Consider the following 56,845-nt stretch of genomic DNA (forward strand, 5'->3'; position numbering starts at 1 on the left):
CCCGACGGGCGGCTACGATCCGGCCTTCCTCGGCCCGCTCGTCCCGCTGCCGCACCCCACCGACCCGGGCATCGCCCTGGTCACGCTCCCGTACACACACTTCACGGTCCTGCTGCGGCCCGACCGCAGGCTCGCCGCCGCAACGGCCGTGGGGATCGACGGCGGCCGGTTGGTCGACCTCAAACGGGAGGGCCAGTGGCGGCTCGATCCCCGCGTCCCGGAGGCGCAGCAGGCCGGCGAGGCGCTCTACGCCGACAACGACTTCGACCGCGGGCACCTGGTCCGGCGGCTCGACCCCGTCTGGGGCGACGACGCCGAGGTGCGGGCCGCCAACGCCGACACCTTCCACTTCACCAACGCGGCTCCCCAGCACGCCGCCTTCAACCAGGGCAAGCAACTCTGGGCGGGCCTGGAGGACTTCCTGCTCACCCACGCGGCGACGTTCGATCGCAGGCTCGTCGTGCTGACCGGCCCGGTCCTGCGGCCCGCCGACCCGGTCTACCGGAAGGTGCGGATCCCGCTGGCGTTCTGGAAGGTCGTCGCCTTCCTCCAGGGCGGCGCGCTGGCCGCCACCGCGTACGTGCTCGACCAGAGCCCGGACCTGCCGAACGCCTCGGCCGCGCTCGCGGCGGCGGAGGCCGCCGACCAGCCGCCGCCGCTGGGCGCGTACCGGACGTTCCAGGTACCCGTGAGCGACGTCGCCGACATCACCGGGCTCGACCTGGGGCCGCTCCCGGCGGTCGACCTGTTGCCCGCTCCCCCGTCCCCCGCGCCGACCGCCCCGGGGGCGGAGCCCGGACCGGACCGGTGGCGGCCGCTGGGGCGGCACGAGGACATCGTCCTGGGGCCGCCCCGGTGACGAGGCTGACCAGCGCCCGCCCGACCCCGCCCTGCCGGGCGGCTCCGCGAGGCCCGCGGGGGCGGCGCCTCCCCGGACGGCGCAACCATCACATGATCGACTCGTTGGACCGTCCAGCACGGCACCACGCAAACCCGGGGAGGACGCGTTGGCAGGACGGACGGCCGGACCATCGCCACAGGGCGCGCCCGCGCACCCTGTGGCGCAGGCCGAGGCGGCGCTCGTGCGCCACTACCGACGGCTGGTCCGGCTGGCGTACCTGGCCCTGCCCGCCGACCGGGACCGCCACAGCCGGGTCCTCGCCGCGCACGCGGCCGTGCAGCGCGCCCTGCCGTCGCGCTGGAGCCGCCCGGCCGGCCCGGGCGCCCCCGCCGTCCCGGACGAGGACCCGGTGTACGCCGCCCTCCGTCTGCGGGTGCTACGGGCCGCGCTGCGCCCGCGGACCGCGGACCGGCTGCTCGCGCCCCGGGTCTGGGGGCTGCGGCTGTTCACCCCGGGCGGCGCGGAGGCGGACGCGGCGCTGGACCGGGAGCTGGCCGGCCTGGACGCACCCGCGCGGGCGGCGTTCGCCCTGCTGGCCGGGGAACGTCTCACGCCCGGGCAGGCCGAGGAGGTGCTGCGCCGGGCGGGCGCGGACGAGCCGGCCCGGGCGGTCGGCCGGGCCGGGGGGCTCCCCGTTGCCGCCGAGCCGGACCCGCCCGCCTTCGACCCCTGTGCCGTCCGCGTCCAGGCGACCGACCTGCTGCGCCGCCGCCGGACGCTCGGCGCCTCGCTCGTGGTGGCCGCGCTGGCGCTCACCACCACGGCCGCCGTCCTGTCCGGCCCTCCGGGCGGCGGCCCGCACGCCGCCCACCCGCTCCCCGTGCCGCCGGCCGGGCCGGCTCCCGATCCGGCCCGGCTGGTCCGGGTGGCACCGGACCAGTGGCAGCACACCGCCCGGGTCGACTTCTCCGCCTGGCCGGCCCGGGGCGACCGCCGTGACGACACCGCCCTGCTCGGCCGGGCGCTCACCGCCTGGGCACAGGCCGGCCGGCCCGGTTCGCCGACCAGGGCCGAACCGGGCACCACCACCGCCCCGCCCACCGGTACGCCGCAGCTGCTGTTCGCCGGCACGGTCGACGGCACGGCCGTGGTGGTGCTGTACGACGGCGGGCGGATCGCCCGCTACACCGACGGACACGCCGGCGGGCTCGACCTCGCCCGCGCCGACGACTCCTCCGTCACCACGGCGGGCGCGGTGGTGTTGCGCCGTCAGGGCACCTCCGCGCGCTACCTGCTCGCGCCCTGGATCGAGGCGGCCGACGTCCGCCGGATCGACCAGCCGGACACGCCCGCCAAGCCGTTGGACCGCGCGGACGGCGTGACGGCCGCGGCACCGGCCGCGTCCGCCGCCGGCAGCCCGGCCGGGCCGCTCGCGGACTGCCGGGGCGCCGCCGTGCTCCAGGTACGCTCCTCCCCCGTGATCGCCGAGAGGTACGCCTTCCTGCTCGCCGACCTCGGCGGGCTCGTCCCCGCCCATCTCGGCTACACCCCGCCGCCGGACCGCACCCAGCCCGCCCCGGAGCCGCGCGAGGCCGTGACCCCGGACGCCCTGCAGGCGTGGGCGCGCGGCGGCTGCGCGGTGCCGGACGGCACACCGGGGGTCAAGCGGCTCGACCTCTGGACGTTTGCCGTGCAGCAGCTGCCGCAGAACGCGGGCACGGCGTCCTGGGTCTGCCTACGGGCCGACCGCTGGAACGGCGAGGGCAGCGCCGCCACCGCCGTCCTGCTGCCGGGGGCGCGCAGCCCGCAACGCACCGGGGGCGGGCCGGGGCGCGCGTGCAGCCGGTTCGAGCAGGACACCGTCGGCTGGACGTGGTGGCGCTCCCCGCAGGGCACCGAGTTCCTGCTGGTGGCGGGCAGCCGCCGGGTGGCCCGGATCACCGCCAAGGGCCCGGACTGGACGGCCGATCAGCCCGTGCCGGACCACACCCTCGCGGTCGAACGGCCCGCCCGGGCCACCGTCTCGGTGGAGGCCGTGCTGGACGGCGGCACCCGGATCACGCCGATGCGGTGAGTGTCCTGGTCACACCAGTCGGGTGAACTCCCGGCGAGCCGGTCAACGGGTGGCCGGCTCCGCCTCGTAGTCGGGCAGTTCCATGGTGCTGCCGACCTTCCTGCCCAGCTCCAGCATCCTGTTCAGGATCCACTGCCGCCCCAGCAGCCCGTTCCGCACCCGCAGTCCGGCCGCGGTGCCCGGGGCGAGGAAGGGGCCGGTGCGGTCGCCGCCCTTCTGGCAGCCCTCGGCGTAGCCGCGGACGGCGTTCTCGTAGCGGGTGAAGGCGGTGCGGTGGTCGCCGCGGGCGCGCGCGAGTTCGCCGGCCAGGACGTACGCGGCGACGACGGCGGTGCCGGTGCCCATGCCGCCGATGGTGGCACCGCAGGCCGCGTCCCCGACCAGGGCGATCCGGCCGGTGGACCAGGCGGGGACGTCCGCCCGGCTGATCGAGTCGAAGTACAGCTCGGGGGCCTCGCGCAGGCTCTCCAGCAGCCGGGGCACCTGCCAGCCGAGGCCCGCGAAGGCGTCCCGGAGCAGCCCCTTCTGCTGCTCGATGTCGTGCCGGTCGTAGGCGAGTTCGGGCGAGGCGAAGAGGAAGAAGGCGCCCGCCCTGGCCGGGTCGCGGTGGTCCGCGCCGACGGAGGCGAGCCGGCCGGGCACGTTGAGGCCGACGGAGCCGGGTGCGAGTCCCAGGTCGTTGGGCAGTTGCCAGGTCGCGGCGTAGTACCCGAGGTGGCGGACGTAACGCCGCTCGGGGCCGAGCGCGAGCCGACGGACGTTGGAGTGCAGCCCGTCCGCCCCGATCACCAGGTCGAACTCGCGCGGGGCGCCGTGCCGGAACCCGGCCCGGACGCCGGTGGGCGTCTCCTCCAGCGCGGTGACGGAGTCCCCGAAGACGTACTCGGTGGTGGGCAGGCTGTGCCGGTACAGCACCTGGGCCAGTTCGCCGCGCGGCACCTCGACGTCACCGCCCGCGAAGTCGGCCGGGAGCTGGAGCAGTTGACGGCCGCGCTGGTCGACGAAGCTCATCGGAGTGCCGCCGGTGCCGATCCGGCGCAGCTCCTCCAGCAGACCCATCCGCTCCAGCACGGTCAGGTGGGTCTCGCCGCGGAAGTCGACGGCCTGGCCGCCGCCGCGCAGTGCGGGGGCCAGCTCGACGACGGTTGGCTCGAAGCCGTACCGCCCCAGCCAGTAGGCCAGCGCGGGGCCGGCGATGCTCGCACCCGAGATGAGGACCTTCGCACCCATATGAACCACTCCGTCCGTTGAGAGCCGACGCCGCCCGCCGAGGCTCCGGGGGCCCATCGGCGAAACTGTGTCTGGCGGACACTGATTGCTGCTGTGTACGGTAGACGCAGTTGGACCGGTTCGGCAAAGGAGCAGGCCGGAGGCAGGACGGGAGCGGGAATTGGGCAGCGGATCCGGCGGCGGGGCGGTCGACACGGCACGGCTGCTCTGGGGCCCCCACCCGAAGCCGACCCGGGGACCCAAACCGGCCCTCACCCTGGAACGGATCGCCCGGGCGGGCATCGAGATCGCGGACGCGGAGGGGCTCGGCGCCGTCTCGATGCAGCGGGTGGCCGGGCTGCTCGACTACACGAAGATGTCGCTCTACCGCTACGTGCCGGGCAAGGCGGAGCTGGTCGCGCTGATGGTCGAGGAGGCGGTCGGCGAACCCTCACCGGCCCCCGGCGCACCCGATTGGCGCAGCCAACTACACGACTGGGCCAACCAGTTGGCCATGGCCTTCGGTGCACACCCGTGGCTGCTGGATGCCACGGTCGGCCCCCGGATGACGGGCCCGAGGGAACTCGCCTGGCTGGAGCGGGTGGTGGCCGCGCTCGACGGCAACGGGCTGACCGGGCCGGAGCGGATGGACGCCGCCGTCCTGCTGGCCGGCCACGTCCGCGGCATCGCCGAGCAGGCCCGGACCGCCGGCCCCGCCGGCGATCCCGAGGCACAGCTGCTGGCCGTTCTCGGCGGACTGGTCCGGGAACACGCCGAGCGCTTCCCGGCGCTCGCGTCGGCCATGGCGGCGCCGGACGGTCGGGACCAGGCCCTGGAGTTCGGCCTGGAGCGCATCCTCGACGGCCTGGACGCGCTGATCACCCGCCGGCAGGGCCGCCGGGGCGTGTCCGGCGGCTGATCCCGTGGCGGGCCGCGTGCAGTGAGGGCAGCGGCGGCGGAGCGGACGGAACCGACTGCCCGTCACCGCCACTACGGTGACCCCATGGGTTCCTTCCTCACCGCGTACCTGATCGACCCCGACGCGATGGCCGACACCGTCGGCTCCCGCAACGACGCGTTGCTCGACGAGATCCGCGAGCACCACGCCGACTCCCTGGAGCGCGCCGACCGGGAGTTCGCCGGCCAGATCGCGGAGGGCGCCCCCACCGCCGTCGAGGCGCTGCGCGCGGTGGTGCACGGCGGGCCCTACGAGGGCGAGGAGCACGCGTTCCGGCACGGCTACGCGTACCGGCGCCTGTGCGCGGTTCACGGTACCGGCCTGCCCGGCCGCTCCTTCGGCCCGTTCCGGGGCCGGTGGCTGGACGAGGTCGACCGGGGCCTGCGGGCGTACGGCGTCACCGCCGTCTCGGTCGCGGACTTCGACTACGGCGGCGGCTTCCCCGACGGCTTCCCGTACTGCTCGGTGCCGTCCTGCGGCGAGTGGTCACCCGAGCAGTGCCAGGAGGCGCTGCAGCAGTACGAGCGGCACCAGCAGGAGGCCCCGGCCCTGGAGCGCGAGACGGCCGAGGCCGTCCGGGAGGTCGTCGAGTGGCTCCGCACGGCGCGACGGTACCGGGGGGTGCAGCGTCGTCGGCTTCGTCGCCCAAAGCCACCCCTGGAACAGCCCCGACCGGCCCGTGACATCGCCCTCCGCGAGGCGCCGGCCGCCGCCGGGCAGCGCCCCGAGCTCACCCCGTTGCGTCGCGAGTCTGACGGAGCGTCATTCCTTGGCCGTCCAGATGCCCAGGGCGCGATCGCGGACATCGGCCTGCGGATGCCGACGCAGGGCGTGCAGGGCTGCCCGCCACTCTGCCGGCCACTCTTGGCCAGGGCCGTACAGGGCCACCAGCCTGACCGCGAACAGCCCGGCGGCCAGACCGCCGTCCTCCGTCAACCGGCGGACGGCCGCCGACGTGTGCTCCCCCGGCGGCGTCCGGTCGTCTTCCGGACGCAGCTCCTCGGCCACCTTGCCCGCGAGGAGCGGGCGATCCGTCAACACAGCTGCCAGCTCGCCGAGTTCGTCACCAAGGGTCGCGGAGTTCAGGTCGATGGCGTGCCACAACCGCGGGACGGCCTGCGGGACGAGGGACGGCTCGGTCATCAGCAGGGCGGCCACGGCGCGGGCCCTCGCCCGGCTTTCGGCCGTCGTTTCCGTCATGTGGAAGTGCCCGCTGCTGAACTGCTCGATCCGCTGCCGGGCCGCCTCGTCCCGGCCCTCGTCGTCCGCCGGCCCGCCGGCCCGGACGGCCTCGATCAGGCGGCTCAGGGTCTGCTCCAGCAGGCTCCCCGGGGCGACACCGCCGAACGGGTGCGGTGCATCCGACCAGGCGATCGCACTCAGCGCCCGCGCGGCCGGCCGCCACCGCTCCCGCTCGGTCAGGTCCGTGACCAGGGGGACTGTCGCGGCCACCGCCTCCGGGGCGTAGCGTCCCCACACCGCGAGCCTCCCCGCGCCCATGGAGGCGACCAGGCTGTCCTCGGCGAGGGCCAGCCGGCCGACCAGTTCCGCGTAGCGGCGGCGGTCGTCCGCCGGCAGGGCGTGCGGGCGGAGCTCCCCGGCGAGCACCGTCCGCAGCTCGGAGGTGCTCTCGGCGATCTCCGTCAGCACGTCCCAGAGCGGGAGGTCGGCGGGCCGGGCCACCACCTGCTCCACCACCACCCGCCGCACGTCCTGGTGCTGCTCCGGAGCCCGGTAGGCCGCCTCCAGGAGCGCGGTCGCCTCGGGCAGTGGCAGGTGGGCGGCGGCGAGCCGGACGGCCTGCTTGCGACTGGTCACCTTGGTCGTCGGGTCGGTCACGATCCGCGCCAGGGCCGGGCCGAGCTCGTCCGCCGGGGTGAACCGGGCGGCGCGGCCGGCCGCGTACACCGCGACCCGGGCGCGCTCGTCGCCGACGTACCCGAGCAGCACGGGCAGCGCCTCGGCGGGACGCGCCGTCCAGGGCAGCGCGGCGAGGGCGGCCTCGGAGAGCAGCACGTCGGCGCAGTCGACGTACCGGAGCAACAGGTCCCGGCCGTGGCCGGGCAGGTGCGCGGCGGCCCGGAGGGCGGTGGTCCGCTGCTCGGGCGTCGCGGTGGTGTCGTCCACCGTCCGGGCCACCGCTTCGGCGGCCGACCGTACCTGACGGTCCGTCCAGCGGTCGGCGGCGGTGAGGTCGAGCGGCACCGGGGCGAGCCCGCCCGGCGTACTGCTCCCGGAGGCGAGCAACGGGCCGAGCAGATCGGTGCGCTCCCGGGTCAGCACGGCCTGCACGGCCGGGAGCGCGGCGGCGGCGGGCTCGGCCCCGACCAGGCGGGCCACCCGCTCCCCACGGGTGGCGGTGTCGGCGAGCAGGTGGGTCACCGCCCGTCCGAACTCCCGGTCATCGGCCGTCACATGCTCCAAGATCTCAACGAGAAAAGGGAGTCGGCGTGAAGCAGGATGCAGCCCGTCGACGAACGCGAGCAGCAGTGGGCTCGACCGCTCCAGCGCCGGCCGCAGCTCGGCCGCCACCGCCGCCTGCCGCCCCCGCGGGAAGGCCGGCGTGGCCGGGGCGATCCTTTCGATCGTGCGGACGGCCCAGTCGACCAGCTCCCGGGCGGTGCCGCCGGCGTGCTCGGCCAGCACGGAGCAGGCCAGCAGGGCCAGTTGGGTCCGGGTGTACGGCGAGCAGTCGCGCGCGGTCAGCGCGTCCTCGGTGAGGCGCGCCAGGAGTCCGGCCGCGTCGTCCTCAAGGAGCTTCGGCGGTACCGCGGCGACCTCCGCCAGGGCCTCGGCCCGTACCGGGTCCTGTTCGTTCCGCAGGCGCTGGAGCAGGACCAGGGCCTCACGGACCGCACTCGACGCGCCGGACTGTGCGGCCTGCACCACCACTTGACCCCAGGCGTAGCCCCGCTCCCAGAGCTCCGCCGTCCTGGTCTCCGCCATCAGCCGGGGCAGCGCCTCGGCGGCGGGGAGGTGGACGAGCAGGTCCAGCGCCTCGGGATCCTCGGCCAGCCGGGCCCGCGCCCGGGCGATCCGTTCCGGCGCGGGCAGGGTGGCCAGCACCTCCCCGGAGTACCCACGGGGGTAGGCCTTCGACACGGCCAACACCGCATCGTGCAGCACGACCCGGGCGGCCGGAGGCAGTTGGCGCGACAGCGCCGCATGGTCGGCGGAGCTGCGGTGGGCCAGTTCGGCGAGGAGCGGCAGCGGAGCCGCCGCCAGCCGACGGGCGAGCGCGGGCCGCAGCACCGGATCGTGCCGGCCCCGACCGGCGGCCACCAGCACCCGGGCGGTCCGCTCCGGGTCGAGGGCGGCCAAGGCCGCGAACCTGTCGCGCAACGGCGCGGGGAAGGTCGGCCGGTACTGCCTGGCGGGGTGGAGCTCCAGCAGGTCCAGCGCCCTCCCGGGCAGCCGACCGGCGGCGGCGCCCAGCCCGACGGCGTTCTGCCGCCAGAATCCCGCCCGCTCCGCACGGGGCAGTTCGGTGAGCCGGCGCTCCGCCTCGTCCAGCACCGCTGCCGGGTGACGCTCCCCGAGCGAGCGGGTGAAGGTGACGGCATGGGCCAGGCCGGGCAGTTCGCGCGCCACGAACGCGGGCGAGCAGACCGGCAGCAGCCGCCCCGCCTCGGCGGATCCCCACCGCTCCCGGGCGACAGGCACCAGCCGCTCGGCCACCGCCGTCCGGCCGGCCTTCAGGACGGCGCGAATCAGCTCGCCCCGGACCGCGGTCGGGGCCGTGCGGATGGCCTGCTCCACCACCTCGTCCGGCAAGGGGAGTTCACACACGGCCCGGTGGGCGTAGCGGCGCACCACCGGATCTGGGTCGGTCAACCTGCGTGACAGGTAAGGGAGTTGTCGTCCAGCCAGGGCAGCGAGCGCGGCGATCCGCTGCTCGTACGGGCCGCCGGTGGCCAACTCGTCAAGGAGGGGTGAAAGTTGGTTCTGCCCCGCGAGACGGTGGGCGGCGCGGGCGACCTCGCGCAGGCGCAGGGCATGGGGCAGGGACTCGACATCGGCCAGCAGCCGATCGGCAGTGAGCTGAAGCATCGCCGACGATTCTGCCGCCCGGACACCGGCTCCGCACCCGATTATCTCCGGACCTTCCCCGCGGCCACCCGGGCCCCTCGGCCGCTGCGGCGGGCACTCGCCCGGGCCGGCCACGAGGGTGGTGTCCCGAGCGGCGTATCGTCCGGCCCACGTCGTGCCTGCGTTCCCTCGAACCGCACCGTGACCAGCAGCGCCAAGAGCGCGAAGCGGCGGGTACCGGCTGGACGGACAGCGGCTCAGCGTGGTCGCCGTCCTCGCCGTCTCCACGCAGCGGGTCTCTCCGCCGCCGCCTGACCACCCACCACGCACCGGAGGGACGCCCGCCCGGCCGACGGGCGAGACAGCACGACCCGGGAGGGCACGCGGTGACCGCCGCCCGCGCGCCGATCGCCCCGGGCACACGCGTGCCCCGTGCCCGCCCCGGCCCGGGCGGCAGGACCCGGATCCCCCGCGGCGAAGATCGCTTCCCGGCTCTGCGATGATCGCCTCCCGAACTCAGGGAGACACCGTGGACAGTCGGGCGGAATCGGCCGGAGCCGGCACTCGGGGCGCCGGTGTCGGAGGTGTTCGGTACCGGCCGGGTGACGTGTTGAGGTTGGGATGCCCGTTCACCGAGGTCACGGTCTCCGGGGTCTCGCGGTTCCACGTCTCGTTGCACTGGCCGTGGTGGGAGATCGACCCAGCGGCGGACGGGATCGAGTGGAACGGCGACGTGGCACTTCCGACGCCTGCGGACGACGACTGGGAGAGCGAGTACTTCCGGACGGAGCCGGCGGAGGACACACTGAAGGCCGGCGACCGGTGCCTGGTGGGGATCCCCGCGACCGTGGTGCACGTCCTGGCGGTCCACCACTTCGATCCGCCTCTGGAGACCGGCTGGCTGCCACGACCTGCGACCTACCTCGACGTCCTGCGGCAGGGCCAGTCCTATGACACCAGGCTCAAGGAGCAGGGTTACGAGATCGACCCGGTCGGCGGTGTGCCGTTCCGGCTCGAACTGCTCTTCCGCCCTTTCGCGTTCCTGGAAACCGGCGACGAGGTCGTCGACCGCGACGGGCGTGCGTGGAGGTTCGACGCTCCCTGGTGCTGGAACCCGTTCGATGGCGGGCAGCCGAGCACTCCGGCCTGGCCGCTCGCCCTGCTCTTCCGCGACGGCGAGCCGGCGCCCGAGGCCGTCGCGGCCGTCGCGACGGCAACAGCCACGGGCAGCCACGCCGACGAGCTGACTCGCTGGGTGGAACTCACCCGTGCGGAGCCGATCACACCCGCCTGACCTGCCTCGGGTGCCGGCGCCGCGTGCCATCGCGCGGGCATGAGTGACGACCGTGCGGTGTGGGGGGCGAGCGGCCGGCGGACCGTGCGGCAGCGGGCGGGCTCTTCAGCAGCCGCTACGACCAGTACATCGACACCGACATCGCACACCCGCCGCCGACGGCCGGCCGCCTCGGCCGCTGCCGGTGACGGTTCCTCCGGCTCCGGCCCGATCGGACGCGCCCGGGGTCACGGCTCGCGCGAGTGCCGCAGTTCCTCCAGCTCGCCGGTGATCCGGCCGAGGAAGCGGGCCACCGCGGCCAGCTCCGCCGTCGTGAACTCGCCGCGCACCGTCTCCGTCCGCCGTGCCACCGGCGCGAACCAGTCCGCGGCCATCCGCCCGGCGCCCGGCAGGTACTGCACCAGCACCTGCCGGCGGTCGGCGGCGTCCCGGGTGCGCCGGATGTGCCCGGCCCGCTCCAGCCGGTCCAGGACCGCGGTGACCGCGCCCGAGGTGAGGGCCAGCTCCTCGCGCAGCCGGCCGGGGGTGACCCCGCCGGGGCCGCCGTCCTTCCCGGGAGCCGCCCGCATCACGGCCAGCAGCGCCTGGACGTCGGTGGAGTGCAGGCCGCTGGCGGCGGCGAAGCCGTGGCCGAGCAGGTGCAGCTCGGAGGCGAGGTCCTGGAGGAGCCGCCCGAACGCCGGCGTGTCGGCCGCCGTCGGAATGGTCGGGGTCGTACTCGGCTCCTGCTCCGGCAAGGTCATCTGCTCCGGCTCGTCCACGGCGTTCTGACCCGTTCAGCCTAACCGGCGGCGCTCGCCGACGGCGCGCGCACGGGGCAACGCGCCCCGGCGGCACACCCACGGGGGCACACCCACCGGGGGCGCGCCCCGCCGACCCGGTTCCGCCGTGCCCGTCGGCGTCCGGCGCCGTCAGACCCGCTCGCCGACCTGCTCCGGCAGCGCCGGACGCTCCGTCACCCGGGTCGGGCGGGCGGGCCACCAGACCCGGTCCCCGAGGTCACGGACCAGCGCGGGAACCAGCAGCGACCGCACCAGCAGGGTGTCCAGCAGCACGCCGAAGGCGACGATGAAGGCGATCTGGGCGAGGAACGCCAGCGGGATCACGCCGAGCGCGGCGAAGGTCGCGGCCAGCACCACCCCGGCCGAGGTGATCACCCCGCCGGTCGCGGTCAGCCCGCGCAGCACGCCCTCCCGGGTGCCGACCCGCTGCGCCTCCTCTCGGACCCGGGTCATCAGGAAGATGTTGTAGTCCACTCCCAGGGCGACCAGGAACACGAACCCGTACAGCGGCACCGAGGGGTCGGTGGCGGTGAAGCCGAACACGTGCGGGAAGACCACCGCGCACACGCCGAGCGTGGCCAGGTAGGAGAGCGCGACGGTGGCGGCGAGCAGCACGGGCGCCAGCAGCGAGCGCAGCAGCAGGACGAGCACCGCGAGGATGCAGAGCAGCACCACCGGCATGATCAGTGAACGGTCGCGCTCCGCGGTGACCCGGGTGTCGTACTGCTGCGCGGTGTACCCGCCGACCAGCGCGTCCGCACCGGGCACGGCGTGCACGGCCTGGCGCAGGCGCTGCACGGTGGCGATGGCCTCGTCGCTGTCGGCCGGGTCGGCGAGCGTCACGTCCAGCCGGACCCGCCCGTCCACCACCTTGGGCACGCCGCCGGCCGCACCGCCGGCCTGGGAACCCTGCGCACCGCCGGTGTACGGCCGGACGCCGGCCGTCCCGGGGACGGCGGCCGCGGCCGCCACCGCGTCGGCCTGCCCGGCCACGGCGAGCACGACGGCCGGATTGCCGGAGCCGCCCGCGAAGTGCGCGGAGAGCAGCCGCTGCCCGGCCGCCGAGGGCTGCTCCTTGATGAACAGCTCGCTCTGCGGCACACCGCCGGAGTCCAGGGTCGGCGCGAAGGCGGCCAGCGCCGCGAGCACCGCCAGGCTCGCCGCCCAGGTGGCGCGCGGCAGGCGTCCCACCAGCGAGGCCACCCGCTGCCAGACGGCGTGCACCGGCGCGCGCCCGTCGGCGGCGGGCCGGGCCGGCCAGTAGGCGGCGCGGCCGAGCAGGGTGAGCGCGGCCGGCAGGAAGGTGAGCGCGGAGAGCACCGCGCAGCCGATCCCGATCGCGCCGACCGGCCCGAGCGCCCGGTTGTTGGTGAGGTCGGAGAGCAGCAGGACGAGCAGGCCGAGGGCGACGGTCGCCCCGGAGGCGGCGATCGGTTCGACGGAATGCCGCCACGCGGTGCGCATCGCGGCGAACCGGTCACCGTGCAGGTGCAGTTCCTCGCGGAAGCGGGCGGAGAGCAGCAGCCCGTAGTCGGTGGCCGCGCCGATCACCAGGATCGACAGCAGGCCCTGTACCTGGCCGTCCACCCGTACCAGGCCGTGGTCGGCGAGCAGGTAGACCAGGGCGCAGGCGATTCCGAGGGCGAGGACCGCGCCGATGATGACCAGCAGCGGCAGCAGCACCGCGCGGTAGACGGCGAGCAGGATCAGCAGCACCACGCCGAGGGCGACGCCGAGCAGCAGTCCGTCGATCCCGGCGAAGGCGCTGCCGAGGTCGGCCGCGATCGCCGCCGGACCGGCCAGGCCGACGGTGGCGTCCGGCACCCGGGCGGCGAGCGCGCGCACGGCGCGGACGCTGTCGCCGGTCTGCCGCCCGAGGTCGGCCCGGAGCTGGACGACGCCCTGGAGGGCGCGGCCGTCCTCGGCCGGCACGGCGGGCGACACCCGCCCGGTGGCGCCGGGGACTGCGGCCGCCTCGCGCAGGGCCTGCCCGGCCGCGGCGCGCTGCGCGTCGTCGACGGCCCCGGTGCGGCTCTCCCAGACCACGATCACCGGCAGCGTGGCCGCCGTCTGGAACTCCTGGCCGAGCCGTGCCACCTCGGTGGACTCCGCACTTCGCGGCAGGAAGGCGGCCCGGTCGTTGGTCGCGACCTGGGTGAGCTTCCCCGCGTACGGGCCGAAGGCCCCGCCGAGGCCGAGCCAGACGATCAGCAGGGCGAGCGGGACCAGCAGGCGGGCCCGGCGCCGGGCGGTGGGGCTGCCGGTGAGCATGGTGGTGCGCCCTTCGTGGCGGGGCCGGTAACGGTCGATCGCATCATATATCTCAATGATTGAGAGAATTGAGAGATCGGGTGGGCCGCCGGCCGGCGGGACGGAAAACGCCACCGCATCCCCGACCGGGGGTCGGGGATGCGGTGGCGCCTGTCCGGAAGGGCCGGGAGGTCAGGAGACGCGCTTCAGCTGCCAGGAGTTGTTGTTGAAGCTGGGCACGGCCGAGTAGTTGCAGCTGGAGCTGTAGAAGGAGCTGACGATCGTCCAGCCCGCCGGCGGCCAGGTGGAGGCGCAGGCGTTGACCACGGTGCCGACCGGGAGGCCGGTGAGCTGCTTGACCTGCTTGGAGTTGGGGTTGAAGCCGGAGCCGCAGCCCGCGCTGTTCCACCACTGCACGTCGACGAAGCCGCTCGGGGTGAGCGTGGACCCGCACATGTTCGTGGTGTCCCCGGGCGCGGCGTGCGCGGTGGTCATCGTCATGGTCAGCGCGGCGGCGGTACAGCCCAGGGTCAGGGCGACGGCCCGAAGGCGGCTCATGGGATGCGGCTCCTCTCATTGACGCAGCGTGTCCGCGTCGATGAGTCATCCTGACGTGACGGAGCGTCCACGCACAGCGGCTTTCCAGCCCGATCCGACGATCATGCGGCGCAAATCCGCCCCTCCGCACTCCGGCCCGCACGCCCAGGCCCGCGCACTCCGGCCCGCGCCCCCCGATCGGCGGGCATGCGCCCCCTGATCAGCGGGGGAACACCCCCCGATCGGCGGGGTGCGCGGCCCGATCGGCAGGGCTCACGGGCCGGAGACTCCCCGGAGGGTGTCACGCGGTGATCGGCCCGGTGCCGAGGCGGATGTGGTCGACGGCCCAGAACCAGTTGTTGCCGGCGTCGTACATGCGGAACTTCAGGGTCACCGCGCGGGCACCGGCCGGAACGGCGAACTGCCTGGTGACCGCGGTGTTCTGGACGTCCTTGCCGGCGTTGTCGCTGCCGGTGGCGTCGCTGCTGTAGAAGACCAGCCGGCTCTCCGTGCCGTCGTCGAAGACGGCGGTGACGGCCGCCTTCTGCGGGGCCTCCTGGCGGTATCGGGGGGTGGCTCCTCGGTCACGGACGCTGGGCGGGGGCTGCGTTCGGCCCAGACCCGTTATGTGTACGTGGCCGAGGTGGACGGCACCCGCGCGTTGGATGGCGGGTCGGTGACGGCCCGTCGACCCCAAGCTGTCCAGACAACTTGACGGTCCGACGGGTACAGAACGCCCTCACCCCGGCCCTCTGACGCACGCCGCACGACCCGGGCCCCGGCCCCTGCCGCAGGGCCGGGGGCCGGGCGGTCGGCCCCCGTGTCCCCGCAGGTCAGCCCTACCGGTCCGGCGGACCGGTGCCGGGTCGCCGCACGCGCACCACGCGCTCGGGCCGTCCGGCCGGGATCCCGCCCGTGAACAGGAAGCTCACGGCGGTGATCCCGCTGCAGGCGAGCACCGCGGCCTTCAGTCCGGTGATCTGCGCGCTCTGGTAGCTCTCGACCAGGGCGGCGGCCTCCTGCGGGGGGATCTCCGGCCGGCCGGCCAGCGCCGTCGCCACGTCGTCGGCCGGCACGAAGGAGAGACCCGCCTCGATCCGGACGGCCGACTGCCCGGCGACCGCGTCGGAGATGCGCGGGTCGTCGTTGATCCGGGTGGTCACGGCACCGGCCAGCGAACCGATGAGGATGGCGCCGATCAGCGCCGTCCCGAGCGAGGAGCCGAGGTTCTGCGCGGTGTACTGGAGACCGCCGGCCTCGCTGCGGTCCTCCTCCTGGACGCTGGACTGCACCGTGTTGCCCAGCTGGGAGGCGAGCATCCCCATGCCGAGGCCGAGAAGGGCCATCGACCCGGCGAACGAGGCGCCGTGCAGGTCCGGCCCGATGGCCCCGATGAGCCACAGGGTCGCGGCGAGCAGGACCAGCAGCCCGCCGCGCACGATGGTGCGGGGCGAGGCGATCCGCAGCATCAGGGTGCCGCACATCGACGCGACGAGCATCGTGACGGAGACCGGGAGCAGCCGCAGACCGGTCTCGAAGGCGTTGAGGCCCTGGACGACCTGGAGGTAGAGCGGGATCACGAAGAACAGGCCGAGCAGGACGGTGTTCTGGTTGAACAGCGTCGCCAGCCCCGAGCGCAGGACGCGGTTGCCGAAGTGGTCCAACGAGACCAGCGGCTCCCGCCCCCGGGCCTCGGTCCGGCGCTCGTGCAGGCAGAACAGGTACAGCAGCGTGCCGCCGAGCGCGACGACGAACAGGGTGGGCGCGAACCCGAGCACGGTGAACGGCGGGTTCCTCGGCTGGACCCAGCCCCAGGTGCCGCTCTGCAGCACGGCGAGCACCACCAGGGCCAGCCCCGCGGCCGACAGCACCACACCGGCCGTGTCGAGGGAGATGCGGTGGGTCGGCGGCGGCTGGCGCGGGATCCAGCGGATGAACACCAGGATGAGCACGACGAGGACGACCTCACCCGCGAAGACCAGCCGCCAGGTGAGGTAGGTGGTGACCCAGCCGCCCAGCAGCGGGCCGACGGCGATGCCCGCGCCGGCCAGGCCCCCGACGACGCCGTAGGCCACGGCCCGGTCACGGCCGCTGTAGGACCCGGCGACCAGGGCCGCCAGGGCGGGCAGCACGAGGGCGGCCCCCAGCCCCTCGATGACCGACCACCCGAGGGCGAGCACCCACACGGTGGGGGCGACCGCCGTCAGCCCGGACCCGACCGCGTACACGGCCAGGCCGACGATGAACACGCGGCGGCGGCCGAACATGTCCCCGATCTTGCCGCCGGTCAGCATGAAGGCCGCCATCACGAGGGTGTAGAGGGTGATGACGGCCTGGATGGCGGTGACCTCGGTGTCGAAGTCCTCGACCAGCTGGCTGATCGACACGTTCATGACCGAGGCGTCCAGCACCATCAGGAACTGGGCCGTCCCGAGCACGGCCAGGGCCTTCCAGCGGTTCACTGCTCCTCCAGGCGTCTGGGACGGCCGGACGGCCTCCGCCCCCGGCGCAGGCTCCGCGGACCGGCACGCACGGCACCCTCCCCCGGGCACGCGCCGCGGACGGGCCGGGGCCGCGTGCCCGGGGGCCGTGTGCCCGGGGACGAACCGCGGACGTGCCGGGGGCGTTCAGGCGTTGGTGCGGGGTCAGCCGTTGAGGATGCGGGCCTTCTGCGCCGCGAACTCCTCCTCCGTCAGGACGCCCTGCTCCTTGAGCGCGGCGAGGTTCTTCAGCTGGTCGAGCTTGTCGTCCATGGAGGCCGGCGCGGGCGCGGCGGGCGGCGGCGCGGCAGCCGGCTGGGCGTACTGGGACTGCTGGGGCTGCTGGGCCTCCTCCTGCTGGGCCCAGCGGCCGGCCTGACGGCGCGAGACGCGGTTGGACACGGCCGTCGCCGTCCCCGCGACGACCGCGGTCCGTGCGACTCCTCGAAGTAGTCCGGGCATGGCTTCCTGCCTCAGGTGTGAAGGGCGGACGGGGAACCGGGGCGGGCCGGTCAGGTGACGGCGTCGAGCGCGTCCAGCGCGTCGATGACGTCCTGGACGGGCACCCGCCCGCTCGCGATCATGCGGGCTCCGGCGTGGCGCAGCGCGGTGACCATCGGGGCGGCCCACAGGTTCTCGTAGAGGAGCACCGCGGCGGAGTCGCCGGGCGCGATGAGGGCGCCGGCCTCGGCGAGCTCGTCCTGGCCGACGAGTCCGGAGGAGACGCCCTCGAAGAAGGTGAGGTCGAGTTCGCCGTCGCCGGTCACGTCCGCGAGCTCCAGGCCGAAGACCGAGCCGTCCTCCTCCTTCTTGATGAAGGTCAGGTCGAGGATGCGGATGATGCCCCGGTCGACCAGGTCGACGAGTACGGGCATGCCCTCCCCGGTCATGCGACTGCCGGGGAACTCGACGACCAGGTAGTCGATCGGGCCCGGGTCTTCCAGTTGCCGGGGGTCGGTGGGTTCGTTGGTCACGTCCGCTCCTGGTGGGTGAGATCCGGTCGGCGGGGTGGGGGACCCGGGTGGCTCCCGGGGGCGGACACCGGCGCCCGGCCTGCGGTCGGGCTGCCCGGCCCGGAACCGTCCGGCCTGACGCCGCCCGGCCCTGAGCCGCCCCGCTGTGAAACTGTCCCGTTGTGAAGCTACCGCGGCCTCCGACGGGGCGGGATCACCTGTTTGGGGTGACCGGCGGGCGGTGGCGGGCCGGCGCACCCGCGGCCCATCGGCCACGGCCCAGGGGCCGTTCGGGCCCCCGGTATGGGCCGTCCAGCCGTTGCAGGCGGCCGGGGCGCGATCGAAGATCGAAGGAAGGACCTTCCCGGACACCCCGTCCGGCCGTACGACTGGTGGTCGCCATGACCTCAGACCCGAGGGAGCGGAGCACCGTCGAGCCGGGACCGGCGCCGCCCCTGGCGGACACCGTCCTCGCCACCCGCCTGCGGGTTCCGCCCGTCCCGGCGTCGTTCGTCCGCCGCCCGAGGCTGGCCGAGCGGCTCACCCGTGGCCTGCGGTCGCACCCGCTGCTCCTGGTCAACGGCCCCGCCGGCGCCGGGAAGACCCTGCTGGTCTCCGACTGGGTGCGGACCGCGCCGCTGCCCGGCCCCGTCGCCTGGCTCACCCTCGAAGAGCAGGACGACGGGCCCGGCGCCTTCGGCGCCCTGCTCGTCGAGGCGCTCCGCCGCTCGGGTGTCCTCGGTCCCGCCGGGCCGGGCCTCCCGCACGGGGCCGGGCCGGCGCACCCCGGCCTGCCCGCCCTCCTGGCCGGCGGCCTCGCCGCACGCCGGCAGCCCCTCGTCCTCGTCCTCGACGAGTACGAGCGGGTCCCCTCCCCGGACGTCGCCGCCGACCTCCACGCCCTGCTGCGCCACTGCGGTGACGGCCTGCGCCTCGTCCTGGTCAGCCGCAACGAACCGCTGCTGCCCCTGCACCGCTACCGCGCGGCGGACCAGATCACCGAGGTCCGCGCCGCCGACCTGGCCTTCACCCCCGACGAGGCCGCCGTCCTGCTGCGCCGCCACGGCCTCGGCCTGTCCGAGGAGTGCGTCCGGGCGCTGACCGCGCGCACCGAGGGCTGGGCGGCCGGCCTGCGCCTGTGCGCGCTGGCCGCCGAACACGCCCCGGACCAGGAGAGGTACCTCAAGGAGTTCGAGGCCGGGCACAGCGTGATCGCGGACTTCCTGCTCGCCGAGGTCCTGGACGCCCAGCCGGCCGCGACCCGGGACCTCCTGTTGCGCACCAGCCTGCTCGACCGCACCCACCCCGCGCTGGCGAACGCCCTCACCGGCAGGGACGACGCGGAGCGCACGCTGGACGAACTCGCCCGCGCGAACACCTTCGTCACCCCGCTCGGCCACTCCTGGTACCGCCACCACCCGCTGTTCGCGGAGATCCTCCAGGTCCACCTGCGCGCCCGCCACCCCGGCCTGGCGCAGGAGCTCCACGCGACGGCCGCCCGGTGGCTGCACGGGGCCGGACTGCTCGACGAGGCGCTGCGGCATGCCGCCGCCGCGGACGAGTGGGAGCTCGCGGCGGGCTGGCTGGTGCAGGACCTCGCCATCGGGCGGTTCTTCGGCGAGCGGGCGGCCGCGGCACCGGCCGGGGTGTTCGCCGCCATGCCGCCGGGCACCGGTGGTCCGGCGGCCGAGCTGGTCCGCGCCGCCCGGGCCATCGCCGCACACGACACCGGGAAGGGCCTCGCCCACCTGGACCGCGCCCTTCAGCGGGCGGCCGCCACCGGTGGCGACGACATCGCGACACGGCTGAGCGCGGCCTTCCTGCGGCTGATGGCGGCCCGCTCGGCCGGCACCGGCCCGGCCGTCGAGGAGGCCGCACACACGGTCGAGCGGCTCGGCCGTCGGCTCCCCGAGCGGTGGCGCGACCACCCGGAACTCTCCGCGCTGTCGTCGGCCGCGCTCGCCACCGCCCGGCTCTGGGAGGGGCACGTCGACGAGGCCCGCGCGGGCCTGCTGGCGGACCTCGGCGGCACCGCGGCGAGCGGCGGCACGGCAGGCGACAGGACGGGCGCCAGGGCGACGGGGGACGGCGCGGCGGGTGACGGCGCAGCAGCCACCGTGGCCGGGGGCGGTACATCGGCGAGCGACCGGCCGCTGCTCCTGCCCGAGTCGCACGGCCTGCTCGCCTTGGCGGAGCTGCTGAAGGGCACGCCCGGCCGGGCCGAGTCCCACGCCCTGCACGCGGTCCGCGAGGCGCAGGCGCAGGACCCGTTGGGGAGCGGCGGGTGCGGCCTCGCCCACCTCGTCCTCGCCGAGGTCGCCGCGGAGCGCGACGACCTGCCGACGGCCCGGGTCAGCCTGCGGCTCGCCGAGGCGGACGGCAACGGCGACCCCCTGCAACAGGCGGAGCTCGACGTCACCCGTGCCAGGCTGGCGCTCTACGGCGGCGACCCGCGCGGGGCGCTCGCGTTGCTCGGCGGGCCGGCCCCGGCCGGGCGGCCGCAGGCGCCACCGGACGGGCCGCCCGGGGTGGCGTACCCCCCGGCCGGGACGCCCTGGGAGGCCTCGCCCTGGGCCCGGGACCGCGCCACGACCGTCGCCGCGGCCGCGCTCCTGGACACCGGCGACGCCCGGGCGGCCCTGGAGGCCCTGGACGCCGGCCGTGCCGGGAGCCCCGAGGCCGCCCTCGTCGCGGCCCGGGCGCACCTGGCCCGCGGCGACCGGCGGGCGGCGGAGGAGGCCCTGCCGCGGGACGTCGGCCGCACACCGGCCGTCGCCGCCCGCGCCCTGCTGGTCCGGGCCGAGTCGAAGCTGGCGGCCGGGCAGGACGACGCGGCGCTGCGCCTCGTCGCGCACGCCCTCGCCATGGCGCGGCCCGACCGGCTGCGGCGGGCGTTCCTGGAGGCCGGGCCGTGGCTGCCCCGCTTCCTGCGGGGCCGGCCGTTCCTGACCGCGGCCCACGCGTGGCTGCCCGACACGATGCGGGACGGCGCGGGGCGGTCCCCCGCGACGGCCGCGCCGGTCGAGCCGTTGACCGCGCGCGAGCAGGAGGTGCTCGAACGGGTGGCGCAGCTGATGTCGACCGCCGAGGTGGCCGCCGAGCTCAACGTGTCGGTCAACACGGTCAAGACCCATCTCAAGAACATCAACCGCAAGCTGTGCACCACCCGCCGGGCGGACGCCGTCCGCCGGGCCCGCCGGCTGCATCTGCTGTAGGGCCCGTCCCGCACGACCCGTCGGGTGCGCGCACCGGCCCGGGTTCACCTCGGTGGGGTGATGCCCGGGCGTGCCGGGCGCGGGCAGTATGGGAGTCGGAAGCCGCTCACCGAGCCGCCCGCCACGGACCGACACCGTGGTCCGATCCGGGGGAGCATTCATGCGCTACGAGATACGAGTCGCCGGCTGGATGTCGGACGTCCTGCGGCGCGAGGGCTTCCCCGACCTGGAGAGCTGCCTCCTCGCGGGCGAGACCGTCCTGGTGGGGCGCGTCGTCGACGAGGCCCACCTGTACGGGCTGCTGGCCCGCTTCCAGGCCCTGGGCCTGCGGGTCACCGAGTTCCGGCAGGTGGTCGAGTGAGCCGTGCCGGGTCCCCGCAGGACGGTGGACCGGGCGCCCCGTGAGGGTGCCCGGTCCACCGTCAGCCGTGTCGCCGCCGACCGCCGGGAGGGGTCATCCGCCGGCGTCGCCGCCCGCCGTGCCGGACGGCCCGGTGGCGGTCCGCTCCGGTTCCGTCCTGGGTTCCGTCCTGCCGCCGTGGGCGATCAGCGCGTAGATCGCGATGACGTCGAGGGCGATGATCATCACCGACCAGACCGGGTAGGACGGGATGAACGCCATCTGCGCGAACCCGTTCAGGACCAGCACGCCGACACCGAACCAGCGGGCCACCTGCACCCGGGCCAGGATGCCCACGACGGTGAAGCCCTGGGCGATCGCGAGGGCGAGGATCGCCCAGCCCCAGGCCCGGAGGTCCCCGAAGACGTAGTGGGCGTTGCCGACGAAGACGTGCGAGCGGTTGATCGCCGCGATGCCGTCCAGGCCGTTGAACAGGGCGAGGACGCCCATGAGGACGGCGGCGAAGGTCAGCATCGCATCGGCGTGTGCCGCCGGTGACGAGGCCGACGGGCCGACCGGCTGGGCGTGGTGTTGTGCCGTTGCCATCGAAAGCCTCCGATTCGGGTCACGCCAGGGCACGCGACTTCGCGCGCTGGTACTCGTCCTCCGTCAGGTCGCCGCTCTTGCGGAGCTCCGCCAGCTTGGCCAGTTCGTCGGCCGTGCCCGCGCCGGCGGGCTGCGAGGTGGCCGCGTCGCGCACGTACTCGCGGAACTCCTGCTCGTTCCTGCGGCTCTGGGCCGCCATCCGCATGCCCATGCCCCTGCCACGGGCGATCAGGTAGACGAACACCCCGAGGAACGGCAGGACGATGACGAACACGCACCAGCCGGCCTTGCCCCAGCCGTTCACGTCGTCGTCGCGGAACAGGTCTGCGAAGACCTGGAACAGCAACATGATCCACAGCACCCAGAGGAAGAACCACATGGTGGTGAGGAAGATGTTCAACAGCGGATAGTCGTCCATCGTCTGTCTCCCGCCTCTCCCGGCATCGGAGGTGGGCCCGGCCCTCCTGCGAACGGGCCCGGTGCTCCGCTTCCCACGCTCCCGGTCGGCCCGCCTCCGCGCACCACCCCCAACGGGTGATCCGCGCGGGCTTGCGGACCGGCGTCCGACGTGCCGGGACGGGTGTTCCGGGCGAGCATGGGACGACACCCCTCGAAAGGTGGAATGCGATGTTCCAGCTGCTGTGGATTCTGCTCATCGGATTCGTGCTGGGCATGATCGCCAAGCTCCTCCTGCGCGGCCCGCAGGCGATCCCGTGGTGGCTGACGATGCTGCTCGGCGCAGCCGGCGCCTGGCTGGGCAACGCGGTCGCCGGCTGGATCGGCGTCGCCCACACGAGCGGCATCGACTGGACCCGTCACGCGCTCCAGCTCGGCTTCGCCGTCGCCCTGGTCGCCCTCGTCGCCCCCGCCTGGACCAGGTCCCGCCCCGGCAGGTGACCGCCCGCGGCGCCGCGGGCGGTGGCCGGCCCGGTCCTCCCCGGCCGGCCTCAGCCGACGTGGACGCGCGGGCGGCGGTTGCGGTCCGGCTCGGCCTCGCGCAGCACCTCGCGGGTGACCGGGGCGACCTCGCCGTGGCCGAACAGGAAGAACCGCAGGAACTGGGCGAAGGGGTTGCCCTCCGTCCACTCGAAGTAGATGTGCGGCTGCTGCCCCGTCCGGTCGCGGACCGTCAGCAGCAGTGCCGCCAGCGCGTTCGGCACGCTGGAGCTCTCCAGCGAGAGCACCCGGTACCGGTCGTGCAGCACCTCGCCGTGGACCCGGAGGACGGCCTCGAACTCCGACGGGTCCCGGACGGTGACCTCGACGAAGACCAGGTCGTCCTCGGCCGGGATGTCGTTGTCCGCGCGGATCTGCCGCTTCTTCTCCTGGTACTCCACGAGGTCCCGGCTGTTGGGCTCGTTGGCGATCAGCCGCAGCGGGCGGTGCGTGTAGTCGCGGACGAAGCGCTCCGCGGCCTCGTCCAGGACCACGTCGGTCACGCGCAGCTCGAACGCCCGCTTGAGCCGGGAGAGCAGCGAGAGCAGCATGATGCCGGCGATGAAGCAGGCTCCGATCTTGACGCCGTCCGGCCGCTCGGCGATGTTCACCGCCGTCGTGTAGAGGAAGACCCCGGCGATCACCGCGAAACCGATGGTCCAGTTGCGCTCCCGCGCCTTGTGGGCCGCGATGGTGACGGCGATCGCGGCCGAGCTGATCAGCACCAGGACGCCGGTGGCGTACGCGCCGCCCTGGGCGTCCACGCTGGCGTCGAAGATCCACGTCACCAGGAACGCGATGGCGGTCAGCACCAGGACGGTCGGGCGCACCGCGCGGGCCCAGGTCGGGGCCATGCCGTAGCGGGGCAGGTAGCGGGGCATCAGGTTGAGCAGCCCGGCCATCGCCGAGGCGCCCGCGAACCAGAGGATGAGGATGGTGGAGAGGTCGTAGATGCTGCCGAAGGTGTTGCCGAGGTACTCGTGGGCCAGGTAGGCGAGGGCGCGCCCGTTGGCCTGGCCGCCGGGCTCGAAGGCCGCCTTGGGGATCAGCAGGGTGGTGATGAAGCTGGTGGTGATCAGGAAGACGCTCATGATCAGCGCGGCCGTGGTGAGCAGCTTGCGGGCGCCGCGGATGCGGCCGGTCGGCTTCTCCTCGGTGTCGTCCGGGTCGCCCTCGATGTGCGGCATCACCGCGACGCCGGTCTCGAAGCCGGACAGGCCCAGCGCCAGTTTGGGGAAGACCACCAGGGCGACGCCGATCATGGCGATCGCGTTGCCGTGTTCGGCGGTCAGCGCGTCCACCCAGTCGCCGACCACGTGCGGGGCGCGCAGGACCTCGTAGAGGCCGGTGGCGACCACGACGACGTTCAGCGACAGGTAGACGGCGACCAGGACGACGGCCAGGCCGATCGCCTCGCTGAACCCCTTGAGGAAGACGCCGCCGAGCAGGGCGACCAGGACGAGCGTGATCAGCACCTGCTTGCCGGAGAGGGCACTGCTCAGATGCGGGTTCTCCACCAGGTGAGCAGTGGCGTCGGCGGCCGACAGGGTGATGGTGATCATGAAGTCGGTGGCTGCGAAGCCGAGCAGCGTCAGGACGAAGATCTTGCCCTTCCAGAACGAGAGCAGCCGCTCCAGCATCGCGATCGAGCCCTCGCCGTGCGGGCTCTCCTGCGCCACCCGCCGGTACACCGGCAGCGCGCCGAACAGCGTGACGAGCACCAGCACGATGGTCGCCACCGGCGACAGCAGTCCGGCCGCGAGGGCGGCGATGCCCGGCTGGTAGCCGAGCGTCGAGAAGTAGTCCAGGCCGGTCAGGCACATCACCCGCCACCAGCGGGCGCCCTTGTGCTCGACGGGCGCCTGGGCGTGCGGGCCCGGGTGCTGCTTGGACATGTCCGCCAGGCCTTCGAGCAGCCAGGCCCGCAGTCGCTGCCGTACCGACGGCACGGCCCCCGGACCGACCGAAGCTGACGAGCCCACGAAGTCCCCTGTCCACGACTGTCCACGACTGTCCACGACGCCGGCCGCCCACCGGCACGCGGCTCCCGACCTCCGGCCGCCGGACGGACGGCCCGGTCAGGCTATGTGACCTGCTCCCCCGCGGCCGGGAACGCTGCGGGCGCGCCCCGGCGCGTCGCCCGCTCGGCGTCTGCCCGGCGGCTGCTCCTCGCCTACCCTGCGCCTGTTCAGCGCCTGTTCCGCGTCCTGGGGAGCCGCCCCGCACCGCGGTGGAGGGGCCGGTCCCGGGCGCGGCTAGACTCGCTCGACCGAAGTGAACAACTGTCCGGCCGGACGAAAGCGCCGACGGCGCGGCACGGCCGGGGATCGCGCGAGGGAATAGAACATGGTCGAGGCCTCCCCCAAGGTCGTTGTCGTCGTGCCCACGTACAACGAGCGGGAGAACCTCCCGGTCCTCGCCGGGCTGCTCGCGGACCTCAAGCTGCCCGGCCTGCACCTGCTGGTGGTCGACGACAACTCGCCCGACGGCACCGGGGAGGTCGCGGACAAGCTCGCCGCGGACTCCCCCGGCACGGTCGGCGTGCTGCACCGCACCGAGAAGGACGGCCTCGGACGCGCGTACATAGCGGGCATGACCCGGGCTCTGGAGGAGGGCGCGGACGTGGTGATCCAGATGGACGCCGACCTCTCGCACCCGGCCTCGGTGCTCCCGGTGATGGTGGAGACCCTGATGGCCGGCGACACCGCCGTGGTGATCGGCTCCCGCTACGTACCGGGCGGCTCGACCGCCGAGGAGTGGCCGTGGCACCGCAAGGCGCTGTCGGCCTGGGCGAACTTCTACGTCAACACGATCCTCAGCCTCGGGGTCCGGGACGCCACCGCCGGGTTCAAGGCCTGGCGGGCGGAGACCCTGCGGGCCATCGACCTGCCCTCGGTGAACAGCAACGGGTACTCGTTCCAGGTCGAGCTGAACTACCGGGTCGTCAAGCGCGGGCTGACCATCCGTGAGGTGCCGATCCGCTTCGAGGAGCGGGTCAAGGGCGCGTCGAAGATGAGCCTCGGGGTCCAGGTGGAGTCCGCGATGGCACCGTGGAAGCTGCTCCGCGACCAGCGCAAGCAGCCGTGACCCCCGCCCCGGCGGCCACCGGGCCCGGCTCTTTCGGGTAGCGCTCCGCCGCTCCGGCGGTGGAGAGGGCCGCCACGGGGAAGGAAGGGCGGCATGGCCCTTCTTCCGGAGACCTTCGCGACCGCACTGCGCCGCGGCGCCCGAGAACCCTTCGTCGTCCAGACGATCCGGGCGACGGTGGCCGCCACCCTGTCGTACGCGGTGGCCACCCGGCTGAGCAGCGAACCGGCCCCGCTCACCGCTCCGCTGACGGCGCTGCTGGTGGTCCAGGTCACCGTCTACTCGACGCTGACCACCAGCATCCGCCGGGTCAACTCGGTGGTGGTCGGGGTGCTGATCGCGATCGGGTTCAGCTCGGTCGTCGGGCTCTCCTGGTGGAGCCTCGGGCTGATCATCCTGGCCTCGCTGACGATCGGGCGGTTCGTCCGGGTGGACGAGTTCGTCCAGGAGGTCGCGATCAGCGCGATGCTCATCCTGGGCGTCTCACAGGTGACCTCGCAGGCCTGGGACCGGGTCCTGGAGACCCTGATCGGCGCCGTCGTCGGGCTGCTGTTCAACCTGGTGTTCGCACCGCCGGTCTGGGTGGACACCGCCGGCGAGTCGATCGAGGACCTCGCCCGGCGAGCCCGCCACCTGCTGAACGGCATCGCCGAGGAACTCGGCCGGCCGACCCCGGTGGAACGCGCGGCCGAGCGGCTGCACGAGGCCCGCCGGCTCGACCAGGCCATCGCGGACGTCGACGGGGCGCTGCGCCAGGCCGAGGACAGCCTGCGGCTCAACCCGAGGATCAGCGAGGGCCTGCTCTCCCGGCTGGTGCTGCGCACCGGGCTGGACACGCTGGAGATCTGCGTGGTGGTGATCCGGGTGCTGGCCCGCTCGCTCACCGACCTGGCCAAGCGGCGCGCTCCCGGCGAGCAGCTGTTCCCCGCCGAGGTGGCGGTGGCGCTGGAGGAGCTGCTGGCGCACGTCGGCGGGGCGCTGGTGAGCTTCGCGGTGCTGGTCACCACCCAGGTGAGCCACAACGCCGAGGAGGCCGAGCAGCGGCTCACCGCCGAGCTGGCCGCCGCCTGGGCCAGCCGGGAGAACGTCGCCCAGCTGTTGCTGCGGCAGGTTCAGCAGCACCCCGAGGCCTGGCAGCTGCACGGCGCGCTGCTGGCCGAGGTGGACCGGATCCTGGACGAGCTGGACCTCGAACACCGCGGTCGGCGGCTGATGGAGGAGCTGGACCGGGCGTCGGTGGCGAACCGGGAGCGGTTCTCCCGGTTCGCCTGGCTGCGCCGGCTGGCGCGCGGCGAGCGGCTGCGCGCCAGCCGGCTGCGGCCCGCCGGGCTGGCCCGGCTCTGGCGCGGACGCGAGCGCCGGGCGGGGTAGCCCGGACGGGACACGCACGGGCAGGGTGCAACGGGCGGGACAAGCACGGGCGGGGTGGCACGGGCGGTTGTGGCACGGGCGGTTGTGGCGCCGTCCGTCAGGGCATCGACCAGGGTTCCTGCGGGAGCGGCCTGCCGCTCTCCAGGTAGGTCTTCAGGTTGGACAGGACGGCCGACCACCCGGCCTCGGCGTCGGCGCGCTCGGCCTCGTCGGCGAGCCGGTCGTGGGTGACGGTGAGCCGGGTGAGGTCCAGGTGTCCCTGGAGCTCGAAGGTGACCCGGGAGGGGCCGCCCGGGCGCTGCTCGTCCGGACCGGCCCAGGTGGTGATCAGCCGGTGCGGGCGTTCGGCGGCCTCGACCGTGCCGGCCACGTCGACGGTGCCGGATTCGTCGGTCCGCCGGTGCTCCCAACGGGCACCGGGCAGCCAGGTGGAGACGTTGCGGTGGCCCCAGTAGGCGGCGGACTCGTCGGCGTTGGTGAGTGCGTGCCAGACGTGCTGCGGGGTGGCACGGACGTAGAGGATGCAGCGGTAGGGCGCGGCGGTCACGGCGTCACCCCCGGGCGGCGTCGAGGAGCGGTTGGATCTCGATCTTCCGCATCCGCAGCATCGCCGCCATGACGCGGTCCGCCTTCGCCCGGTCCGGATCGGCGATCAGCTCGTTCAGCACCCTGGGGGTGATCTGCCACGACAGGCCGTAGCGGTCCTTGAGCCAGCCGCAGTCGCTCTCCCGGCCGCCGTCCGCGGTGAGCTTCGTCCAGAGCTCGTCCACCTCCTGCTGGTCGGCACACTCGACCTGGAGCGAGACGGCCTCGGTGAACGGGAACAGCGGGCCGCCGTTGAGGGCGGTGTACTGCTGGCCGTGGAGTTCGAAGGTGACGGTCATGACACTGCCCGCCGCACCGGGGCCGGTCTCGCCGTAGCGGGTGATTTCGGTGATCCGGGAGTCGGCGAACACCGAGGTGTAGAAGCGGGCGGCCTCTTCGGCCTGGTGGTCGAACCAGAGGAAGGTGGTGATTTTCTGCATGCGCCCGACGGTAGCCGCGGCCCCCGGCCGGGCGGCCTCGCCACGGCCGGGGGTCACCGGTTCGGCGCCGCCCCGCCCGTGTGCGGGCCCGCCCGGGCGGGTCGGGTCAGTGGACCCGGCCGGCGTAGCGCCGGATGAAGCGCAGGCCGGTGGCGGCCGTCACGACGACGTCGTAACGGCCCTGGCCGTCCAGCGGCCAGGCCAGGTTGACCTGCTTACCGGGCTTGACCCAGACGGTCTGCGCGGTGCCCGCGTAGTCGTTGGGCGTGGTGGTGAAGGAGAGGTCGGTCATGCCGTCGTTGACCAGCTGGAGGGTGAGCCGGGAGGAGTTGCTCAGATCGGCCGTCACGATCGGCACGCCGATGTCGTTCTGGCCGTCCGGGCCGTCCGGGCCGTTCCGTCCGTCGCGGATCACGGTGCCGGCGAAGCGGCGGACGAAGCCGTCGGGGCCGTGGACGGTGAAGTCGTAGCGGCCGTTGGTGGCGGCGGCGTCCCAGACGTACGTGGCGGTGGCACCGGGGGCCACCGTGTGGGGCGTGCCGGCGAACGGGAGCAGGATGTTCGGGTAGATGGTGTAGGGGAAGGCGACCGTGCCGTCGTTGCTCATGGTGCAGGTGACCCTGCCGGTCCTGCGGTCCACGTCGGCGTCGGCCCAGGGCTGGTAGGGCAGGTGGCGGTGCGGTCGGTCGCCGCGCTCCTGGACGGGCATCGACTGGGTTCCGGCGGCGGGGAGTTGGACGCCGGGGAGCTTGGTCCCGGCATCGGCCCTGGCCATCAGGGCGTTGGTGTCCGGCAGTTGCGGTATCGAGAGGTCCGGGGCGGCGAAGTCGAAGCAGCTGGTGAGGTCCCCGCAGACGGCTCGTCGCCAGGCGGAGATGTTGGGCTCGGCGACACCGGTGACCTGCTCCATGAAGCGCAGCACCGAAGTGTGGTCGAAGACCTGGGAGTTGACGTAGCCGCCGCGAGACCAGGGCGAGACGACCCAGAGCGGGACGCGGTTGCCGAGGCCGATCGCCCGGCCCTGGGTGAACTCCTCCGGCGTGCCGGGCTCGGGGGTGGGCGGGACCATGTGGTCGAAGTAGCCGTCGTTCTCGTCGTACATGACCAGGAAGACGGTGTGCTGCCAGACCGCCGGGTTGGACATCAGCGACTGCAGCGCGGTGTTGACCCAGTGCGCCCCGTACGCCGGGCCGGCCTCCGGATGCTCGGAGAAGAGGTAGGGCGCGACCAGCCACGAGATGGTCGGCAGGGTGCCGTCCTTGCAGTGGGCGTCGAACGCGGCCGGGTCGAACTTGGTCATCGCGTTGACGTAACGCGGGTCCGTGACGGGGAAGTTGTGGAACTGCTTGAAGTAGGAGAGGGCGTTGTCGTCGTAGTCGCCGGTCCGGTCGTCCTTGCTGGGGTTGTGGTAGACGCGCCAGCTGACGCCCGCCGCCTGGAGGCGCTCGGCGTACGTCGTCCAGTCGGCGACCGGGTTGTCCGTCACCGGGGTGTTGTCGATCCAGGGCCCGGTGGTGCCGTCCCGGCCCGGACCGGCGGTGCCCGTCCAGAGGTAGAGGCGGTTGGGGTCGGTCGGGCCCGCCAGGGAGGTGAAGTAGGCGTCGCAGATCGTGAACGCGTCGGCCAGTGCGTACTGGTAGGGGATGTCGGCGCGGGTGAAGTACCCCATGGTGCGCTCGCCCTTGGCGGCGACCCACTTGTTCATCGCACCGTTGTTGATCGCCTGGTGGCCGGTGGCCCAGTCGTGCGGCAGGCCGCCCGCGTTCTGCGCGTTGTACTGGGAGGTGTCCATCCGGTAGGGCAGCATCACTCCGCCGTCGGCGCGGCGGGCGTCGGGCTGGCGGAACACGTCCGTCCCGTCCGGGAACTGGAGCGCCTGCTTGTCGCCGAAACCGCGGACGCCGTTGAGCGTGCCGAAGTAGTGGTCGAAGCTGCGGTTCTCCTGCATCAGCACGACGACGTGCCGGACGTCCTTGACGGTGCCGGTGAGACGGCCGGCGGCGGGTGCGGGTGCGGCGTCGGCGGGCGTGGCCGGAAGGCCGACGACGGCGGCGGCGCCGGCGGCCGCGGTGGCACCGACGAAGGTGCGGCGGGAGAGTTCGGACATGGCGAGCGGGCCTCTCGGGGGTGGCGGAGGTGGATCGGCGGATGCGGCGCGAACGACGGCCGCGCGGCCGTCAGAGCTGGAAGGTGGCGACGGCCGCGGCCGTGTCGGAGGGCCACTCGTTGGCGGTGAGGGCGGCCGGGTCCGTACCGGTGACGGGCCAGTCGGCGACCAGGGTGTGCGCCTCGGCGAGCTTCAGCGGGCCGGCGTACAGGACGTAGTCGATCCGGTCCTGCGGCTCGGCCCTGCCGTCGGCGCGCCGCTTGCGGGTCGGCGACCAGGTGAAGCCGGGCGCCTTGGCCGGGTCGCGGTTCTCCTCGCGGAAGCTGTCGGTGAGTCCGGCGGCCTGGAGCACGGTGGTGACCGGCCAGGCGACCGGGCCGGCGCCACCGTGCGTGGCGGCGGTGGCGGCCGTCCAGTCCAGGTGCGAGGGCGAGGAGAGCGCCCCGGCCACGACCACCGGCCTGCGGCCCGCGGCGTCCGCCCGGACGGCGTCGGCCAGTGCCCTGGCCTGCCGGAGCCGGACGGAGGCGTTCTCGCCGGCCAGCACCTCGGCGGCGCCACGGCCGTCCTGCACGGCGTACGGGCCGTAGTCCGCCTCGTCCAGGTGCGCGGCCCAGAACCGGACGCTGCGGCCGCCGGGAAGCTGGAGGGTGGCCCCGGCGGCGGGGAGGTCGGCGGTCACCGGGGTGACGGCGGTCAGCGGGTAGCGGCTGAGGATGCCCACGCTGCCCTGGCTCTGGTAGGCGTACCAGCCGAGGGCGTCGGCGAGGGCCCGGGCGGCGGTACCGGCGGTCTCCTGCAACGCCAGCACGTCCAGCCCCTGGGCGAGGACGACGCGAAGCTGCTTCTCGGGCGCGTCGGCGAAGGCGGCGCCCACGTTGGCGAGGTTCCAGCTCGCCGTCTTCAGGCGCAGCGGGCCCGCCGGGTCGGCGACCGGGATCTGCACGGTCACGGTGTCGGAGGCGCCGACGCTGTCCCGGACCCCGACGACGACCACCTCGGGGTTCCTGGTCGGGCCTGCGGGCGCGGTGCCGGTGACCGTGCCGTCGGCGGCCACCGAGAGCCAGGCGGCGCCGCTGATCCGGCGGAAGACGGCGGTGCCCGCCGGGTTGCCCGCCGGGCGGGACCAGAGGCCGCCGAGCCTGACCGAGACGGCGGCACCGGGGGCGACCGGGGCGGTGGTCAGCGCGTCGACGGCGCTGTGCGGGCGGACGACGGCGGGCTTGGGCCGGAAGGTGAAGGGCTCCGTCTTCGCCAGGATGCCGTAGCCGTCCTTGGCCAGCAGGTAGGCCGTGTACGGGCCGCCGGTCAGCGCCGCGGTGTCGAGCTGGATGTCGCCTGCGGCACCCGGGGTGTACTTCCAGAGCAGCGAGCCGCCGTTGCCCGGCAGGCGGGTGCCGTCGTAGATGCCGACCCAGTTCTTGGCGTCGGGGGCGTCGGTCGTCCAGTGGAAGGTGAGCCGGTCGCCCTCGACCGGGCTGGCGGGTGAGGTGGGCGTCAGGGTACTGCCGGTGGCCACGGTTGTCCTGTCCGCCGCACGCGGGCAGGCCGGCCCGACTGGGGTGCGGGCGGGGCCTGGACCGTCGGCGGCTGGTCACGGAGGCGGGAGGGAGGCGTCCGCAGTTGGCTGTACAACTGCGGACGGCCCCCATTCATCCGAAGGTCAGCGACCGGGGCGTGAACGACGCATGACGGAATATCGGGCGCTCCGGGAACTCCGGGGCGTCCTGGGTGGGCCGGGTAACGTGTGACGGGCGCCGGGTGTCGGGCGATGAGCGTCCGGCGTCCGGCGTCCGGCGTCGGGCGTCGGGCGTCGGGCGATGAGCGACACGCGTCGGGTGATGAGCGACACGTGACGGGTGACGGCGTGACCGGCTGCGCCGGGATGACGGGAGCCCAGGGGCGGGTAGCCACGTGCCGGGACGGCACCGGGACCGCGCCGGGGCGCCCGTCGCCGTCAGCGGACCCGGACATGCGGGCTCACGCCGGGACCGTCATGACTGCCAGGGGCGTCAGGCCAGGGTGAGGAAGAGCTTCTCCAGCTCGGTCTCGCTCATCGGCGGGGTGTCCGCGTCGGCACCGGCCATGCACTGGCGCATGCCACTGGCCACGATCTTGAAACCGGCCCTGTCGAGCGCACGGGAGACGGCCGCCAGCTGCGTGACGACGTCCTTGCAGTCCCGGCCCGCCTCGATCATGGCGATCACGCCGGCCAGCTGACCCTGGGCCCGGCGGAGCCGGTTGAGGACCGCGCCGACCGCCTCGTCGTCCACCTTCATGCCTGGGCTGCCTTCCTCTACCGACCGGACCCCCAGTGTACCCCGTGGGGTATGACGACCGGGGCCGGCCGGGACGGCCGGGCGTGGCCGGCGCTCAGGGCCGGGCGAGGCGGCGCTCCCCGCCGGCGCCGGGGGCGTAGTCGAGTTTGTAGTGCGCGAAGACCTCCGGTTCGTACTCGGCCGGCAGGACGTCGTCGGTGCCGATCGAGGGCGCCTCCTTGACCAGGGACTTCGGGAACGCCACCCGTACGTACCCCGGTCCGAGCACGGCGCCCTCCAGCGGGACGAACACGAGCCGGCGCCGCGAGGGCAGTCCGACCGTGACCGTGGCGAAGAACGGCTGGTCACTGGCGGTCTCGACGTAGACGGATTCGAGCGTGCCGATCCGGCGGTCCTTCTCGTCGACCACGGCGTGGCCACGCCACTCCCTGATGTCCGCCGACCCGATCATCACGTCCTCCCATCACCGGCCCGTTCAGTTGGCGCTGCCCGGGACTCCCCGTCCATCCTGCTCCGGTCCGACCCCGGCCGCCCAGCCGCCCGGCGGGGCGGCCGGGCGGCGGGGCGGCCGGGCGGCGGGGCGGCCGGGCGGCGGGGCGGCCGGGCGGGGTGTCCACAGCGGGAACAATGCGGTCGGCCCGGCCCCCGGGCGTCCCCTAAAGTCCGAGCCATGCTGAACGGGGTGGGAGCGCGAGAGCTCTACGAGGGCCTGCTGGAACACGAGGGACCGGACGCGTACGGGGACGTCGTCGTGCCGTGGCTCGACCGGGCCCAGGGCGGATACCGCGCCGCGCTCACGGTGACGGCCGCATGCAACGGATGGTGGACCGCGAAGCGCACCGACGCCGGTGTCCTGGGCCTGCACCGGCAGCTCTACGCCCTGAGCCGGGTGAGCGACCTCCTGCTGCTCGGCCGGCAGCACTCCGACGATCCGGTGGACATCGCCACACCAGGACTCGCGTTCCCGGACCACGAGTACCTCGGGCTGTTCGGCGCCCTCGGCATGACACCCGCCGGGGCCGGGGCCTTCGACCCGGTCCTGCACGAGATCGTCGAGGTCGAGCAGGCCGACGACCCCCGGTCACCGATCGAGATCACCGGAACGCTCTGGCCAGGCCTGATCCTCGGCGACCTGGTGTTCGGCCGGGCGGGCGTCCGGGTCCGGGCCGGTGCCGACCATGCGCAGCGCGGTGTCGCCGACCGCTCGCCGCTGTACTGGAGCTTCCGGCGCCGCCACCGGCTGACCGTCGACCTCTCCCAGGGCTGGGGCGGCAACTCCCAGTGGGCTACCAGCCTCCGGCTCGACTACCGGTCGCCGGCCGGCGACCGGCTCAACGTGGACGGCGACCGCTCGATCGACGGCAGCACGGAACTGGACCCCGACCACCCGGCCAACCTCGGCCCGGAGGAACGGCTGCTGACACCCCGCGAACGCCGCGACCTGCTCCGCCACCGCTGCCTGCTCCGCACGCCCGAAGCCGCCGACGAGCTGGCCGGCCTCGCCCCCTGGGAGGAGGAGCTCATGCCCTTCCGCTGGGTCCTCCCCGCCGACGAGGAGTGAGCGGCACCCGTCAGGCCTTCCGGCCGTGGAGGTGGCACCGGGAGGGCCCGGGAGGCGGGAGGGCCCGGGAGGCGGGAGGGCCCGGGAGGCGGGAGGCCCCGTTCGCTGGGAGGGCCCGGGCGGCGGGAGGGCGGCGGCGGTCAGTCTGCGCGGGCGCACAGAACGTCAAGGAGCGCGCAGGACGTCGAGGAGGGGTGGATCGACCGGCCAGGGCAGGCCGGTGGCCGCAGTGGCGGCCAGGCGGAGGGCGCCCAGGAGGGGCGGGCCGTCGGGCCGGTGGAGGCGGGCCCCGGGGAGGCGGGCGGCCAGGGCGGCGTGGGTGGCCCCGCGCAGCCGGGCGAGCCGGAAGAGACCTCCGGTCAGGGCGAGCCGGGGCTCCGTGAGCCCGGCGGCGGTGGCGGCGGCCGTCGCGGCGGCGACGATCTCCTCGGCGGCACGCCGCACGATCCCGTCCGCGACCGGGCAACCGCCCTCGGCCGCGGTGGCGACGTCCGGGGCGAAGGCCGCCAGCAGCGCGGCGCGGTCGGGGCGCGGCTGGAGCGCGGCGGGCAGGCCGGTCACCGGGCCGTAGCGCCGTTCGGCCGCAGCCAGCAGCGCGGGCGAGCCGCCGGTCCGCCCGTCGTAGGCGCGCAGGGCCGCCTCCAGGCCCGCGCGCCCGATCCAGCCGCCGCTGCCGCAGTCGCCGAGCAGTTGGCCCCAGCCGTCGGCGCGCCGCCAGCCCGCGTCCGGGTGGTGGCCTACCGCCACCAGGCCGGTGCCGGCCGCGACCACCACACCCGGCCGAGTACCGAGCGCGCCCGCGTACGCGGTGACGGCGTCGCCGGCCAGCACCAGCCACTCCGCCCCGGTCGCGCGGGTCAGCGGACCGGGGAGCCCGGCCGCGAGGTCGCGGCCGAGCAGCGCCATCCCGGTCGCACCGACGGCGACGGCGCCGATCCGCGCGCCCGCGGGCAGCCCGGTGGCCAGGGCGTCGAGGGCGGGGAGCAGCTCGGCGAGGAGCGCGGCCGCGTCATGGCCGGCCGCGCCGACCCGCGCGGCCGCGGCGATGTTCCGCGTCCGCGCGCCGGCGAGCCCGGCGGGCCAGGTGCCCGGCGCGAGCGCGAGCCGGATCCCGGATCCGCCGACGTCGACGCCGACCACCCAGGGGCCGGCCTGCGGGCCGGGACCGTCTGCGGGCATCGTCAGCGCCCCTCGGTCACGGTGCGGTCCACCGGCGGCAGGGGGTGCCGCCGCCCCCTCGGCCGACCGGACGGTCAAGGCCTGCTCCGAGGTCCGGTCCACGGCGTCCCTCCCGGTGGGGCTCGTCCACGTCGTCCCGGGACCTCCGCGCGGGCGGCCTCTGCGGCCCGGCGGGCGCCGGCCCCGGGTGTGTCCGAAGTGTGCCACCACAGCCCCGGGGAGGGGACCGCGCCGCGCACCGTGCCGCCTTCCAAGGGGCGGACGCAGTGGCGCACCGGGCTCGCCCCCGACCGGCTACGGCCGCGGCCGCCGCGCCGCATCGCGCCGGTGGACCGCTGCACACGGCGCTCCGGCAGCGGCCTCTTCGACGGGCCGTTCCCGGACTTCAGCGCTCGGGTCAGGGCGGGCGCACGACAGGTGGCACGCCGGCTCCACGGGCGGCCGCGGGGACGGCGCGGCGTCCTCGACGCCCGCCGCGGACCCCCCGGAGCAGCCCGCCCAGGCGACCCTGACGACGGATATGCTTCCGGCGATTCAGGAGATCGGGAGAAATCCGGGGGTGCCATGGACCGGCCGTTGCTGTTCCTCGATGTCGACGGCCCCCTGAATCCCTACGCGGCGGAGCACGGGAGACGGCCCGAGGGCTACACGAGCGTCCGCATCCCGCGGGAGGACGGGGCCGCCGGGGAGCCCGGGAGGCCACGTGCCCGCGTGCGGCCGGAACGGGTGTGGCTCGACCACCGTCACGGGCGGGCCCTGCTGGCGCTGGACTACGAGCTGTGCTGGGCCACGGCATGGATGAATGACGCGAACAGGTGGATCGGACCCGTGCTCGGTCTGCCCCGGTTGCCGTTCGTCGACTTCGGCGAAGCCCTGCTCAACGAGCGTCCCGACGGCGTCCATTGGAAGTCCGGGCCGTTGGTGGCGTACGCCGACGGCCGCCCGTTCGCCTGGGTCGACGACGAGCAGGGCGACGCGGATCACGCCCACGTGGCGGCCGGCCACGGCGCGCCCGCGCTCCTCCATCACGTCAATCCGCGGATCGGCCTGCGGAACGACGACTTCGCCGCCCTCGCGGCCTTCGCGGCGTCCCTCCACCCGCCGAGGGCCGGCTCCTCGCCCTGACGGCGCCTCCTGACGGGGCTTCCTGACGGCGCCTCGGCCGGCTCCTCAGCCGGCGTCGAGGAACTCCGCGACCAGTCCGGTGAACCGTTCCGGCTCCTCCACCCACGGCCGGTGGCCGGAGCGGGTCAGCACCTCCAGCCGGCTCGCGGGGTGGCAGGCGGCCACCGCGCGAGCCGGTGCGGTGCCGATCATGCCGTCCGAGGCTCCGGCCACCACCAGGACGGGAGTGGCGGCGGCGCCCAGCCGGGCGATCCGCCCGGGCAGGGTGGCTCCGGCGGCCGAGCCGGCGTAGAAGGCCTCGCGCAGCCAGGGCAGGGTGGCGGCGTGCTCGGGCCGGTACTCGGCGCGGCGCCGCTCGTCCAGGACGTCCTCGTCCACCCGGCGCACCACCGGCGGGGCGTGGGCCGCGCCCTGATCGGGCATCTGAAGGAGCGCTATGTCCACTGCCGCTTCTCCCTGCTCTCCACCGACCACGAGTCGACGTCGGAGGGGCAGCGCAACCACGCCTTCTACCGCTCGCTGGGCTTCCTCTCCTACGAGGAAAAGCAGATGTCCGCCTTCGGCCTGCCCAGGGTCCGGACCAGCTGACCGGCCCGGGCCCGAGGTCGTCGTGACACCCGGCCCGGCTCAGCCGGCCGGGCCCCTCGGCCTCTCCTCGTCCACGATCTCGGCGTCGACGACCTCCTCCGCGCCGTCCGGCGCGGCCGTGGCAGTGTCCGACGGGCCGGGTGCGGGCCGGGCGCCGGCACCGGCGGAGGCCTGGGAGTAGATGGCCGTGCCGATCTTCTGCGCGACGACGGCCGCCCGTTCCATCGAGAGCCGGACCGCGGCGGCGTCCTCGCCCTTGAGCTTCTCCTTGAGGTCGCCGAGGGCGGCCTCCACCTCGGCCTTGACGTCGCCCGGCACCTTGTCGGGGTTGTCGGCGAGTATCCGCTCGGTCGAGTAGACGAGCTGCTCGGCCTGGTTGCGGGTCTCCACGGCCTCCTTGCGCTGCCGGTCCTCCTCGGCGTGCTGCTCGGCTTCGCGCATCATGCGCTGGATGTCGTCCTTCGGCAGCGAGGAGCCGCCGGTGACGGTCATCTTCTGCTCCCTGCCGGTGCCGAGGTCCTTCGCGCCGACGTGCATGATGCCATTGGCGTCGATGTCGAAGGTGACCTCGATCTGCGGCAGTCCCCGGGGCGCCGGCGGCAGACCGGTCAGCTCGAACACGCCGAGCCGCTTGTTGTACGAGGCGATCTCGCGCTCGCCCTGGAAGACCTGGATCTGCACGGACGGCTGGTTGTCCTCGGCCGTGGTGAAGATCTCCGAGCGCTTGGTCGGAATGGTCGTGTTCCGCTCGATCAGCCTGGTCATGATGCCGCCCTTGGTCTCGATGCCGAGGGACAGCGGGGTGACGTCGAGCAGCAGGATGTCCTTGACCTCGCCCTTCAGCACGCCTGCCTGGAGCGAGGCACCGACCGCCACCACCTCGTCCGGGTTGACGCCCTTGTGCGGGTCCTTCCCGGTGAGCGACCTGACCAGCTCGGTCACGGCCGGCATCCGGGTCGAACCGCCCACCAGGATGACGTGGTCGATGTCGGAGACCTGGATCCCGGCGTCCTCCACCGCCTGGTGGAACGGCCCCTTGCAGCGCTCCAGCAGGTCGGCGGTCAGTTGCTGGAACTGGGCCCGCGTGAGCGTCTCCTCCAGGTGCAGCGGACCGTCGGCGGAGGCGCTGACGTAGGGCAGGTTGATGCCGGTCTCGCTCGCGGACGAGAGCTCGATCTTCGCCTTCTCCGCCGCCTCGCGCAGCCGCTGCGCCGCCATCTTGTCCTTGGCGAGGTCGATGCCGTGGCCGTTCCTGAACTGCTGTACCAGGTGGTCGACGACCTTCTGGTCCCAGTCGTCGCCGCCGAGGTGGGTGTCGCCGTTGGTGGACTTCACCTCGACGACGCCGTCGCCGATCTCCAGCAGCGAGACGTCGAAGGTGCCGCCGCCGAGGTCGAAGACCAGGATCGTCTGGTCGTTCTCCTTGTCCAGCCCGTACGCGAGCGCCGCCGCGGTCGGCTCGTTGACGATGCGCAGCACCCTCAGCCCGGCGATCTCGCCCGCCTCCTTGGTGGCGGTGCGCTGGGAGTCGTTGAAGTACGCCGGGACGGTGACGACGGCATCGGTCACGTCCTCGCCCAGGTAGGCCTCGGCGTCGCGCTTCAGCTTCTGGAGCACGCGGGCGGAGATCTCCTGCGCGGTGTAGCGCCGGCCGTCCACGTCCCCCACCTCGGGGAAGCGCCACCCCGCGTCGCCGACGTGCCGTTTCACCGAGCGGGCCGTGCGGTCCACGTTGGTGACCGCCTGGCGCTTCGCCACCTCGCCCACCAGCACCTCGCCGCCCTTGGCGAACGCCACCACCGAGGGCGTGGTGCGGGCGCCCTCCGCATTGGGGACGACCGAGGGCTCGCCGCCCTCCAGGACGCAGACGACGGAGTTGGTGGTACCCAGATCGATTCCGACCGAGCGAGCCATCGCTGGCCTCCCTTGGGTACAGCCCCACCGGGCCGTGGGACTTGAGCCGGACCGTGTCAATTGTCGCTCCGCCGTGGGCGCCCTGCCCGCTCCCCGCCCGACCGGTCGGCCGGGGGGCGGGCAGGCTCCGGCTCCGCACGTCGGGCCGGGTGGCACGGGCGAGTTCGACGGCCTCGCGCCCGTCGGCGGCCTCCCCCGCCACCGGACCCATCGGTACAGGCGGTACAGGCGGTACAGGCGGTACAGGAATGTGACCACGGGGGAGCAGACTCCTTCGAATGACGTCCAGCAGGTGCGTGCGGCGGGCGCACCGTCGGCCGGCCGTCCCGGGTCTCCCGCAGCCTGGCCATCGTCGGCCGCCGGAGGGCCCCGTGTCGTCATCGCTGCGCAGGCACTTCGCGCACTTCGTGCGCAGTAGCGGATCCACCCGAACGATGCAGCGTCGGCCTCCCGCGGGAGGCCCGGCCCTCCCCCGCCGGAGGGAGTCCCCTGTCCTCGGCAACGGCCCTGGGCCCCGTCGGCGCGGACCGCCGTACAAGCGGACCCACCCGTCGGCCGGGCCGCCAGACCGCCGGAGCCGGACGGCGCGCGCCACCGGGCCGGCGCGGGCCCGCCGGGCCCCGGGTCACCCGGCCGGGCGGCGACAACGGGCCGGGGTCGCCCGGGCGAAGTAGCGTGATGTGCCTGGCCCGACCGTTCTGCCCGGTCCACCCAGGAAGTACCTGTCAGATCCCCTGTTCATCCTGCTGCCGGAGGAGGCCCGATGGGCGTTCCACCCGCTCGCATCGTCTTCGACGAGAGCGACCGTTCGGCCGTCGCGGACGCGGTGGCGGAGATCCTCGCCACCGGCGCGCTGACGCTCGGCCCGTGGACCGAGCGCTTCGAGCAGGCCTTCGCGGCCGAGCACGGCGCCACGCACGCGGTCGCCGTCGCCAGCGGCACGGCGGCGCTGGAGATCGTCCTGCGAACCGTCGACGTCCGCGACCGCGACGTGGTCGTCCCGGCCGTCACCTTCTACGCGACCGCCGGGGCCATCGTGCACGCGGGCGGGCGTCCGGTCATCGCCGATGTCGACCCGGCCACCCTCGCGCTCGGCCCCGAAACGCTGGAGGCGGCCCTCACCCCGGACACCGCGGCCGTGGTGCTGGTGCACATCGGCGGGCTGGTCACCCCCGAGGTGGACGCCCTGCGCGCGATCTGCGACCGCCGGGGCATCCCCCTGGTCGAGGACGCCGCGCACGCCCACGGCAGCAGTTACGGCGGGCGCTGCGCCGGGTCGTTCGGCCTGGCCGGCGCGTTCTCCTTCTACCCGACCAAGGTCACCACCAGCGGCGAGGGCGGCATGATCCTCACCGAGTCGGCCGAGCTGCGCGACGAGGCCCGGATCTACCGCGACCAGGGCAAGGGCTCGTTCACCACCAACCACCACGTCCGGTTCGGCGCCTCCTGGCGGATGAGCGAGCTGAACGCCGCCGTCGGCACGGTGCACCTGCGGCGGCTCAAGGAGTTCGTCGAGACCAGGCGGCGGGTCGCCCAGCGCTACGACGCGGCGCTCGCCGGCCTCGACGGGCTCCGGCCGGTGACGGAGCCGGCCGGTTCGCGCAGCAACTACTACAAGTACGTGGCGCTGCTGCCGGCCGGCGTCGACCGCGCCGCGTTCAAGCGGGCGGTGGCCGAGGAGTACGCCGTCCGGCTCTCCGGCGAGGTCTACGACCTGCCGCTGCACCTGCAACCGGTGCTGGCCGCCTACCGGCGGGGCCCGCTGCCGGTCGCCGAGGACCTCTGTGCCCGGCAGATCTGCCTGCCGGTGCACTCCGACATGACCGAGGACGAGACCGACCGGGTGATCGAGGCGGTCACGGCCGTCCACCGCCGTCTCGCCGGCTGAGGCGCCGGGCGACGGCCGCTCGACGGCGGCCCGCCGCCCGGAGGAACGCGACCCAACGAACCGGCCCGCCGGACAAGGAGAGAGAACGTGCGCGTAGCCGTCACCGGGGGATGCGGATTCATCGGCTCACACGTCGTGGACCGGCTGCTGGCGGCCGGGCACGAGGTGCTCGCGGTGGACACCACCGACAAGTACCTCAACCCCGGCGCGGAGTTCGCCCGGATCGACATCCTCGACCTGCCCGCGCTCACCGCGGCCCTGGACGGCAGCGAGGTGGTCTTCCACCTCGCCGCGATGGCGGACGTCGAACGCGTCGCCGCCGACCCGGTCCGGGCCGTGCGCACCAACATCGACGGCACCGAGGCCGTCCTGGAGGCGGCCCGGCGGAGCGGGCTCAGCCGCACCGTGCTGGCCAGCACCGTCTGGGTCTACGGCGCCGCCCTCGCGGAGGCGGGGATGGACAACGGCGAGCAGGAGCTGGACGAGCACGTACCGATCGAGCTGGATCACAGCGGGCACCTGTACGTCGCCACCAAGCTCGCCGCCGAGATGCTGGTGCACAGCTACCGGGAGCTGTACGGGCGGCACTTCACCATCCTGCGGTACGGCATCCCGTACGGGCCCCGGATGCGGGACGAACTGGTGGTCGCCCGGTTCGTGCAGGCGGCGTTGGCCGGACGGCCGATCACCATCGCGGGCGACGGGCGGCAGAGCCGCAACTTCGTCTACGTCGAGGACCTCGCGGACGCCCACGTCCGGGCCCTCTCCCCCACCGCCGAGGACCAGACGTTCGCGCTGGAGGGCTCGACCGCGATCTCGGTGCGGGACATCGCCGACACCGTCGACCGGCTCCTCGGGCCGGTCAGCATCGAGCACATCGAGGCCCGGGCCGCCGACTACTCCGGGCGCCGCATCTCGGCCGCGCAGGCCAAGCGGCTGCTCGGCTGGTCGCCGCGGACCAACTTCGCGGACGGGGTCCGGCGGTACGCGGACTGGTACCGGGAGGAGGCCTCGCCGGCCCCCGCACCAAAGCCTGCGTCGGGCTCCTCCTGAGGCGGGGCCCGTGCCGCACGCGCTGCTGGTCTCCGGCTCGCTCGGGCAGGGCCACGACGTGATGGCCCAGGCCTGCGCGGACTCGCTGCACGAGCGCGGGTGGACCACCGCCACCGTGGACGCGATGGCGCTGCTCGGGCAACGGGCCGGCTCGGCAGGTGAGTTGGTGTTCCGGCGGCTGCTCGGCCTGCCCGGGCTCTACGACGCCTTCCACTTCTCGGCGCTGCGGCCCGGTGCCCGGATCGCGCTGCTCGCCGACGCGGCGGCGCGGACCCGGCTGGTGCCGGCCCTGCGGGAACTGGTCGCGGAGCAGCGACCGGACCTGGTGGTGTCGGTGTTCGCGACCGCGACCTCCGCGCTGAACCGGCTGCGTGCGGACGGCGGGCCCGGCTTCCGCCACCTCGTCCTCTGCACCGACGTCACACCGCACCGGCTCTGGGTGCAGGACGGCACCGACCTCTTCCTGGTCACCTCCGAGGTCGCCGCCTGCGCGGTGCGGCGCTACCGACCGGACGCGGCGATCGCCGTACTGCCGGCGCCGCTGCGCGAACCGTTCTACCGCCCGCCCGGACGGGCCGAGGCCCGGGCCGAGGCCGGGGTGCCGCCGGACGCGCGGTGCGTGCTGCTGATGTCCGGCTCCTGGGGGCTCGGCCCGCTCGCCCGGACGGCGGCCTCGCTCGCGGACGCCGGACCGCACGTGCTCGCCGTGGCCGGCCGCAACCGCGAGCTGGAGGCCCGGCTCCGGCGGGCCGCCGGGCGCCGACCGCGTCTGCACCCGTTCGGGTACACCGACCGGATCCCCGTGCTGATGGCCGCCGCCGACCTGGTGGTCACCAGCTCCGGCGACACCTGCAGCGAGGCGCGGGCACTCGGCCGCCGGCTGCTCCTGCTGGACATCGTCCAGGGCCACGGCCGCGACAACCTCCAGCACGAGCTGGAGCTGGGTCATGCCGACGTGACGTCCGCCCGGCCCGCCGAGGTGGTCCGCAACGCCCTCGCCGCTCTGGAGCGCCCCGCGCCGGCCCCCTCCCCCGGTGCCTCGCCGGCCGGGTGGCGGACGGGGTTCGCGGCGGCGCTGGAGCGGGTCGGCCTGTAGCGGGCCACGGGCCGGCCTGGGCCGGTCGGCCTGGCGCGGGTAGGTCTGGGGCAGGTCGGCCTGGGGCGGGGTGGCCTGGGGCGGGCCGCGCTCGGCCGTTGAAGGGGGCGGCGGGCCGCGCGAGGACCGGCCGGCGCGCTACGGCACGCCATGGTCGCGCAGCGGGCCGAGGGTCAGGCCGTGGCTGCGGCAGTGGTCGGCGATCAGGGGGAGGGCCCCGAGGGTGGCGCGCCAGGAGCCGGGCGCGGAGGTGCAGTCCGAGTCGTGGAGCAGCAGCGTGGCACCGCCGGTGAGGCCGGGGCGGGCCGTGGCGTGGACGGACTCCGCGGTGGCGTGGCCGGTCCAGTCCCGGCCCCAGGCCGTCCAGAGGACGGTGCGCAGGCCCAGGCGGCGGGCAGCGAGGGCCGGGCCGGCCGTGCGGACGCCGTAGGGCGGGCGGTACCAGCGGGGCACGGCGCCGCAGATCCCGGTGACCGCCTCGGCGGTACGGCGCAGCTCGCGCAGATCGCGAGCGGGCGCCGGGTACCACTGCCGCCGGTGGTACCAGCCGTGGACGGCGACCTCGTGGCCGCGGGTCACCAGTTCGCGGCCGAGGTCCGGCGCGCGTTCCAGCATCGTGCCGAGCAGGAAGAAGGTGGCCCGGGCGCCGATCACGTCGAGGGCGTCGAGGATGTCCGGGGTGCTGCCCGGGTCCGGGCCGTCGTCGAAGGTCAGCGCGACGTGGCGGGGTTCGGTGCCGTACCCGGCGGTGCGGCGGGCGACCGTCCGGCGCACGGCGGTCAGGCGGACGGCGGCCGGGGCCAGGTGGAGCAGCTCGACGCCTGCCACCGCCAGGGCGGCCCGGCGGACGGTCACGGTCCGGTGCACCGGCGCCGGCCTCAGCCGAACCGGGCGGCCATCCGCCGGAAGGCCCCTGGTGCGATGCCGTGGATCCGGGCCGGGAGACCCAGCCAGCGCGGCACGAACGGCCGGTCGCAGGCGGTGGTGAGAGTGGTGAACACGGCGTCGGCCACCAGCTCGGGGGTGACCGGGCGGGGGCGTTCGCGCTGGTACGGGGTGCCGCGGCGGGCGAAGAACGGGGTCTCGACCGGGCCCGGCAGAACGATCCGGACGCCGACGCCCGTCCCGCGCAGCTCGTACCAGAGGCTCTCTGCGAACATCGACAGCCCGGCCTTGGTCGCCGAGTACGCCGCCTCGTCGCGGACGCCGACCTGGCCGGCCATCGAGCCGAGCAGCACGATCCGGCCGCGCCGGCGCTCCAGCATGCCGGGCAGGAGGAGGCGGACCAGGCGCAGCGGGGCGGCGAGGTTGACCTCGATCATCCGGTCCAGGGTGTCGGTGGGCGTCTCGGCGAAGGGGCCGCGCCAGCCGAGGCCGGCGCTGGCCACCAGCGCGTCCACCCGGCCGGCGGCCGTGAGGGCGGCTTCGGCGAGGCGCTGCGGTCCGTCCGGTTTGGCGAGGTCCTCGGGCAGGGCCCGGCCACCGGTGCGGGCGGCGACGGCGTCCAGGCGGGCGCGGTCGGTGCCGGAGAGCAGCAGCTGCCAGCCGGCCGTTCCGAGGCGGGCCGCCGTGGCGGTGCCGATGCCCGAGGAGGCACCGGTCACCAGGACCACCGGTGGGTCGGCCGCGGGGCGGCGGGGCTTCCGGGAGGGTTGATGGGGTTCGTCCGTCATGGCTCCTGCCGCTCTGTGCGCGCCGCGCCGTCGACCGGTTCGGGCACGTCCGTCCGGGAGGTGTCCCGGAGTCGTGTCCTTGCGCGGTGTCCGGCGCAGGTGTCCGGCCCGGTCCGTCCTGTACGGTCCGTCCTGCCGTTCGCCGGCTGTGGTGAATTGGCCCGGCAAGCCACCTTCGCACGGCGAGGCCCTCCGGGCGACCGGGCGCCGTCGGGGTCACCGGGGGCCGCAACGCGGGGGTCACCGGGGGCCGCAACGCGGCCGGCGTTCTACCGGGGCGGCAGTGCGGCCTCGGCGGCCTCGTCCGCGGCCGGGCGGGTGGCGGGGCCGACCTCGGCCTCCACCTCCCCGAAGCGGGAGAGCACGAAGGTGCCGCCGACCGCCACCGCGAAACCGGTCAACGCGCACCAGGCGTAGCCGGGGCGCGCCGCATCGCCCAGCGCCGCCACGCCGACCAGCGCCGGGCCGAAGGTCTCGGCGACGGTGCCGGCGGCCGTCGCCGCGGTGACCGTGCCGCGTTGCAGCGCGAGCGCGTACGCGAGGTAGCCACCGAGCCCGCCGACGGCGAGCGCGTACGCCGCCGGGTCGGTGAAGACGCCGGCCGGGCCGTCGATGTTCAGGACCCGGACGGCCAGGCTGGTCACGCCGAACCCCACACCGGCGAGCAGGCCGAGGCCGGCCGCGGCGGCGTTGCCGGTGTGCCGGGCCAGCACCACGGTGAGCAGCAGCATCAGCACCGTGGTGGCCAGCAGCGCCCAGTGGAAGGCGGGCGGGGCGTGGTCGCGGCCCTCGGGGCCGGAGGCGAGTGCGAGCAGGGTCAGGCCGACCACCACCGCGGCGATTCCGGCCACGTCGCCGCGCCGCAGGCGGGCGCCGAGCAGCCGGGCGGCGGCGAGCGCGGTGACCGCCAGGCTGGCGTTGGTGACCGCTTGGACCAGGAACAGCGGCAGGGTGCGCAGTGCGACGATGCTCAGCACGAAGCCCGCGATGTCCAGGCCGGTGCCGAGCAGGAACTGCCAGGACCGGACCAGCGCGGCCAGCAACCCGACCCGTACCCGGTCGGCCCGGGGCGCCGACCGGGCGCCGCGCGCCTGGAAGACCGAGCCGAAGCCGAAGCAGACGGTCGCGACCAGCGCGGTGGTGAGTCCGAGCAGCATGGCTCTCCCAGCCTCGGAGGCAGGATCCACCACCAGTCTCTGCCTGCGCGGCGCGGCCCGCACCGGAGGCGGGCGGGTGCCACGGTGGGTGGGCGTCACGGTGGGTGGGCGGCGGTCAGCGGCCGGGGAACGGGCGGCCGGCCGGCCTCACGGGTCCGCCGGGCCGGGCCGGGTGGATGGGCGGGTCGACGGACGGGTCGACGGACGGGGTGGGCCGGTGCACGAACCGGGTGGGCCGCTGGACGAACCGGGTGGGCCGGTGGACGGTCGCCGCCCGACCGGACGACGAGATGGTGCCCCGCAGGCTCCCCCTGGCACCTGCGGGGCGGTGGTCGTGTACCGGCGTGTACCGGGCGGTCGTCCTCCTCGCGGTCGTGGTCCGGGTTGTCGTGGTCCAGGTCGTCGTGGTCCAGGCCGTCGTGGTCCGGCTGGTCGTCTTCCTGGCGGTCGGGTGCCGTCTGCACCGGCCGGTCTCAGGAGTCGGCGGCCGGCGGGCCCTCCCCGGGGCCGGGGTGGCGCTTGGCCTCCACCAGCCCTCGGGCCGTCTCCGCGGCCACGGCGGCGGCGACCTCGGCCGCCCGGGTGTCGGTCACTACGGGCGCCACCGGTACGTCGGGCACTACGGGCACTTCGGGCACGGGCCTCTCCCCTCGTCGGCGGGCCACCCCGCTCCGGGGCCGGTGCGGTGCGGGCCCGGGCTCACCCGGCCCCGCACCGCGGTGGTGACCGCTAGCCCGCGGCGACGGCGGCCGTGGTCCGTCGCAGCCACCTCTCGTCCAGCGGTTCGACATCGTTGAAGTAGCCCATCAGCTGGGCGTAGACGGCCAGTTCGACCATGGCCGACTGGACGTGCCGGAGCGCGGCCTCGGCGCCGGGGTACGGTGCCGCCTGGAGCCACTCAGTCATGAGGGCCGCGGTCCGCAGCACGCGGCCACGGTAGTCGTGACAGACGGCGAGGGGGCCTCCGGCGGTGGTCAGTGCGACCAGTTCGGACCAGCACTCGCGGTTGCGCGGCACCCGGCCGCTCGCCACGCCGGACTCGTAGAGCCGCTCGTAGTCGAGGTCCCGGTACCAGGTGACCGTCTCCGGGGCGAGGGTCCCGGAGCCCAGCAGGGCGGCGACCTCGCCCAGCAGGCCGCCGGCCTGCCGCAGTCGCTTGTCCGCCGAGGCCACGTAGACGGCCGCGGTGCCCGGCCCGTCGCCGTGCTCGATCAGCTCCAGCGCCTTGAAGACGTCACCGGTGGCGGCGAGGAGTTCGAGTCCGGCGCTCTGGGCAAGGTGCCTCTTCTCGCGCCGGGCCTCGCTGCTCAGCTTCATCGCCGTATTGCAGACTTGAGACATGGGTGCTGCCTCCTCCCGGGGCAGGGGTGCCGTCGGCCGGCTACGAGCCGACCGGGGTGGACGGACTCTCGGCCATGCCGAGGATGTTGATGACGGCCAGCGACTGCCCGTAGGAACGGAGGCGGTCGAACCGCGTGATCGACCGCCAGCCGAAGTGCTGCCATTCGACGGGGTTCCGGTCGGCCGCCGCGGGGTCGAACTCCCTGAGTTCGGCCAGGAAGGCCTTGAGTTCGGCGATGAACCGGCCGAAGGCGCCTTCGTCCCCGTGCTCCTCGAAGGTGCGCTGGATGTCCTCCATCGCCGCTTCGTCGAGATCCACCAGGCCGAGGCCGGCGGCCCTGCGGAGGGTGTCCACGATGCGGAACTCCCCGCCGCCGGCCCGCAGCCGGCCGTCGTGGACGGTGTAGAAGCCGAGTTCCTTCGCCACCGCGTGGGAGGTCTCGTACTCGTCGAGGGCGGCGCTCAGCGCGGCCACGGCGCAGGAGACCCGCACGGCCGCCTGGCGGAGGTCGGAGAGCTCCAGGTCCGAGTGGACGAGGTGCAGTTCGCTGCCGGCCCGCATGAAGTGGGCGGAGCCCGTGGCGATGGGGCCGTCGACGCTGTCGTACAGGGCCGCCACCGAAGTGCCGTTCACCCGCTCTTCCGGATCGTCCGGCGGTGGGTCCGGTTCTTCGGGGACGGGTTCGGCGTGCTTGTTGCAGACTTGGGACATTTCTTCCTACCTCCTCGGCCGTCCGCGCCCACGAGAATGCGCACGGCGCGCGACGCCGAATCACCGGTGCGGCAGGACCGGACCCGGGGCGAAGGCGCGCCGCGCCTTGGCGCCGCCCATTCGCCGACGCCCCGAAATCCGGCTGAATCACCGTGACCCCGGTGTCCGAATCACAATGGTCCAGGTGTTTCAGAGAATTCCAGGTGACCTTTGACAAATCCGTTCCGACTTCTCGGACATCCACAGGAATCCGGGCAACCACCTGCCCGTCCGGGCGCGCGCGGCCGCCCGTTGACACGCCGCGCAGTCATCCCGTGGCCCAGCTGCGAAGTCGGGCCGTGAATATCCGTGAAAGCCGCCTCCCGGGAACTCGCCCGGGGAACCAATGCCACTCTTCAGTTCACTTCCGGTTCGGCGGGTTGTCAAGGATCGGCCGCCCCCGACCGGCCGAACCACCCGGCGCCCGGCGGCAATCGGGGATGGCGGCCCGAATCCGGCGCTCACGCTCCAAATCTGAGATCGTACACGGATTGTAGGGGTGGACGGAGATGAATTCCGGGGATTCGCCAGCGGAGCGGTGGACCGCCCGCGGCCGGCGCCGGCGTCGCGTCACACTCCGCGAGCCCCCGCCCCGCCCCTCACGGAGAGTCGGCGGCGGGGCCGGCGATGTCCGGATCACGGCCAGCGCCCTCGGCGGTCACCGGCAGGGTGTCCCACGGGATCGGGCCGGACGGGCGGGTGTCGGTGGCCGTGTGCACGACGTAGTGGTGGGGGGCCATCGCGGTGTCGCGGCCGGGGATGGCCGCGACCACCGCCCGGTGGGCCGCGAGCGGAGTGAGGCCCGGACCGCGGGTGGCGATGCGGGCGACGAGGCGGCCGTCCACCAACTCGACGGCGGTACCCAGGATCTCGGCGGTGATGCCGGCGGTGGCGCCGGAGGCGATCTCGGCACTGCCGAGGGCATCGGCCACCAGGGACCGGGCGGCGTCCAGGTCGATCCAGCCGCCGTCGACCACGGCCCAGGCGCCGGTCCGGACGGCGGACGGCACGCCCGTCAGCCCGGGCAGGTCGGCGAGCGGGAGCGGTCCGTGCGCGGCGGCCTTCAGGACGGCGGGCAGGGCGAGCGCGAATCGTTCGGTCTCCGCGCGGTCGAGCACCTGTGGGCAGGCGAGCAGGACGAACTCCAGACTGCCGGAGGTGCGCAGGAGGTTGAGCATGATACGGACCGGGAGCGGCGGGTCGGGCAGCCAGGTCAGTTCCGGGTCGCCCGTCGGGGCCGGGCGGGCGTCGGACATCGCCTCGGGGATGGTCAGACTGAGGTCGTTGACGACGACCTGCCGGGCGAAGCGGGTGCCGCGCAGGTGGGCGACGTCCTCGATCAGCTGCCAGACGTTCCCGGCGGGGAGAGTACTGTGCCAGTAGCCGGCGAGCGAGGCGGCCTTTGCCCGGCCGATCAGCTCGTCCAGGTCGGCGGCGTCCGCATCCAGGGCCAGCAGGGCGTCCTGGGCGAGGGTGCCGATGTGGTCGGCCATCGCGGCCCGTTGGCGGTTGGCCGAGAGGGCGGTCAGCACCAGGGCGGAGTGGCCGGCGCGCTGGGCGACCAGCGCGGCGAAGGCCGCGAGCAGGACGACCGAGGGGCTCGCGCCGGTCCGCCGTGAGGCGGCGGCGAGGTCGGCGCCGGCCGTGCGGGAGCGCAGGACCACGGCGGCGGCCCGGTCGGCCGGGCCGGTGATCCGGGAGTCCGCGAAGACCGTCTGCGGGCGGGTGGTGAGGATCTTCCGCCAGTGCCCGAGGGCGGCGGCGGCCTTGCGGCGGCCCTGCTCGCTCTGCTCCCGGGCGGCCACCTCCAGCGGGGTGCGCGCGGTGACGGGCGGCAATTCCTTGCCGGCCGCGAGGGCCAGCCAGTCCTCGATCAGCAGGGTGGTCGCCACGCCGTCCGCACCGGCGTGACAGACGACCACGACCAGCCTCAACGCCAGGTCGGCGTCGGCCAGCAGGGTGAAGCGGAGCCGCGGGCCGGCCGCCAGGTCGAACGGGACGGCCACGTCCGTCCGCCCCGACTCCTCCGCCAGCCGGTCGAGTCCGGCCGCCGGAAGGCCCGGGGCGTCGAGCACGGTGACGGCGAACTCGCCCTCCGCGCGGACCTCCTGGCGCTCCGGGAAGGCGTCCGGTCCGGGGCCGGGCGGGAAGACCGTGCGCAGCGAGTCGTGCCGCTCGACCAGGGCGCGCAGGGCGTCAAGTGCCGCGGTCAGGGTGGTGCCGTCGGGCACCGGCCAGGCCGCCTCCTTGTTGATCTGCTCGGGAAGGTCGCTCCGGATGCAGCGGATCATGTTGTCCTGGCCGAGGGTGAGCGGCCCGGAGCCGCTGCTCGCGCCGCTGTACCGGACCGTGATCCGCCGGCTGGTTGCTGTCACGTCGTCCGTGCCCTTCGGCTCGTCGGGGGTCCAAGGGGATCCGAGCAGCCCTGAACGGGCCTGGGGGAGGCCTGAGGGCTCAGCGGGTTGTGGGTCGGGACGCTACCAGCGACCCGGGAAGGTGGTCCAGACCAAAAGTCCGGAACTCCCCATGCTTGGCCAAGCAGAATCTGACACTTGGTCAATTTACCTTTCATGTACGTGACATGATGAACGATGGCGCTTCCCAGCACTGCAGCCGGAGCCGGAACGGGCGGTCGCCGACGGCCGCCACAGCGGCGCGGAACGGACCCGGCACCGGGGCGTCCGCGATCCGGCAGGGACCGTCGCCGAGGGCGCCCGCGCCGGTCAGGACCAGTGGCGCCGGCCCGGCCAGCGGCAGGCCGAAGCCCTGCACCAGCCGGCCGCCGAACGCCTTGACGCAGGCCTCGCGGCGACACCAGAGCTCGGTGAAACGCTCGGCCAGCACTTCGGGCGAGGAGGACTCGGCCAACGACGCGGCCTCGGCGCCCGGGAAGTAGCGGTTGGCGATCCGGGCGGCGACGCGCGGGTCGCGGACCTCCTCGACGTCGGCGCCGACCGGCCGGCCGTCGGCCAGGGCGAGGACGGCGAGGGCACCCGAGGCGGAGTAGCTGACACCGAGCGTGTGCCCCTCGCCCGCCGGCTCGGGTTTGCCGTGCGGGCCGCGGCGCCAGGCGAGTTCGGCCGGGTGCACGCCGAGGCGTTCGGCGACCAGCAGTCGGACGACCCCGTGCACGACGGTGAACCGTCGGCCGGTTGCTTCGTCCGGCCCCGCGGCGCGGGCCCGTTCGCCGGGGTCGAGCAGTGCGCCCAACGCCTCTACCACTGCGTCGGGTTGGTCCGTCGGGATCACCCAGAGGTCAACCAGGTCGACCAGTTCAATCGGGTCGACCGGGTCGGCCGAGTCGGGAGGCCCGGTCACGGTCCCGCCCGCAGGGCGAGGGTGCTGAGCACGCCGAGCCGGCGGTCGAAGCCCGCCGCCAGCACGGGCCGCCCCTCCGCCCGCCAAACGGGGAGCCGTTCGGCCAGCGCCGACCAGATGCCGGTGAACGGCTGGCCTCCGGTCGCCCGCACTGCGCCGTCGACACCGGCAGCGGCGCAGGCATCGACATCGGCGTCGGCGTCGGCGTCGGCGTCGGTGTCGGCATCGGCGTCGGCGTCAGTGTCGGTGTCGGTGCCGACGTCGACCGCCAGGCCGGGGCCGAGCAGAACGGCCGCCCCCTCCCCCAGGGCCCGAACCGCCTCGCCGACGGTCTTCGCCGCGAGTTCGTCATCGACCAAAGGGATCTGATTGATCGTCAGCTCACCGCCCGCCACCTCGTCGCAGACCAGCACCACCGCACAGTGCCGCTCGGGCAGGTCGACCGGCTCCGCGGCCCGGTAGTGCAACGCGGTCTGCTCGGCCAGCACCACCACCGCACGCCGGCAGGCCCCCGTCCGGTGGTACTCGGCGGCGACCCGCAAGGCACTGAAGGCCGCGGCCGGTCCCTGGTCGCACAGCGCGAAGGCGAGCGGCTCACCCGGACAGGACCGGCTGAGCGCCAGCGAACTCGGCGCCCCGGGACGGATGTCCGGAGAGTCGAAGGCCAGGATCAGCAGGTCGACCGGCCGGCCGTCGGCGAGTGCCTCGCGCAGCAGGCCCTCGGCCATCTCCTCGTACGAGTGGCCGACGCCCTCGGCCAGCAGGTCCTCGCGCAGCGGCAGGCCGTACGGACGGACCAGGTCGGAGACGAAGACCCTCAGGTCGGGATCGAGCGAGGTCTCCGACCGCCCGTCGGGGTACCCCACCACGGCCCGGGTGACGACCAGGCCGGAGGCGGAAGCGGCGCCCACCCGGTCAGTCCTCGGGGATGATGTGGCCGGCCACGTAGTCGGCCAGGCTGGTCACCGAGCGCAGGTCGTCCTCACCGATCTGCTCGACGTCGACCTGGATGTCGAGTGCCTCCTCGACCTCCAGGATCAGCTCGATGGTGCCGGCCGAGGTGAGGCCGAGATCGTCGAAGAGGCAGGCGTTCTCGGGGATTTCGGGGAGGTCGCGCTTGAGCACGCGCGGCAGCAGCTCGCCGAGGCTGTGCAGGATCCGCTCGCGCAGCTCGGTGTCAGTGGTCTGGACCGCGGGGTCTGGCATGGGTGTCCCGTCCCGTCGTGCGTGAGAGGTGAATGGGTGTGGTGGAAGCGGCCGGCCGGGGTGTGGTCGTCCTCGCCGTGCCGCTGCGCCCGCCGCGCGGCGGGGGCCGGCCCCCGGATCCCGGCGCCGGACGGTACGCCGGACCGGCGGTGCGTCAGTGTTCGACGGCCATGGCCGAGAAGGTGGCTCCGACGCCGGCGGCGGCGATCAGGTAGCGGTCGCCGCGGCGGAGCAGCCCCCGCGTGGTGGCGGTGTGGAGATTGATGAGGCTGTCTGCAGCGAAACTGTGCCCGACGGCGGGCACGTTGTCCAGCACCACCTTCTCCACCGGGTACCCGATCCGACGGCAGATCATCCGCCAGGAGGCCTGGTTGACGTTGTGCGGAAGGATCACCGCCACATCCGAGAGGTCCAGACCTGCCTGGTCGAGGGCGGCCTCCATCGCCTCGATCATCACCGCCGGGTACTCGCGCTGGTAGCGGGCGAGCAGGTCCTGGTCCCCGGCCAGGCGGCCGTCGAACTCCGGTCGATGGCGCACGGCGTAGGAGAGCACGCGGTTGCGCTCGCCGGTCGCACGGACCAGGCAGGCGGCCGCGCCCTCGGCGAAGATCCCCGTCTCGGGCACCACCTGGGCGTCCTTGGTGAAGGTCTTCTCCCCGGCCAGCACCAGCGCGAGGGCCTCCGGATCGTCGGAGCCGGCCAGCAGCCGGCCGGCCAGGTCGACGGCCAGCAGGCCCACCGCACAGGCATGGTGGGTGACGGTGAAGGCGACGGCATGGGACAGGCCGTAGCGGTCGAGCAGTTGGTGCAGCGGGTTGAGCGGGTAGGGCACCGCCACCGGCATGCTGCGCGCGTGGATCACGAAGCGGACGTGCCGTTCGCGTCCGCGCAGCTCCGGTAGTGCCTCGACGGCGGCGCCGAGCAGGTCGGGCAGCGTCCCGTCCGGGTCCAGTCGCAGCTGGTCCAGGCCGTGGAAGCGGCGGAAGAGTCGAAGTTGACGTGGGGTCAGGCCGATGCGCTCGCCCACCGCCTCGATGGGCACGGTGTGGTGGGGGAGGTGGACGGCCACTGCCTCCAGTGCGGTCACGCGGGCTAGTATTCCGACGCCCGACGGGTCGCACAAGTGATCTCGGGCCGTTCGAGGACGAGTTTGCGGACCTGTCCTCGGAGTCATCCGCCCCCTGCCGTCGAGCTGGTGGAGCCACACCCCATGACTGATCGTAAACCTTCCCTTCCCCCTGCCCGGGTGCACCCGGAGCTGGTCGAGCTGCTGGTCAAGGCGGCCGACGCGCCGCCGCAATGGGCGGCGCTGATCACCCCGCAGGCCCGGCTGGACGCCGATCTGCTGCTGGACGAGTGCGAACTCGCCCTCTTGGACACCCTGCTGACCGAACGCTTCGGCGCGGCGGCCGGCCTGGCCGCGGTGCGCGCCGGGCTGGACCTCGCCGCACTGGAGGCGCTGACCGTCGCCGAGGTGCAGCGGATCCTGCCCGAAGGGGCAGCCCGATGAGCCGCTTCCTGCTGGTCGTACCGCCGTTGACCGGGCACGTGAATCCGATCGCCGGCATCGCCCGCGAACTGACCGCCCGCGGGCACGAAGTCGCCTGGACGGGCACCGAGTCGGTGCTGCGACCGCTGCTCGGGCCGGACGCGCAGGTCCTGGGCACCGGCACCCGGGCGTTCCGGGCGCAGGGCGGGCAGGGACTGGCCGCCCTGCGTTCGCTCTGGGAGGGCTTCATCGTCCCGTACGCGCGGTTCACCACCAAGCCGCTGGACGCGGTGGTGCGGGAGTACCGGCCGGACGCGCTGCTGGTCGACCAGCACACCCCGGCAGGCGCCCTGGTCGCACACCGGCACGGGCTGCCGTGGGCGAGCCTGGCCCCCGGCGCGATGGAGCTGGGGCGGCCGTTCCGGGCGTTGCCGCAGGTGGAGGCCTGGATGACCGGGCTGCTCCGCGGCCTCTGGCAGCGGGCCGGGCTGCCGGAGCACGAGTACACCGACCCGCGCTTCTCCCCCGCCCTGGTGCTGGCGCCGACCGGGCGGGCGCTCACCGGCGCGGCGCCCCTCCCGGCGCAGGTGGCGCTGGTGGGGCCGGTGCTGGCCGAGCGGCCCGCCGATCCGGCGTTCCCGTGGGAGCGGCTGGACCCCGGCCGTCGGCGGGTGCTGGTCACCATGGGCACGCTGGCCGGCGGGCTCGGCGCGGACTTCCACGCCCGGGCCGTCCGGGCACTGGCGCTCTGCGGCGACGACGTGCAGCCGGTGATCGCGGCGCCGCACACCCTGCTGCCCGAACTGCCCGGCCACGCCGTCGCGGTGGACCGGGCCCCGGTGCTGGAGCTGATGGCCCGCGGCGCCTTGGACGCGGTGCTCTGTCACGGCGGGATGAACACCGTCGGCGAGGCGCTGGCGCACGGGTTGCCGCTGGTCACCGCGCCGATCCGGCACGACCAGCCGTTCGTGGCGGCGCAGGTCGCGGCGGCCGGCGCCGGGCTGAAGGTGCCGTTCGCCCGGGTGACGGCGGAACGGCTGGCGGCGCGGCTGCGCACCGTCCTGGACTCGGGCACCCACCGCGAGGCGGCCGCCCGGGTCGGGGCCGCCCTGCTGGCCGGCGGCGGGGCCGTCGCGGCGGCCGACCGGCTGGAGACGCTGGTCGCGGGTGGGACGGACCGTCAGAATCCATTGGTCTAGGCCATTGTTTCCGGAGGGCCGCAGACCCTAGGGTGGCGCCCAGTACTCCTTCCGCAGTACCCCTCACCCCTTCCGCAGCACCGCATCCCAGGTGCCCCGGCAACCCATCCCCGCACGGGAGTTCTGGTTGATCGAGACCAAGGGACTTCGCAAGTCCTATCCGTCCAAAAAACGCGGCCAGGCCGCCGTCGACGCCGTCCGCGGCATCGACCTGGACGTGGCCGCAGGTGAGATCTTCGGCTTCCTCGGCCCCAACGGCGCCGGCAAGACGACCACTCTGCGCATGCTCGCCACGCTCATCCGCCCGGACGGCGGCGAGGCCCGGATCGCCGGTGCCGACCTGCTCGCCGACCCGGCGGACGTCCGCCGCCGGATCGGCTACGTCGCCCAGGGCGGCGGCACCACCGACGCCGTCAGCGCCCGCGAGGAGCTGGTGCTCCAGGCCCGGATGCACGGCACCGGCAAAGCCGCGGCCCAGCAGCACGCCGAGGAGGCCCTGAAGGCCTTCGAGCTCACCGAGTTCGGCGACCGGCCGTGCCGCACCTACTCCGGCGGCCAGCGCCGCCGGGTGGACATCGCGCTCGGCGTCATCCACTCGCCCCGGGTGCTCTTCCTGGACGAACCCACCGTGGGCCTGGACCCCGCCAGCCGGGGCCACGTCTGGGCGGAGATCCGGCGGCTGCGCGACGAGGGCATGACCGTCGTGGTGACCACCCACTACCTGGAGGAGGCCGACGCGCTCTGCGACCGGGTCGCCATCGTCGACCACGGGGAGATCGTCGCCGAGGGCACGCCCGAGACCCTCAAGCGGGAGATCTCCGGCGACGTGGTGCTCGTCGGACTGCCCGCCGGGGAAACCGAACGGGCCACCAAGGCCCTGCGCGAACAGACCTACCTGCACCGCCTGGAGGCGCAGGGCGAGGACGGTCTCCGGCTCTACCTGGACGACGGCGCCGCCGCGATCCCGCAGCTGCTCCGCGTGCTCGACGGCGCGGGCGTGGTGCCCGGCACCGTGCAGCTCCAACGGCCCAGCCTGGACGACGTGTTCCTGGCCCGCACGGGCCGCTCGATCGAGCAGGCCTGACCACCGACTCCCCAAGGGGCTCCCATGAAGCTCGCCCGCGACACCTGGCTGGTCTTCCAGCGTCAGCTGCTGCTGATGTGGCGGACTCCGGTCTGGATCGCCGTCGGGGTGATCCAGCCGATCTTCTACCTGCTGCTCTTCGCACCGCTGCTCAAGAAGGTGCTGGCACCGATGGGCGCCACCACCTACGCCGAGGCCTACCAGGTGTACGTGCCCGGCTTGTTGGCGGTGCTCTGCATCTTCGGCGGCCTCTACACCGGCTTCAGCCTGCTCGGCGAGCTGAAGGCCGGCATCATCGAGCGGGCCCGGGTGACCCCGGTCAGCCGGCTGGCGCTGCTGCTCGGCCGGGCACTGCGCGAGACGGTGGCACTGCTGGTCCAGGCCGTCATCATCACCCTGGTCGCGCTGCCGTTCGGCCTGCGGGTCGGCCCGGTGGACCTGCTGCTGGCCTACCTGCTGCTGGGCCTGCTGGCCCTGATGACCTCGGCGATCTCCTACGGCATCGCCCTGCTGCTCCCTGCGGACGAGGCGATGGCCCCGGTGGTGAACACCATCGCGCAGCCGATCGCGCTGCTCTCCGGGGTGCTGCTGCCGCTGGCGCTCGCGCCGATGTGGCTGCAGTCGATGGCCAAGTGGAACCCCTTCTACTGGGCCGTGGAGGGCATGCGGGCGCTGTTCTCGGGACACGTCGGCGACAGCGTGGTCTGGCAGGGGCTGCTGGTCGTCGTGCTGATGACGGTCGCGGCGGTGTACTGGTCGGCACGGCTGTTCTCCACCCGGGTGCGCTGAGGCCCGGCCGGCGGCTTCGGGCGGGCGGTACGGGGGCGGGGGCGGGACCACTGTGGTCCCG

Annotated in this window: 52 protein-coding genes; 19 read left to right on the top strand and 33 right to left on the bottom strand. The window is 74.5% G+C overall.

All coding sequences use genetic code 11. The annotated features are described in order from the left end of the window. A partial coding sequence (locus tag C2142_RS02050) for a DNA/RNA non-specific endonuclease (RefSeq protein WP_206670883.1) occupies positions 1–859 on the top strand: 859 nt, incomplete at its 5' end. Between the two features lie 223 nt (positions 860–1,082). Beyond that, on the top strand, positions 1,083–2,915 hold the full coding sequence (locus C2142_RS02055; RefSeq protein WP_241003351.1) for a hypothetical protein: 1,833 nt from the start codon (positions 1,083–1,085) through the stop codon (positions 2,913–2,915). Between the two features lie 42 nt (positions 2,916–2,957). Here the strand turns inward: C2142_RS02055 and C2142_RS02060 are convergent, their stop codons facing one another. Further along, positions 2,958–4,145 (bottom strand): FAD-dependent monooxygenase, encoded by a 1,188-nt coding sequence (locus tag C2142_RS02060; protein WP_148640789.1) that lies wholly within the window; start codon positions 4,143–4,145, stop codon positions 2,958–2,960. Between the two features lie 160 nt (positions 4,146–4,305). Here C2142_RS02060 and C2142_RS02065 point away from each other — a divergent pair, with 160 nt between their 5' ends. Next, positions 4,306–5,043, top strand: a complete 738-nt coding sequence (locus C2142_RS02065; protein WP_241002322.1) for a TetR/AcrR family transcriptional regulator C-terminal domain-containing protein — start codon at positions 4,306–4,308, stop codon at positions 5,041–5,043. 464 nt (positions 5,044–5,507) lie between these two features. Here the strand turns inward: C2142_RS02065 and C2142_RS02070 are convergent, their stop codons facing one another. Together C2142_RS02070 and C2142_RS02075 are read right to left on the bottom strand one after the other, a co-directional pair. Next, a complete protein-coding gene (locus C2142_RS02070) occupies positions 5,508–5,684 on the bottom strand; it encodes a hypothetical protein (protein ID WP_153882746.1) in 177 nt (58 codons plus the stop codon). A gap of 160 nt (positions 5,685–5,844) precedes the next feature. Further along, entirely contained in the window at positions 5,845–9,132 is a 3,288-nt protein-coding gene (locus C2142_RS02075) for a hypothetical protein (RefSeq protein WP_148640790.1), read from the bottom strand. A gap of 586 nt (positions 9,133–9,718) precedes the next feature. On the opposite strand from C2142_RS02075, the gene C2142_RS02080 reads away from it, so the two are divergent. After that, positions 9,719–10,405: a hypothetical protein gene (locus tag C2142_RS02080; protein WP_148640791.1), complete on the top strand. Its 687-nt coding sequence runs from the start codon at positions 9,719–9,721 to the stop codon at positions 10,403–10,405. A gap of 227 nt (positions 10,406–10,632) precedes the next feature. Here C2142_RS02080 and C2142_RS02085 read toward each other — a convergent pair whose 3' ends face one another. The 7 genes from C2142_RS02085 to C2142_RS02115 all read right to left on the bottom strand — a co-directional run bounded on the left by C2142_RS02085 (position 10,633) and on the right by C2142_RS02115 (position 17,428). Beyond that, positions 10,633–11,148: a MarR family winged helix-turn-helix transcriptional regulator gene (locus C2142_RS02085; RefSeq protein ID WP_148640792.1), complete on the bottom strand. Its 516-nt coding sequence runs from the start codon at positions 11,146–11,148 to the stop codon at positions 10,633–10,635. A gap of 168 nt (positions 11,149–11,316) precedes the next feature. Then, positions 11,317–13,458: an MMPL family transporter gene (locus tag C2142_RS02090; RefSeq protein WP_148640793.1), complete on the bottom strand. Its 2,142-nt coding sequence runs from the start codon at positions 13,456–13,458 to the stop codon at positions 11,317–11,319. Between the two features lie 171 nt (positions 13,459–13,629). Continuing rightward, positions 13,630–13,995, bottom strand: coding sequence for a hypothetical protein (locus C2142_RS02095; RefSeq protein WP_148640794.1), 366 nt, complete (start codon positions 13,993–13,995; stop codon positions 13,630–13,632). A 280-nt stretch (positions 13,996–14,275) separates the two neighbouring features. Next, entirely contained in the window at positions 14,276–14,671 is a 396-nt protein-coding gene (locus C2142_RS02100) for a hypothetical protein (RefSeq protein ID WP_148640795.1), read from the bottom strand. Between the two features lie 142 nt (positions 14,672–14,813). Then, a complete protein-coding gene (locus C2142_RS02105; RefSeq protein WP_148640796.1) occupies positions 14,814–16,436 on the bottom strand; it encodes an MFS transporter in 1,623 nt (540 codons plus the stop codon). 183 nt (positions 16,437–16,619) lie between these two features. Continuing rightward, positions 16,620–16,916: an SHOCT domain-containing protein gene (locus C2142_RS02110; protein ID WP_148640797.1), complete on the bottom strand. Its 297-nt coding sequence runs from the start codon at positions 16,914–16,916 to the stop codon at positions 16,620–16,622. Positions 16,917–16,966: 50 nt separating this feature from the next. After that, positions 16,967–17,428, bottom strand: a complete 462-nt coding sequence (locus C2142_RS02115) for a DUF6325 family protein (RefSeq protein ID WP_174315573.1) — start codon at positions 17,426–17,428, stop codon at positions 16,967–16,969. A 380-nt stretch (positions 17,429–17,808) separates the two neighbouring features. Between C2142_RS02115 and C2142_RS02120 the strand changes: the two genes are divergently transcribed. Next, positions 17,809–20,622, top strand: coding sequence for a LuxR C-terminal-related transcriptional regulator (locus C2142_RS02120; RefSeq protein WP_148640798.1), 2,814 nt, complete (start codon positions 17,809–17,811; stop codon positions 20,620–20,622). A gap of 160 nt (positions 20,623–20,782) precedes the next feature. Continuing rightward, complete coding sequence (locus C2142_RS02125) at positions 20,783–20,983, top strand: hypothetical protein (RefSeq protein WP_148640799.1); 201 nt, start codon at positions 20,783–20,785, stop codon at positions 20,981–20,983. 93 nt (positions 20,984–21,076) lie between these two features. Here C2142_RS02125 and C2142_RS02130 read toward each other — a convergent pair whose 3' ends face one another. Continuing rightward, complete coding sequence (locus C2142_RS02130) at positions 21,077–21,568, bottom strand: hypothetical protein (protein WP_148640800.1); 492 nt, start codon at positions 21,566–21,568, stop codon at positions 21,077–21,079. A 19-nt stretch (positions 21,569–21,587) separates the two neighbouring features. Next, complete coding sequence (locus C2142_RS02135) at positions 21,588–21,986, bottom strand: SHOCT domain-containing protein (RefSeq protein WP_148640801.1); 399 nt, start codon at positions 21,984–21,986, stop codon at positions 21,588–21,590. Positions 21,987–22,195: 209 nt separating this feature from the next. Between C2142_RS02135 and C2142_RS02140 the strand changes: the two genes are divergently transcribed. Continuing rightward, positions 22,196–22,465, top strand: a complete 270-nt coding sequence (locus C2142_RS02140) for a GlsB/YeaQ/YmgE family stress response membrane protein (RefSeq protein ID WP_148640802.1) — start codon at positions 22,196–22,198, stop codon at positions 22,463–22,465. A gap of 50 nt (positions 22,466–22,515) precedes the next feature. Here the strand turns inward: C2142_RS02140 and C2142_RS02145 are convergent, their stop codons facing one another. Beyond that, a complete protein-coding gene (locus C2142_RS02145) occupies positions 22,516–24,399 on the bottom strand; it encodes an amino acid transporter (protein ID WP_241003102.1) in 1,884 nt (627 codons plus the stop codon). Positions 24,400–24,850: 451 nt separating this feature from the next. Between C2142_RS02145 and C2142_RS02150 the strand changes: the two genes are divergently transcribed. Next, the gene (locus tag C2142_RS02150; protein ID WP_148640804.1) at positions 24,851–25,591 is read left to right on the top strand and encodes a polyprenol monophosphomannose synthase; all 741 of its coding nucleotides are present in this window, start codon (positions 24,851–24,853) and stop codon (positions 25,589–25,591) included. A 93-nt stretch (positions 25,592–25,684) separates the two neighbouring features. Continuing rightward, on the top strand, positions 25,685–26,962 hold the full coding sequence (locus tag C2142_RS02155) for an aromatic acid exporter family protein (RefSeq protein WP_148640805.1): 1,278 nt from the start codon (positions 25,685–25,687) through the stop codon (positions 26,960–26,962). Positions 26,963–27,059: 97 nt separating this feature from the next. Here the strand turns inward: C2142_RS02155 and C2142_RS02160 are convergent, their stop codons facing one another. The 6 genes from C2142_RS02160 to C2142_RS02185 form a co-directional block, all read right to left on the bottom strand. After that, positions 27,060–27,509 (bottom strand): SRPBCC domain-containing protein, encoded by a 450-nt coding sequence (locus C2142_RS02160; RefSeq protein ID WP_241002323.1) that lies wholly within the window; start codon positions 27,507–27,509, stop codon positions 27,060–27,062. Positions 27,510–27,513: 4 nt separating this feature from the next. Then, positions 27,514–27,987, bottom strand: coding sequence for a VOC family protein (locus tag C2142_RS02165; RefSeq protein WP_148640807.1), 474 nt, complete (start codon positions 27,985–27,987; stop codon positions 27,514–27,516). A 106-nt stretch (positions 27,988–28,093) separates the two neighbouring features. Further along, positions 28,094–30,094, bottom strand: coding sequence for a phospholipase C, phosphocholine-specific (locus tag C2142_RS02170; protein ID WP_148640808.1), 2,001 nt, complete (start codon positions 30,092–30,094; stop codon positions 28,094–28,096). A 70-nt stretch (positions 30,095–30,164) separates the two neighbouring features. Further along, entirely contained in the window at positions 30,165–31,613 is a 1,449-nt protein-coding gene (locus C2142_RS02175) for an endonuclease/exonuclease/phosphatase family protein (RefSeq protein ID WP_148640809.1), read from the bottom strand. Between the two features lie 493 nt (positions 31,614–32,106). Beyond that, positions 32,107–32,373, bottom strand: a complete 267-nt coding sequence (locus C2142_RS02180; RefSeq protein ID WP_148640810.1) for a metal-sensitive transcriptional regulator — start codon at positions 32,371–32,373, stop codon at positions 32,107–32,109. A 94-nt stretch (positions 32,374–32,467) separates the two neighbouring features. Beyond that, positions 32,468–32,824, bottom strand: a complete 357-nt coding sequence (locus C2142_RS02185; RefSeq protein WP_148640811.1) for a PRC-barrel domain-containing protein — start codon at positions 32,822–32,824, stop codon at positions 32,468–32,470. Positions 32,825–33,043: 219 nt separating this feature from the next. Here C2142_RS02185 and C2142_RS02190 point away from each other — a divergent pair, with 219 nt between their 5' ends. Further along, on the top strand, positions 33,044–33,934 hold the full coding sequence (locus tag C2142_RS02190) for a hypothetical protein (protein ID WP_148640812.1): 891 nt from the start codon (positions 33,044–33,046) through the stop codon (positions 33,932–33,934). A 165-nt stretch (positions 33,935–34,099) separates the two neighbouring features. On the opposite strand, the gene C2142_RS02195 is transcribed toward C2142_RS02190, so the two are convergent. Continuing rightward, on the bottom strand, positions 34,100–35,113 hold the full coding sequence (locus C2142_RS02195) for a BadF/BadG/BcrA/BcrD ATPase family protein (RefSeq protein WP_148640813.1): 1,014 nt from the start codon (positions 35,111–35,113) through the stop codon (positions 34,100–34,102). Positions 35,114–35,677: 564 nt separating this feature from the next. Here C2142_RS02195 and C2142_RS02200 point away from each other — a divergent pair. Further along, positions 35,678–36,238: a hypothetical protein gene (locus tag C2142_RS02200; protein ID WP_148640814.1), complete on the top strand. Its 561-nt coding sequence runs from the start codon at positions 35,678–35,680 to the stop codon at positions 36,236–36,238. Positions 36,239–36,283: 45 nt separating this feature from the next. Here the strand turns inward: C2142_RS02200 and C2142_RS02205 are convergent, their stop codons facing one another. After that, positions 36,284–36,661: an alpha/beta hydrolase gene (locus C2142_RS02205; RefSeq protein WP_162002386.1), complete on the bottom strand. Its 378-nt coding sequence runs from the start codon at positions 36,659–36,661 to the stop codon at positions 36,284–36,286. On the opposite strand from C2142_RS02205, the gene C2142_RS02210 reads away from it, so the two are divergent. Next, positions 36,638–36,826 carry a hypothetical protein gene (locus C2142_RS02210; protein WP_162002387.1) on the top strand — a complete coding sequence of 63 codons (189 nt, stop codon included), beginning with the start codon at positions 36,638–36,640 and terminating at the stop codon, positions 36,824–36,826. The two genes, C2142_RS02205 and C2142_RS02210, sit on opposite strands and share 24 nt — an antisense overlap. Before the next feature lie 39 nt (positions 36,827–36,865). On the opposite strand, the gene dnaK is transcribed toward C2142_RS02210, so the two are convergent. Further along, positions 36,866–38,740: a molecular chaperone DnaK gene (dnaK, locus tag C2142_RS02215; protein ID WP_148640817.1), complete on the bottom strand. Its 1,875-nt coding sequence runs from the start codon at positions 38,738–38,740 to the stop codon at positions 36,866–36,868. Positions 38,741–39,503: 763 nt separating this feature from the next. Here dnaK and C2142_RS02220 point away from each other — a divergent pair. From C2142_RS02220 to C2142_RS02230, 3 genes are all read left to right on the top strand, one after another. Further along, complete coding sequence (locus tag C2142_RS02220; RefSeq protein ID WP_148640818.1) at positions 39,504–40,628, top strand: DegT/DnrJ/EryC1/StrS aminotransferase family protein; 1,125 nt, start codon at positions 39,504–39,506, stop codon at positions 40,626–40,628. Positions 40,629–40,715: 87 nt separating this feature from the next. Continuing rightward, positions 40,716–41,681, top strand: coding sequence for an NAD-dependent epimerase/dehydratase family protein (locus C2142_RS02225; RefSeq protein ID WP_148640819.1), 966 nt, complete (start codon positions 40,716–40,718; stop codon positions 41,679–41,681). Positions 41,682–41,691: 10 nt separating this feature from the next. After that, a complete protein-coding gene (locus C2142_RS02230) occupies positions 41,692–42,777 on the top strand; it encodes a glycosyl hydrolase (RefSeq protein ID WP_148640820.1) in 1,086 nt (361 codons plus the stop codon). Positions 42,778–42,915: 138 nt separating this feature from the next. Here the strand turns inward: C2142_RS02230 and C2142_RS02235 are convergent, their stop codons facing one another. The 11 genes from C2142_RS02235 to C2142_RS02285 form a co-directional block, all read right to left on the bottom strand. After that, positions 42,916–43,644: a polysaccharide deacetylase family protein gene (locus C2142_RS02235; RefSeq protein ID WP_148640821.1), complete on the bottom strand. Its 729-nt coding sequence runs from the start codon at positions 43,642–43,644 to the stop codon at positions 42,916–42,918. An 11-nt stretch (positions 43,645–43,655) separates the two neighbouring features. Next, entirely contained in the window at positions 43,656–44,450 is a 795-nt protein-coding gene (locus C2142_RS02240) for an SDR family NAD(P)-dependent oxidoreductase (protein WP_148640822.1), read from the bottom strand. Between the two features lie 269 nt (positions 44,451–44,719). Beyond that, entirely contained in the window at positions 44,720–45,607 is an 888-nt protein-coding gene (locus C2142_RS02245; protein ID WP_148640823.1) for a hypothetical protein, read from the bottom strand. 473 nt (positions 45,608–46,080) lie between these two features. Next, a complete protein-coding gene (locus C2142_RS02250; protein WP_153882747.1) occupies positions 46,081–46,245 on the bottom strand; it encodes a hypothetical protein in 165 nt (54 codons plus the stop codon). Between the two features lie 91 nt (positions 46,246–46,336). Beyond that, positions 46,337–46,924 carry a hypothetical protein gene (locus C2142_RS02255; RefSeq protein WP_148640824.1) on the bottom strand — a complete coding sequence of 196 codons (588 nt, stop codon included), beginning with the start codon at positions 46,922–46,924 and terminating at the stop codon, positions 46,337–46,339. 64 nt (positions 46,925–46,988) lie between these two features. Next, positions 46,989–47,660 (bottom strand): hypothetical protein, encoded by a 672-nt coding sequence (locus tag C2142_RS02260; RefSeq protein WP_148640825.1) that lies wholly within the window; start codon positions 47,658–47,660, stop codon positions 46,989–46,991. Positions 47,661–48,298: 638 nt separating this feature from the next. Further along, positions 48,299–50,074, bottom strand: a complete 1,776-nt coding sequence (locus C2142_RS02265; protein ID WP_241002324.1) for a condensation domain-containing protein — start codon at positions 50,072–50,074, stop codon at positions 48,299–48,301. Between the two features lie 193 nt (positions 50,075–50,267). Next, the gene (locus C2142_RS02270; RefSeq protein WP_162002388.1) at positions 50,268–51,017 is read right to left on the bottom strand and encodes a 4'-phosphopantetheinyl transferase superfamily protein; all 750 of its coding nucleotides are present in this window, start codon (positions 51,015–51,017) and stop codon (positions 50,268–50,270) included. After that, the gene (locus C2142_RS02275) at positions 51,014–51,928 is read right to left on the bottom strand and encodes a hypothetical protein (protein WP_162002389.1); all 915 of its coding nucleotides are present in this window, start codon (positions 51,926–51,928) and stop codon (positions 51,014–51,016) included. The genes C2142_RS02270 and C2142_RS02275 overlap by 4 nt, the downstream gene beginning before the upstream one ends. A gap of 4 nt (positions 51,929–51,932) precedes the next feature. Continuing rightward, positions 51,933–52,223, bottom strand: coding sequence for an acyl carrier protein (locus tag C2142_RS02280; RefSeq protein ID WP_148640827.1), 291 nt, complete (start codon positions 52,221–52,223; stop codon positions 51,933–51,935). A gap of 154 nt (positions 52,224–52,377) precedes the next feature. Next, the gene (locus tag C2142_RS02285) at positions 52,378–53,310 is read right to left on the bottom strand and encodes a 3-oxoacyl-[acyl-carrier-protein] synthase III C-terminal domain-containing protein (RefSeq protein WP_148640828.1); all 933 of its coding nucleotides are present in this window, start codon (positions 53,308–53,310) and stop codon (positions 52,378–52,380) included. A 123-nt stretch (positions 53,311–53,433) separates the two neighbouring features. On the opposite strand from C2142_RS02285, the gene C2142_RS02290 reads away from it, so the two are divergent. The 4 genes from C2142_RS02290 (at position 53,434) to C2142_RS02305 (ending at position 56,784) form a co-directional block, all read left to right on the top strand. Further along, positions 53,434–53,733 carry a hypothetical protein gene (locus C2142_RS02290; RefSeq protein ID WP_148640829.1) on the top strand — a complete coding sequence of 100 codons (300 nt, stop codon included), beginning with the start codon at positions 53,434–53,436 and terminating at the stop codon, positions 53,731–53,733. After that, on the top strand, positions 53,730–54,911 hold the full coding sequence (locus C2142_RS02295) for a glycosyltransferase (RefSeq protein WP_148640830.1): 1,182 nt from the start codon (positions 53,730–53,732) through the stop codon (positions 54,909–54,911). Before C2142_RS02290 ends, C2142_RS02295 begins: the two co-directional genes overlap by 4 nt. A 127-nt stretch (positions 54,912–55,038) precedes the next feature. Then, positions 55,039–55,995, top strand: coding sequence for an ATP-binding cassette domain-containing protein (locus tag C2142_RS02300; RefSeq protein WP_148640831.1), 957 nt, complete (start codon positions 55,039–55,041; stop codon positions 55,993–55,995). A 24-nt stretch (positions 55,996–56,019) separates the two neighbouring features. Then, positions 56,020–56,784 carry an ABC transporter permease gene (locus C2142_RS02305; protein WP_148640832.1) on the top strand — a complete coding sequence of 255 codons (765 nt, stop codon included), beginning with the start codon at positions 56,020–56,022 and terminating at the stop codon, positions 56,782–56,784. Positions 56,785–56,845 lie beyond the last annotated feature (61 nt).

Origin of the sequence: Streptomyces sp. CB01881 (assembly GCF_002953255.1) — a bacterium.
Lineage (GTDB): Bacteria > Actinomycetota > Actinomycetes > Streptomycetales > Streptomycetaceae > Kitasatospora.

Excerpts from the sequence above, each read along its gene's own strand:
- C2142_RS02260 (WP_148640825.1), bottom strand. The coding sequence starts at position 47,660 with ATGTCCCAAGTCTGCAACAAGCACGCCGAACCCGTCCCCGAAGAACCG.
- C2142_RS02155 (WP_148640805.1), top strand. The coding sequence starts at position 25,685 with ATGGCCCTTCTTCCGGAGACCTTCGCGACCGCACTGCGCCGCGGCGCC.
- C2142_RS02240 (WP_148640822.1), bottom strand. The coding sequence starts at position 44,450 with ATGACGGACGAACCCCATCAACCCTCCCGGAAGCCCCGCCGCCCCGCG.
- C2142_RS02295 (WP_148640830.1), top strand. The coding sequence starts at position 53,730 with ATGAGCCGCTTCCTGCTGGTCGTACCGCCGTTGACCGGGCACGTGAAT.
- C2142_RS02170 (WP_148640808.1), bottom strand. The coding sequence starts at position 30,094 with ATGTCCGAACTCTCCCGCCGCACCTTCGTCGGTGCCACCGCGGCCGCC.
- dnaK (WP_148640817.1), bottom strand. The coding sequence starts at position 38,740 with ATGGCTCGCTCGGTCGGAATCGATCTGGGTACCACCAACTCCGTCGTC.
- C2142_RS02165 (WP_148640807.1), bottom strand. The coding sequence starts at position 27,987 with ATGCAGAAAATCACCACCTTCCTCTGGTTCGACCACCAGGCCGAAGAG.
- C2142_RS02090 (WP_148640793.1), bottom strand. The coding sequence starts at position 13,458 with ATGCTCACCGGCAGCCCCACCGCCCGGCGCCGGGCCCGCCTGCTGGTC.
- C2142_RS02150 (WP_148640804.1), top strand. The coding sequence starts at position 24,851 with ATGGTCGAGGCCTCCCCCAAGGTCGTTGTCGTCGTGCCCACGTACAAC.
- C2142_RS02130 (WP_148640800.1), bottom strand. The coding sequence starts at position 21,568 with ATGGCAACGGCACAACACCACGCCCAGCCGGTCGGCCCGTCGGCCTCG.
- C2142_RS02195 (WP_148640813.1), bottom strand. The coding sequence starts at position 35,113 with ATGCCCGCAGACGGTCCCGGCCCGCAGGCCGGCCCCTGGGTGGTCGGC.
- C2142_RS02145 (WP_241003102.1), bottom strand. The coding sequence starts at position 24,399 with ATGTCCAAGCAGCACCCGGGCCCGCACGCCCAGGCGCCCGTCGAGCAC.
- C2142_RS02205 (WP_162002386.1), bottom strand. The coding sequence starts at position 36,661 with ATGCCCGATCAGGGCGCGGCCCACGCCCCGCCGGTGGTGCGCCGGGTG.
- C2142_RS02220 (WP_148640818.1), top strand. The coding sequence starts at position 39,504 with ATGGGCGTTCCACCCGCTCGCATCGTCTTCGACGAGAGCGACCGTTCG.
- C2142_RS02120 (WP_148640798.1), top strand. The coding sequence starts at position 17,809 with ATGACCTCAGACCCGAGGGAGCGGAGCACCGTCGAGCCGGGACCGGCG.
- C2142_RS02245 (WP_148640823.1), bottom strand. The coding sequence starts at position 45,607 with ATGCTGCTCGGACTCACCACCGCGCTGGTCGCGACCGTCTGCTTCGGC.
- C2142_RS02180 (WP_148640810.1), bottom strand. The coding sequence starts at position 32,373 with ATGAAGGTGGACGACGAGGCGGTCGGCGCGGTCCTCAACCGGCTCCGC.
- C2142_RS02075 (WP_148640790.1), bottom strand. The coding sequence starts at position 9,132 with ATGCTTCAGCTCACTGCCGATCGGCTGCTGGCCGATGTCGAGTCCCTG.
- C2142_RS02280 (WP_148640827.1), bottom strand. The coding sequence starts at position 52,223 with ATGCCAGACCCCGCGGTCCAGACCACTGACACCGAGCTGCGCGAGCGG.
- C2142_RS02095 (WP_148640794.1), bottom strand. The coding sequence starts at position 13,995 with ATGAGCCGCCTTCGGGCCGTCGCCCTGACCCTGGGCTGTACCGCCGCC.
- C2142_RS02110 (WP_148640797.1), bottom strand. The coding sequence starts at position 16,916 with ATGCCCGGACTACTTCGAGGAGTCGCACGGACCGCGGTCGTCGCGGGG.
- C2142_RS02200 (WP_148640814.1), top strand. The coding sequence starts at position 35,678 with ATGGACCGGCCGTTGCTGTTCCTCGATGTCGACGGCCCCCTGAATCCC.
- C2142_RS02185 (WP_148640811.1), bottom strand. The coding sequence starts at position 32,824 with ATGATCGGGTCGGCGGACATCAGGGAGTGGCGTGGCCACGCCGTGGTC.
- C2142_RS02290 (WP_148640829.1), top strand. The coding sequence starts at position 53,434 with ATGACTGATCGTAAACCTTCCCTTCCCCCTGCCCGGGTGCACCCGGAG.
- C2142_RS02125 (WP_148640799.1), top strand. The coding sequence starts at position 20,783 with ATGCGCTACGAGATACGAGTCGCCGGCTGGATGTCGGACGTCCTGCGG.
- C2142_RS02255 (WP_148640824.1), bottom strand. The coding sequence starts at position 46,924 with ATGAAGCTGAGCAGCGAGGCCCGGCGCGAGAAGAGGCACCTTGCCCAG.
- C2142_RS02135 (WP_148640801.1), bottom strand. The coding sequence starts at position 21,986 with ATGGACGACTATCCGCTGTTGAACATCTTCCTCACCACCATGTGGTTC.
- C2142_RS02085 (WP_148640792.1), bottom strand. The coding sequence starts at position 11,148 with ATGACCTTGCCGGAGCAGGAGCCGAGTACGACCCCGACCATTCCGACG.
- C2142_RS02305 (WP_148640832.1), top strand. The coding sequence starts at position 56,020 with ATGAAGCTCGCCCGCGACACCTGGCTGGTCTTCCAGCGTCAGCTGCTG.
- C2142_RS02140 (WP_148640802.1), top strand. The coding sequence starts at position 22,196 with ATGTTCCAGCTGCTGTGGATTCTGCTCATCGGATTCGTGCTGGGCATG.
- C2142_RS02060 (WP_148640789.1), bottom strand. The coding sequence starts at position 4,145 with ATGGGTGCGAAGGTCCTCATCTCGGGTGCGAGCATCGCCGGCCCCGCG.
- C2142_RS02190 (WP_148640812.1), top strand. The coding sequence starts at position 33,044 with ATGCTGAACGGGGTGGGAGCGCGAGAGCTCTACGAGGGCCTGCTGGAA.